The sequence below is a fragment of the Amycolatopsis sp. cmx-11-12 genome (assembly GCF_046269425.1).
In the GTDB taxonomy this organism is placed as follows: Bacteria; Actinomycetota; Actinomycetes; order Mycobacteriales; family Pseudonocardiaceae; genus Amycolatopsis.
The window spans coordinates 54,799-98,475 of sequence record NZ_JADNQM010000035.1 but is presented as its reverse complement, the minus strand read 5'-3'; the positions used below and the strand labels follow the sequence as shown (position 1 = coordinate 98,475).

Annotated in this window: 40 protein-coding genes, 3 tRNA genes and 1 pseudogene (1 of these 44 only partly in view); 21 read left to right on the top strand and 23 right to left on the bottom strand. The window is 68.5% G+C overall.

What is annotated here, in order from left to right; all coding sequences use genetic code 11:
- Positions 1-304 precede the first annotated feature (304 nt).
- A complete protein-coding gene (gene gndA, locus ACLARN_RS35050) occupies positions 305-1,744 on the top strand; it encodes an NADP-dependent phosphogluconate dehydrogenase (protein ID WP_409495759.1) in 1,440 nt (479 codons plus the stop codon).
- Positions 1,745-1,846: 102 nt separating this feature from the next.
- Here gndA and ACLARN_RS35045 read toward each other — a convergent pair whose 3' ends face one another.
- Both ACLARN_RS35045 and ACLARN_RS35040 read right to left on the bottom strand, forming a co-directional pair.
- A complete protein-coding gene (locus ACLARN_RS35045; RefSeq protein WP_409495758.1) occupies positions 1,847-2,578 on the bottom strand; it encodes a Clp protease N-terminal domain-containing protein in 732 nt (243 codons plus the stop codon).
- A 32-nt stretch (positions 2,579-2,610) separates the two neighbouring features.
- Positions 2,611-3,825, bottom strand: a complete 1,215-nt coding sequence (locus ACLARN_RS35040) for an NAD(P)/FAD-dependent oxidoreductase (protein WP_409495757.1) — start codon at positions 3,823-3,825, stop codon at positions 2,611-2,613.
- 149 nt (positions 3,826-3,974) lie between these two features.
- Between ACLARN_RS35040 and ACLARN_RS35035 the strand changes: the two genes are divergently transcribed.
- Entirely contained in the window at positions 3,975-5,324 is a 1,350-nt protein-coding gene (locus ACLARN_RS35035; protein WP_409495756.1) for a nucleobase:cation symporter-2 family protein, read from the top strand.
- Here the strand turns inward: ACLARN_RS35035 and ACLARN_RS35030 are convergent.
- Positions 5,321-5,851 (bottom strand): serine/threonine protein kinase, encoded by a 531-nt coding sequence (locus ACLARN_RS35030; RefSeq protein WP_409495755.1) that lies wholly within the window; start codon positions 5,849-5,851, stop codon positions 5,321-5,323. The two genes, ACLARN_RS35035 and ACLARN_RS35030, sit on opposite strands and share 4 nt — an antisense overlap.
- A 245-nt stretch (positions 5,852-6,096) precedes the next feature.
- Between ACLARN_RS35030 and ACLARN_RS35025 the strand changes: the two genes are divergently transcribed.
- The gene (locus ACLARN_RS35025; RefSeq protein WP_409495754.1) at positions 6,097-8,874 is read left to right on the top strand and encodes an EAL domain-containing protein; all 2,778 of its coding nucleotides are present in this window, start codon (positions 6,097-6,099) and stop codon (positions 8,872-8,874) included.
- Positions 8,871-9,170: a GNAT family N-acetyltransferase gene (locus tag ACLARN_RS35020; RefSeq protein ID WP_409495753.1), complete on the top strand. Its 300-nt coding sequence runs from the start codon at positions 8,871-8,873 to the stop codon at positions 9,168-9,170. The genes ACLARN_RS35025 and ACLARN_RS35020 overlap by 4 nt, the downstream gene beginning before the upstream one ends.
- Before the next feature lie 4 nt (positions 9,171-9,174).
- Here ACLARN_RS35020 and ACLARN_RS35015 read toward each other — a convergent pair whose 3' ends face one another.
- On the bottom strand, positions 9,175-9,996 hold the full coding sequence (locus ACLARN_RS35015) for an arylamine N-acetyltransferase family protein (RefSeq protein WP_409495752.1): 822 nt from the start codon (positions 9,994-9,996) through the stop codon (positions 9,175-9,177).
- A gap of 169 nt (positions 9,997-10,165) precedes the next feature.
- On the opposite strand from ACLARN_RS35015, the gene ACLARN_RS35010 reads away from it, so the two are divergent.
- Complete coding sequence (locus tag ACLARN_RS35010) at positions 10,166-10,945, top strand: S1 family peptidase (protein WP_409495751.1); 780 nt, start codon at positions 10,166-10,168, stop codon at positions 10,943-10,945.
- A 343-nt stretch (positions 10,946-11,288) separates the two neighbouring features.
- On the opposite strand, the gene ACLARN_RS35005 is transcribed toward ACLARN_RS35010, so the two are convergent.
- The 5 genes and pseudogenes from ACLARN_RS35005 to ACLARN_RS34985 form a co-directional block, all read right to left on the bottom strand.
- A tRNA-Phe gene (locus ACLARN_RS35005) sits at positions 11,289-11,362 on the bottom strand.
- A 31-nt stretch (positions 11,363-11,393) separates the two neighbouring features.
- Positions 11,394-11,467, bottom strand: a tRNA-Asp gene (locus tag ACLARN_RS35000).
- 28 nt (positions 11,468-11,495) lie between these two features.
- Positions 11,496-11,568, bottom strand: a tRNA-Glu gene (locus tag ACLARN_RS34995).
- Between the two features lie 145 nt (positions 11,569-11,713).
- Positions 11,714-12,230 (bottom strand): annotated as a pseudogene (locus ACLARN_RS34990) (helix-turn-helix domain-containing protein); the annotation flags it as partial.
- Between the two features lie 54 nt (positions 12,231-12,284).
- Positions 12,285-12,542 (bottom strand): hypothetical protein, encoded by a 258-nt coding sequence (locus ACLARN_RS34985; RefSeq protein ID WP_409495750.1) that lies wholly within the window; start codon positions 12,540-12,542, stop codon positions 12,285-12,287.
- A 549-nt stretch (positions 12,543-13,091) separates the two neighbouring features.
- Here ACLARN_RS34985 and ACLARN_RS34980 point away from each other — a divergent pair.
- Complete coding sequence (locus ACLARN_RS34980) at positions 13,092-13,511, top strand: hypothetical protein (RefSeq protein WP_409495749.1); 420 nt, start codon at positions 13,092-13,094, stop codon at positions 13,509-13,511.
- Positions 13,512-13,629: 118 nt separating this feature from the next.
- Here ACLARN_RS34980 and ACLARN_RS34975 read toward each other — a convergent pair whose 3' ends face one another.
- Positions 13,630-13,833 carry a cold-shock protein gene (locus ACLARN_RS34975; protein WP_003097368.1) on the bottom strand — a complete coding sequence of 68 codons (204 nt, stop codon included), beginning with the start codon at positions 13,831-13,833 and terminating at the stop codon, positions 13,630-13,632.
- Positions 13,834-14,288: 455 nt separating this feature from the next.
- Here ACLARN_RS34975 and ACLARN_RS34970 point away from each other — a divergent pair, with 455 nt between their 5' ends.
- From ACLARN_RS34970 to ACLARN_RS34945, 6 genes are all read left to right on the top strand, one after another.
- Entirely contained in the window at positions 14,289-15,497 is a 1,209-nt protein-coding gene (locus ACLARN_RS34970; RefSeq protein ID WP_409495748.1) for an Ig-like domain-containing protein, read from the top strand.
- Positions 15,498-15,629: 132 nt separating this feature from the next.
- Positions 15,630-15,974: a hypothetical protein gene (locus tag ACLARN_RS34965; protein ID WP_409495747.1), complete on the top strand. Its 345-nt coding sequence runs from the start codon at positions 15,630-15,632 to the stop codon at positions 15,972-15,974.
- Complete coding sequence (locus ACLARN_RS34960) at positions 15,975-16,532, top strand: SigE family RNA polymerase sigma factor (protein WP_409495746.1); 558 nt, start codon at positions 15,975-15,977, stop codon at positions 16,530-16,532.
- Positions 16,533-16,536: 4 nt separating this feature from the next.
- Positions 16,537-16,995: a hypothetical protein gene (locus tag ACLARN_RS34955; RefSeq protein WP_409495745.1), complete on the top strand. Its 459-nt coding sequence runs from the start codon at positions 16,537-16,539 to the stop codon at positions 16,993-16,995.
- A gap of 213 nt (positions 16,996-17,208) precedes the next feature.
- Positions 17,209-18,624 (top strand): MFS transporter, encoded by a 1,416-nt coding sequence (locus tag ACLARN_RS34950; protein WP_409495744.1) that lies wholly within the window; start codon positions 17,209-17,211, stop codon positions 18,622-18,624.
- Positions 18,625-18,633: 9 nt separating this feature from the next.
- On the top strand, positions 18,634-19,218 hold the full coding sequence (locus tag ACLARN_RS34945) for a PaaI family thioesterase (protein ID WP_076164175.1): 585 nt from the start codon (positions 18,634-18,636) through the stop codon (positions 19,216-19,218).
- A 66-nt stretch (positions 19,219-19,284) separates the two neighbouring features.
- On the opposite strand, the gene ACLARN_RS34940 is transcribed toward ACLARN_RS34945, so the two are convergent.
- Positions 19,285-21,978, bottom strand: coding sequence for a tetratricopeptide repeat protein (locus ACLARN_RS34940; RefSeq protein ID WP_409495743.1), 2,694 nt, complete (start codon positions 21,976-21,978; stop codon positions 19,285-19,287).
- 188 nt (positions 21,979-22,166) lie between these two features.
- Here ACLARN_RS34940 and ACLARN_RS34935 point away from each other — a divergent pair, with 188 nt between their 5' ends.
- The 5 genes from ACLARN_RS34935 (at position 22,167) to ACLARN_RS34915 (ending at position 26,159) form a co-directional block, all read left to right on the top strand.
- A complete protein-coding gene (locus ACLARN_RS34935; protein ID WP_409495742.1) occupies positions 22,167-22,919 on the top strand; it encodes an ESX secretion-associated protein EspG in 753 nt (250 codons plus the stop codon).
- A gap of 94 nt (positions 22,920-23,013) precedes the next feature.
- Positions 23,014-23,433, top strand: a complete 420-nt coding sequence (locus tag ACLARN_RS34930; protein WP_409495741.1) for a hypothetical protein — start codon at positions 23,014-23,016, stop codon at positions 23,431-23,433.
- Between the two features lie 4 nt (positions 23,434-23,437).
- Positions 23,438-24,001, top strand: a complete 564-nt coding sequence (locus ACLARN_RS34925) for a DUF3558 family protein (RefSeq protein WP_409495740.1) — start codon at positions 23,438-23,440, stop codon at positions 23,999-24,001.
- Between the two features lie 20 nt (positions 24,002-24,021).
- Positions 24,022-24,621, top strand: a complete 600-nt coding sequence (locus tag ACLARN_RS34920; protein ID WP_409495739.1) for a DUF3558 family protein — start codon at positions 24,022-24,024, stop codon at positions 24,619-24,621.
- A 20-nt stretch (positions 24,622-24,641) separates the two neighbouring features.
- Positions 24,642-26,159: a hypothetical protein gene (locus ACLARN_RS34915; protein ID WP_409495738.1), complete on the top strand. Its 1,518-nt coding sequence runs from the start codon at positions 24,642-24,644 to the stop codon at positions 26,157-26,159.
- A gap of 44 nt (positions 26,160-26,203) precedes the next feature.
- Here the strand turns inward: ACLARN_RS34915 and ACLARN_RS34910 are convergent, their stop codons facing one another.
- The 5 genes from ACLARN_RS34910 to ACLARN_RS34890 all read right to left on the bottom strand — a co-directional run bounded on the left by ACLARN_RS34910 (position 26,204) and on the right by ACLARN_RS34890 (position 31,618).
- Positions 26,204-27,169 carry a glutamate ABC transporter substrate-binding protein gene (locus ACLARN_RS34910; RefSeq protein ID WP_409495763.1) on the bottom strand — a complete coding sequence of 322 codons (966 nt, stop codon included), beginning with the start codon at positions 27,167-27,169 and terminating at the stop codon, positions 26,204-26,206.
- A complete protein-coding gene (locus ACLARN_RS34905; protein ID WP_409495737.1) occupies positions 27,169-28,572 on the bottom strand; it encodes a hypothetical protein in 1,404 nt (467 codons plus the stop codon). The genes ACLARN_RS34910 and ACLARN_RS34905 overlap by 1 nt, the downstream gene beginning before the upstream one ends.
- Positions 28,573-28,677: 105 nt before the next feature.
- Positions 28,678-29,997 (bottom strand): GAF domain-containing protein, encoded by a 1,320-nt coding sequence (locus tag ACLARN_RS34900; protein ID WP_409495736.1) that lies wholly within the window; start codon positions 29,995-29,997, stop codon positions 28,678-28,680.
- 72 nt (positions 29,998-30,069) lie between these two features.
- Positions 30,070-30,951, bottom strand: coding sequence for an NAD(+)/NADH kinase (locus ACLARN_RS34895; protein WP_409495735.1), 882 nt, complete (start codon positions 30,949-30,951; stop codon positions 30,070-30,072).
- Positions 30,902-31,618: a DUF998 domain-containing protein gene (locus tag ACLARN_RS34890; RefSeq protein ID WP_409495734.1), complete on the bottom strand. Its 717-nt coding sequence runs from the start codon at positions 31,616-31,618 to the stop codon at positions 30,902-30,904. Before ACLARN_RS34890 ends, ACLARN_RS34895 begins: the two co-directional genes overlap by 50 nt.
- A 134-nt stretch (positions 31,619-31,752) precedes the next feature.
- Between ACLARN_RS34890 and ACLARN_RS34885 the strand changes: the two genes are divergently transcribed.
- On the top strand, positions 31,753-33,012 hold the full coding sequence (locus tag ACLARN_RS34885; RefSeq protein WP_409495733.1) for a sensor histidine kinase: 1,260 nt from the start codon (positions 31,753-31,755) through the stop codon (positions 33,010-33,012).
- On the top strand, positions 33,009-33,668 hold the full coding sequence (locus ACLARN_RS34880) for a response regulator (RefSeq protein WP_409495732.1): 660 nt from the start codon (positions 33,009-33,011) through the stop codon (positions 33,666-33,668). Before ACLARN_RS34885 ends, ACLARN_RS34880 begins: the two co-directional genes overlap by 4 nt.
- 86 nt (positions 33,669-33,754) lie before the next feature.
- Here ACLARN_RS34880 and ACLARN_RS34875 read toward each other — a convergent pair whose 3' ends face one another.
- From ACLARN_RS34875 to ACLARN_RS34865, 3 genes are all read right to left on the bottom strand, one after another.
- Positions 33,755-33,958: a cold-shock protein gene (locus tag ACLARN_RS34875; protein ID WP_409495731.1), complete on the bottom strand. Its 204-nt coding sequence runs from the start codon at positions 33,956-33,958 to the stop codon at positions 33,755-33,757.
- A gap of 233 nt (positions 33,959-34,191) precedes the next feature.
- Positions 34,192-34,362 (bottom strand): hypothetical protein, encoded by a 171-nt coding sequence (locus tag ACLARN_RS34870; RefSeq protein ID WP_409495730.1) that lies wholly within the window; start codon positions 34,360-34,362, stop codon positions 34,192-34,194.
- 305 nt (positions 34,363-34,667) lie between these two features.
- Positions 34,668-36,329: a thiamine pyrophosphate-binding protein gene (locus ACLARN_RS34865; protein ID WP_409495762.1), complete on the bottom strand. Its 1,662-nt coding sequence runs from the start codon at positions 36,327-36,329 to the stop codon at positions 34,668-34,670.
- 116 nt (positions 36,330-36,445) lie between these two features.
- Here ACLARN_RS34865 and ACLARN_RS34860 point away from each other — a divergent pair, with 116 nt between their 5' ends.
- Together ACLARN_RS34860 and ACLARN_RS34855 are read left to right on the top strand one after the other, a co-directional pair.
- Entirely contained in the window at positions 36,446-37,732 is a 1,287-nt protein-coding gene (locus ACLARN_RS34860) for a hydroxyacid-oxoacid transhydrogenase (protein ID WP_409495729.1), read from the top strand.
- Positions 37,726-38,145: an acyl-CoA thioesterase gene (locus ACLARN_RS34855; protein ID WP_409495728.1), complete on the top strand. Its 420-nt coding sequence runs from the start codon at positions 37,726-37,728 to the stop codon at positions 38,143-38,145. Before ACLARN_RS34860 ends, ACLARN_RS34855 begins: the two co-directional genes overlap by 7 nt.
- Here ACLARN_RS34855 and ACLARN_RS34850 read toward each other — a convergent pair.
- From ACLARN_RS34850 to lanKC, 4 genes are all read right to left on the bottom strand, one after another.
- The gene (locus ACLARN_RS34850; protein ID WP_409495727.1) at positions 38,101-39,837 is read right to left on the bottom strand and encodes an ABC transporter ATP-binding protein; all 1,737 of its coding nucleotides are present in this window, start codon (positions 39,835-39,837) and stop codon (positions 38,101-38,103) included. The two genes, ACLARN_RS34855 and ACLARN_RS34850, sit on opposite strands and share 45 nt — an antisense overlap.
- Entirely contained in the window at positions 39,834-41,501 is a 1,668-nt protein-coding gene (locus ACLARN_RS34845; RefSeq protein WP_409495726.1) for an ABC transporter ATP-binding protein, read from the bottom strand. The genes ACLARN_RS34850 and ACLARN_RS34845 overlap by 4 nt, the downstream gene beginning before the upstream one ends.
- A gap of 111 nt (positions 41,502-41,612) precedes the next feature.
- Positions 41,613-41,753 carry a SapB/AmfS family lanthipeptide gene (locus ACLARN_RS34840; protein WP_409495725.1) on the bottom strand — a complete coding sequence of 47 codons (141 nt, stop codon included), beginning with the start codon at positions 41,751-41,753 and terminating at the stop codon, positions 41,613-41,615.
- A 36-nt stretch (positions 41,754-41,789) separates the two neighbouring features.
- On the bottom strand, positions 41,790-43,677 hold the 3' portion of the coding sequence (gene lanKC / locus ACLARN_RS34835; RefSeq protein WP_409495724.1) for a class III lanthionine synthetase LanKC. 665 nt of this gene lie beyond the right edge of the window; only the last 1,888 of its 2,553 coding nucleotides appear in the window; the start codon falls outside the window, past its right edge; it ends in the stop codon at positions 41,790-41,792.

Below are 43,677 nucleotides of genomic sequence, written 5' to 3'. Positions count from 1 at the left end.
AAACCGGCCCAGCCAGCACCCGCTACGACACGCCACCAGTCATCACAATCCGTGCCCGAAGTGGACTGGAACAGCCTCCAGCACCCTCGCCTACCTGCGGAAATGCTAAGTAAGTGGCATTGGTCCCTGGGGGACGGCCCCGCACCCAGCGTATCGGTACCCGCCGTCGGTCCGGGGTCGTCGAGCCGAGTTGTCCACAGGCAGGCCAGGTTGTGGACAACTCGCGTTTGATCCCTTCTCGCCCCGGCGCCGTATCCCTCGACGGGGATAGGCTCGGCACGGGAATCAAAGCGGAAGGGTGCGGATGAGCAAGAAGGCGAGCATCGGGGTCACCGGCTTGGCGGTCATGGGCCGCAACCTGGCCAGGAACCTCGCGAGGCACGGGCACACGGTGGCCCTGCACAACCGCTCCGAGAAGCGGACGAAGGAACTGGTCGAGCAGTTCGGCGACGAAGGCGACTTCATCCCCGCGTATTCGGCGCAGGAGTTCGTCGACGCGCTGGAGCGGCCGCGCCAGGTCGTGATCATGGTCAAGGCCGGGGCGCCGACGGACGCCGTGATCGACGAGTTCCTCCCGCTCCTCGAGAAGGGCGACGTGATCGTCGACGCGGGCAACGCGCACTTCGCGGACACCCGGCGCCGCGAGGCCGCGCTGCGTGAGAAGGGCATCCACTTCGTCGGCACCGGTGTGTCCGGCGGCGAGGAGGGCGCGCTGCACGGGCCGAGCATCATGCCGGGCGGGTCCAAGGAGTCGTACCAGTCGCTCGGGCCGCTGTTCGAGGACATCTCGGCGAAGGTCGACGGCGAGCCGTGCTGCACGCACGTGGGCGCGGACGGCGCCGGGCACTTCGTGAAGATGGTGCACAACGGCATCGAGTACGCCGACATGCAGTTGATCGCCGAGTCGTTCGATCTGCTGCGCGGCGCGGGCGGCTACTCCCCCGCCGAGATCGCCGACGTCTTCCGGACCTGGAACTCCGGACGGCTGGACTCGTACCTGATCGAGATCACCTCGCAGGTGCTGGCCCACACCGACGCCGCCTCCGGCAAGCCGTTCGTCGACATCGTGGCGGATCAGGCGGAACAGAAGGGCACCGGCCGCTGGACCGTCCAAATCGGACTGGACCTGGGCGTGCCGATCAGCGGTATCGCCGAAGCCGTCTTCGCGCGGTCGCTGTCCGGTTCGTCGACCCTTCGTGAGGCCTCCCGCGGTCTCGGTGGTCCTTCGCGTGCTCCGCTGACAGGGTCCGCTTTGGAAACCTTCGCGGACGACGTCGAGCAGGCGCTGTACGCGTCCAAGGTGGTGGCGTACGCCCAGGGCTTCAACCAGATCCAGGCGGGCGGTGCCGAGTACGGCTGGGACATCGACCTCGGCAAGGTCGCGTCCATCTGGCGCGGCGGCTGCATCATCCGCGCGAAGTTCCTGAACGACATCACCGCCGCGTACGCCGAGGAGCCCGCGCTGCCGACGCTCCTGACCTCCGGCGGCTTCCGCAAGGCCGTCGAGGACGCCCAGGACTCCTGGCGTTCGGTGATCTCCACGGCCGTGCGGCTCGGGATCCCGACCCCGGGCTTCTCGACCGCGCTGGCCTACTACGACGGTCTGCGCGCGGAGCGGCTTCCCGCCGCGCTGGTGCAGGGGCAGCGGGACTACTTCGGTGCCCACACCTACCGCCGGGTCGACCGCGAGGGTTCGTTCCACACCGCTTGGGCGGCCGACGGCCGACCCGAGTCCCCCGCCTGACGAAGTGCATGAAGGCCCCCTAGCGAGGGAAAGGGGGCCTTCATGCAGTCGCGACCAGCAGCACCAGGGCGAGGAACACCAGCGCGATGAGCGCGACCCGGGTCATTTCCCGCGCGCGGCGACGATCTCCTCCAGCGCCCGCAGGATCACCGCCTCGCTTTTCTCCTTCGTAAGCCCAAGCCCGCTGAGCACAGTGAAGTCCTCGATTTCGAACAGGGCCAGCAGGATGTGCTCGGTCCCGATGTAGTTGTGCCCGAGCCGCAGCGACTCCCGCATGGTCAGCTCCAGCGCCTTCTTCGCCTGCGCGCCGAACACCATCTTCGCCGCCTCCGCCGGTTCGGCGGCGGGTTCCGGCAGGCCTGCCACCGCGGCCTCGCGGACGGCGTCGAGGGTCACGTTCTGCGCCACGATCGCCCCGGCGGCGAGCGCGGCAGGCTCGGAGAGGAGACCGAGGACCAGATGCACGGGCTCGATCTGCGGGCTCTTCGCCGCGACGGCCTCGTCCCGCGACGCGACGACGACGTGCCGTGCGCGATCGGTGTAGCGGCTGAACACCTTCACCAGGTCTTCGAGTGAGGCGCCTTCACCGGATTCCTTGAGGACGAAGCGTTTCTGGGCGGCCTGTTTGGACACCCCCATGTTCTTGCCGATTTCGGCCCAGGAAGCGCCGGAACGCCGAGCCTGGTCGACGAAGTGGCCGATCAGGTGGTCGGCCACCTCACCGAGATGCTCGCCGAGGAAGACCGCGTCGGACAGCTGGCCGAGCACGTCGCCGTCGGGATGCTGCTGCTTGATGTGGGAGATGAGGTCGTCTAGTCGGACTGGATTCGTCATGCCGTCAACTTTAGGTTGACGATCTTCCATCGTCAACCACGAGTTGACGCAAAGGTCGCCTTCAGATCGAAGCCGTTGGCCTCCAGCGTCTCGAACCGCGGCGCCGGATCCGCGGCGAACAGGCGGCGCGCGGCGATGTGGTCCGGCGGCCGGTTCACCGACTCGACACCGGCGAGCACGCCATCGCGGAACGACAGCACCGAGAACTTCCCGCCCGCCCGATCCCCGGTCACGACGGTCTCTTCCGCCCCGGTCAGAATCCCGGCGATCTGAAGTTTCGCGCCGAGCTGATCGGTCCAGAACCACGGCAGGCTCTCGTAGGGCGCGGGTTCGCCGGCGATGGCCGCGGCCGCCGCCCGTGCCTGGTCGACGGCGTTCTGCACCGACTCCAGCCGCGTCGCCGTCCCCGCCTGGACACACGGGAAGTTCGCGCAGTCCCCGACCGCCGAGATCTTCGGGTCGCTCGTGCGCAGATGTTCGTCGACGACGACACCGTTGGCCACGGCCAGCCCGGCTTCCTCGGCGAGCCGCGTCCTCGGCTCCACCCCGACCCCGACCAGCACCAGATCGGCGAGCAGCAGGCTGCCGTCGCTCAGTTCCACCTCGGCCACCCTGCCGTCGCCTCGCAACGCGGCGACACCCTGACCGAGCAGGACCGTGTGCCCGGCGCCCTCGTGCAGAGCGGCGAAGTACTCCGAGACCTCCGGAGTGGCGACGCGGGCCATCAGCCTGTCCTGCGCCTCGACGATGGTCACGGGCCGCCCGGCGTGCGCGGCGAATTCGAGCCCGATGAACCCACCCCCGACCACGACCACGTTCTTCGCGCTTTCCAGAGCGGCGCGTAAGACGTCGGCGTCGTCCTTGGTGCGCAAGGTGAACACACCGTCCAAAGTGGACCCAGGCACCGGCAGTACGCGGTTGTTCGCTCCCGTCGCGAGGACGAGATGGTCGTACTCGTGGGCACTCCCGTCTTCGAGGACCACGTTCGCGCCTTCGCGATCCACCGACGCGACGCGGCCGGGGATCAGCTCGATGCCCTTCTCCGCGAAGAAGTCCTCGGGCCGCAGACGCAACTGGGCGTCGCCCGCGGTCCCGGCGAGGTAGCCCTTCGACAGCGGAGGCCGCTGGTACGGCAGGCCGGGTTCGTCGCCGATCAGCACCACCCGCCCGTCGAACCCCTTGTCCCGCAGCGAGGTCGCCACCCCGAACCCGCTCTGTCCGGCCCCTACGACGAGGACGGTCTCCATCGGCGCTCCTTCCGTTGTGCCCGGTGTCCATTCAACACAGCTCCCGGCCCTTTCGACCGCCCCTTCGAAACGTGATCCTCATCCGGCGGACGCGCTACGGTCATGCCCGACGAGTCCACTGGTGTTCCCGCACGTCAGAAGGGGGTTACATGACCCGGTCCGAGGTCCACCCGGTCGACGCCCGTCCGCCGCTGCCGAAGCTGACCTTGCTCGGCCTTCAGCACATGTCGATCATGTACGCGGGCTCGGTGGCCGTCCCGCTCGTCGTGGGCAGCGCGCTGAAACTGGACGCGGCGACGATCGCGTTGCTGGTCAACGCGGATCTGCTGGTCGCGGGGATCGCGACGCTGATACAGGCGATCGGGATCGGAAGGATCTTCGGCATCCGGCTGCCGGTGGTGGCGGGCGCGACGTTCACCGTGGTCAACCCGATGATCATGATCGCGTCCCAGTATGGCATGCAGGCCGTCTACGGCGCGATGATCGCGTCGGGGGTGTTCGGCCTGCTCATCGCGAAACCGTTCGCCAAGATGATCCGGTTCTTCCCGCCGCTGGTTTCGGGCACGCTGCTCGTCGTCATCGGCATCTCGCTGATCGCCCCCGGCGTCGGCCTGATCGCCGGCCACGACACCGGATCGCCGGACTACGCGAAACCGGCCAACCTCGCGCTCGCGTTCGGCGTGATCGCGGTGATAGTCCTGTTCACCCGGGTACTGCGCGGGTTCGCGAACCAGATCGGCCCGCTGCTGGCACTGCTGATCGGCCTGATCGCGGCCATCCCGATGGGCCTGGTGAGCTTCAAGGGCATCGCCGACGCCGACTGGTTCGGCCTCGCTTCGCCGTTCCACTTCGGCACGCCGACCTTCCCGATCGCGGCCGTGCTCTCGATGTGCGTCGTGATGCTGGTGACCTACACCGAATCCACCGCCGACCTGGTCGCGGTCGGCGAGATCACCGGACGGCCGCCGACCGACTCCGACCTCGCGCGCGGTCTCGCCACCGACGGTCTCTCGGCCATCCTCGGCGGCGCGATGAACTCGTTCCCGGACACGGCTTTCGCGCAGAACGTCGGCCTCGTGCAGATGACCGGGGTGCGCAGCCGCTGGGTGGTCGCGATGGCGGGCGGCCTGCTCGTGCTGATGGGCCTGGTGCCGAAGGTCGGCGCTTTCGTCGCGGCCGTACCGGAACCGGTGATCGGCGCGGTCGCGGTGGTCATGTTCGCGATGGTCGCCGCGGTCGGTGTGCAGAACCTGAAGAAGGTGGAGTTCTCCGGCAATCACAACACGTTCATCGTCGCGGTCTCGTTCGGTGTCGGCCTGTTGCCCGCGTTCTCGACGAACCAGTTCGGCAACTCGATCTTCTTCCAGCACTTCCCGGCGTGGCTGCAGACCATCTGCGGCAGCCCCATCACGGTCGCCGCGATCGTCGCCTTCACGCTGAACCTGCTGTTCAACCACCTCGGCAAGCGCCGGGAGCCGGATCTACTGCAAGCGCCCTAGCACCAAAGCCACTTCGGCCACAGGTTGCATTCTTCGGTGGGTGTCGTGGTGGGCGGCGGCGGAGTCGGATTGGGCGGCTGCGGCGCGCCCGTGGACCCTGTCGTCCGCGGCGGATCGGCGGGCCTGTTCGACGAGGTCGGCGTCGTGGGATCCGGGGAGTCGGACGTCGGCGCGGCCGAACTCGACGTGCGGCGGCTGGACGTCGTCTTGCTGGGCTGCGACGAGGTTCCTCCGTCGCCACCCGCACCGGTTCCGACCGTCTCGGTGGTCGGGACCGCCGACGTCGCGTCGGCCCCCCTGTTTTCCGACGGCCGCTTCGGCATCTCGATGACGCTGATCGGGTTTTGCTGCGCATTCTGCTCGGGTTCCGAGTTGAACCCGACGAGAACGGCGGCCGCGCCACAGGCGACGACCACGGCGATGGTCACCGCGATAACTCTCCAGCGTGACTTTGCCCGTGACTCCTCGTGGTCGTCCCAGCCCTCGCGAATGAGCAGGTCGGCGACCGAAACGTCGTCGTCATCCACCAGCTGAACCTTTCGCACTGGGAACAGGCAGACAGTAGTTTTACCCGAGCTCGCCGCCGAATGGGTGAGGTTGACCAAAAATAATTCACCCGATGGAACACCTTAGCGGGTGTCGGTCACACAGCGTGTATTCATATGCTTTTGCGCATATCAGCGCTGGTCGCCCTCCGGTTCGCGTATACAGCGCCCTCCATGGGTGGTGTAATCGACGGTGCCAGCACCGGAAGAGGGGATTCGGACGGATCATGGAGGCTGACGCCCTCGCCGTGCCGGGAGCCGGAAATTCCGGTGGTCCGGCAGGCGCACCGCTCGGGAACGAGCCGGTCGGCGATCTCGGCCTCGCGGGCGACCACGCGGCCATTTGGTCGTACGACTTCGAGAACGAGACGTTGTCCTGGCTGCCCGGACTGGAGAACCTGTTGGGTGGAGCCGGGCTCCCCGAAGCCGAACTCGAAGCGAAGCTCGCCGATCTGGTGGCCCCGCTGACCTCCGGCACCCGCACTTCCCCGCCTTGGCGCGAGTTCGAACTCGAGCAGTCGTTCCGGAACCCGGCAGGCGAGATCCGCTGGATCCGCCTGCGCGCCCGCACCATCGGTGACGAGGACGGCTCGTCGGGGCTGCTCGGGATCGCCACCGACGTGACCGACGTCCGCGAGAATCGGCAAGCCCTCGAAGACCTCACTGACCGTTACCGGCTTTTGGTGGAACTCAGCCCCGACGCGGTCTGTGTCCACGAAGCCGGCGTCGTCACGTACGTGAACAGGGCCGCCGTCGCCGCCCTCGGAGCGTCTTCGACCGCCGAACTGATCGGCCGGCCAATCATGGACTTCGTCGCCGACGAGTCGCTCCCGGCCCTGCTGGACAGGATCGCGTCACTCCACCGCCAGGGCGCGTCGACCGATCCCGCCGACGCTGTCATGCTCCGTCTCGACGGCACGAAATACCTGGTCCAGAGCATCTCGGTGCGGACGACTTGGGAAGGACGGCCCGCTTTCCAGGTCATCATGCGTGACATCAGCGCGCAGAAGGCCGCCGAAGCGACGCTGCGCTACCAGGCCGCGCTGATCAGCCACGTCAGCGACGCGATCATCGCGACCAACGGCACCGGCGTGGTGACCAGCTGGAACCCGGCCGCGGAGAACGTCTACGGCTGGACGGCGAACGAGGCGATCGGCGGCACGGTGAGTGACCTCGTCGGCGCCGCGCTCGACCCGGAAACGGTGCTGCGCAAGGGCGGCGTCCTGCGGACCACCCACCGCCATCGCAACGGCTCGACACTGGCCATCCGCATCTCGGCCGCGGAGATGAACGACGGTTTCGTCCTGGTCTGCGCCGACGAAACGGCCCGGCGGCGTGCCGAGCAGCACTACAGCACGGTGGTCGCGTCGCTCGACGAAGGCGTGATCGTGATCGGGCCCGGCGGGCTGATCGAGTCGGCCAACCCCGCCGCGTGCCGGATCATCGGCGTCGGCCACGACGACCTCATCGGCGTCCCCTGCGTGATGCTGGAGCTGTACGACGAACTCGGCCGCATTCCCCCCGCCCGGATGCCGTCGGTGGTGACCCGCCGCACGCGGGTCACGCAGACCGGCCTCGTGCTGCGGCTGCGGAGGGCCGACGGCGGCGACGTCTGGATCTCGATGACGTCGCGGCTGCTGACCCCGGAAGACCCGTCGGCCACGGCGGTGGTCGCCTCGTTCACCGACATCACCGAACGCCGCGCCATCGGTGAACGGCTCGCGCACGAGGCGACGCACGACCCGCTCACCGAACTCGCGAACCGGACGCTGGTGCTGGACAGTCTCGCCGAGGCGTTGTCCGGCGCCGGCCGCGCCGAGCTGACCACGGTGCTGTTCATCGATCTCGACAAGTTCAAGGTGATCAACGATTCCCTCGGGCATTCCGTCGGCGACAAGGTGCTCCGCATCGCGGGCGAACGGCTGCGCCGGGGAATCGGCGAGAACGACCTCGTCGGCAGGCTCGGCGGGGACGAATTCGTCGTCGTCACCGCGGAGATCACCGAACCGGCCGAGATCAAGGCGCTGGCCGAGCATCTGCGCGAGGCGCTGACCGAACCGATCACGGTCAACGGCAGGCAGCTGCACATCGACGCCAGCATCGGCATCGTCACGGCGGCCAACGACGACACCCGGGCCGCCGAAGACCTGCTACGGGACGCGGATGTCGCGATGTACCAGGCGAAAACGCTCGGCCGCGCGCGCTACGAGTTCTTCGACGTCGAACTGCGCGAGCGGATGCAGCGGCGGCTCCGCATGGAGCAGGATCTGCGCGACGCCCTGCAGAACGGTGAACTCTGGGCGGCGTACCAGCCGGTCGTCGACATCGAATCCGGCGAGATGGTCGCCGTGGAAGCGTTGCTGCGCTGGAAACATCCGGCGCACGGCACGATCTCGCCGGCCGAGTTCATCCCGCTCGCCGAGGAAAGCGACCTGATCAACCTGATCGGCAAGTACGTCCTGCGCACGACCACGCGCGAGATCGCCAAACGGCGCGAGCAACTCGGCATCGACCTGAACCTCAAGGTCAACCTTTCGGCCCGGCAGCTGGACGACCCGCATCTGGTCCCCACCGTGCAGGACGCGATGAAGACCACGGGCCTCCCGCCGCACGCGCTGACCCTCGAGGTCACCGAAAGCGCGCTGATGCGGGACCAGGCAGCGGCCGCCGAAGTGCTGACGTCGTTGCGCGATCTCGGTGTCTCACTGGCGATCGACGACTTCGGCACCGGCTATTCGTCGCTCGCGCAGTTGCAGCGGCTCCCGCTGGACACCCTCAAGATCGACCGCACCTTCGTCACCGGTATCGCGGAATCGCGTGACGCGGCCGCGATCGTGAAGAGCATCATCGCGATGGCGCACGCCGTCGACCTGATCGTCGTCGCCGAAGGTGTCGAAGACGAAGACCAGCTCACCGTGCTGCGTGAGCTGCGCTGTGACCAGGCGCAGGGCTTCCACTTGGGTCGCCCCGCGCCCCCGGACGAACTTTTCGGAGTCGCTGAATGAGTGTCGAGATCAAATCCAGTGAAGACCGCTACGACATCGTCGTGGACGGGAAACCCGCCGGGTTCCTGGAAACCCGCACGCGGCCGGACGCGATTCTGTTCCTGCACACCGAAATCTCCGACGACTTCGCCGGACAAGGTCTGGCGGGCAAGCTCGTGACCGCGGCGCTCGACGACGTCCGGGCGCAGGGCAGGTCCGTCCTGCCCTACTGCCCGTACGTGCGCTCCTTCATCGCCAAACACCGCGAGTACGAAGACCTCGTCCCCGCGGACAAGCGCGCGGAATTCGAACTCTGAACCCTCACCCCGGGTAGACCTTCAGCAGCTTCGCGAGTTCCTCTTCGGTCAGCACGACGTCCAGCTCGCGCAGTGTCGCGTCGAGCCGTTCGGGCGGGATCGTGGTGGTCTCCTTGGTCCCGTCCGGCCGCTCGACGATGAACTCGTCTCCGATCAGCTTGCGGCTGAGCCCTTCTTCGAGCCGCATGATCACCAGCTGCCCGGTGAACGGCGACCGCGGATGCGTCGACGTGTAGTGGTGGTAGACCTCGTAGTCGATCCGGTGCATCGGCGTGAGCGTGAAGGCGTGCAGGTCGGTCCAGTCGCCGCCCTCCAGCTTCTGGAGGCGCCACCAGTCGCCGTCGGCGACGAGCCGGTGCGGCCAGCCCGCCTGATCCACCACGGCACCGTCGACCAGCGGCATCGGAACCAGCATCCCGGCGCCGAAACCGACGTCGACCAGGTGCTGGACGCCGTCGGCCTCGATCGCGAGGGTCATATGCGTGTACGGCCCGTTCTTCTGCGGCTGCACCCGCGCGACCAGGCGGCGCACGGGGTAACCGAGCCGCTCGGCGGCCGCGGCGAACAGGCTCCCGTGCTCGTAGCAGTAGCCGCCGCGATGACGGCGGACGAGTTTGCCGATCACGTCGTCGAGCGCGATCCCCTTGTGCTGCTCCAAAACGACGTCGACGTTCTCGAACGGAACGGCGAGGACGTGTGCCTTCGCCAGCTCACGCAACGCGGTGGCGGAGGGCTTCGCGCGGTCCTGGCCGATCCGGCCGAGGTACGCGTCGAGGTCGAGGGTGTCGACGGTCCATTCGTCGACCTGCTCAGGTGCGATTGTCATGCTTCGAGCTTGACACCTCTACCTAACTCGAAGTCAAGGTCGGGAAGCCGTTGACCCAACTGGCAACTGGTAACGGCCACCGACTTTCGTCAGTTCCACGAACGAGTGCGGATTGGCCACCCTTCCGGAGTATGCCGGTGAAACACATCGGCGCGGAAGGAGAAAGCAGATGAGGACTCGTTCCCTCGTCGCCGGTCTGCTGGCTGGAGCGGCCGTCGTACTCGGGTCGGCGATGCCGGCTTCCGCCGCCGAACCGCCCTCGGGCGTACAGCCACTGATCGTGGGCGGTGTGGACGCGACCGAAACCTATGGCTTCATGGCGTCCATGCAGACCAAGAGCGGCGACCACAACTGCGGCGCGTCACTGATCGCCCCGCAGTGGCTGGTGACCGCCGCGCACTGCGTCGAAGGTGAGCAGCCCGCCAACTGGCAGTACCGCATCAACACCACCGACCACACCAAGGGCGGCGAGGTCGCCGAGGTGGACAAGTTCGTCGTCCACGAGAAGTACGACGGCTCCGGCCCGTACGACATCGCCATGGTGCACCTGACCAAGCCGGCGGAAGCGGCGCCGATCGAGATCGGCCAGTCGCCGAAGCCGGGCACCGACGTGCGGGAGATCGGCTGGGGGCTGACCTGCCCCACTCGCGGCTGCGGTTCCGCCCCCGTGGTGCTCCAGCAGCTCGACACCAAGGTCGCCGAAGACTCCGGATGCTCCGGCTCCGGAGTCTATGACGCGCAGACCGAGCTGTGCATGGACAACCAGGGCGGCAAGGCGAGCGCCTGCTACGGCGACTCGGGTGGCCCCGCCGTGGTGAAGGCGGGCGACAAGTGGACGCTGGTCGGCGCGACCAGCCGCGGTCAGACCGCCAGCTGCCCGGAGATGCCGGGCATCTACACCGACGTGACCGCGTTCGCCGACTGGGTCAAGCAGCAGACCGGCAAGTAGGCCACCAAGTCCCCGCAGTGCGCGGTGGCGCCCGATGCTCCTGCGACATCGGACGCCACCGCGCGTTGCTGTGTGCGGACTCAATCTCAGGCTGCTCAGCGTCTAACACCGGCCCGCCCGACCCGGCGCTAGACATGGCAGGGGCGAGGGAAGCGGCGCGAACAGGCACACGACGAACGCAAGGGCTGCCCTCGACTAGGAAACCCCGGCCCCTGCCGTGCAACCCACGTGCCACAAGCGGCGACCAAGGAGGGGAAACCACGGTCAACAGTGGACAAACCCAAGATCTACCCCAGGCATGAAAAAACCGCCTTGACCTGGGTCAAGACGGTTTCAAGAGCGGTGGCCAGGGCCGGGGTCGAACCGGCGACCTTCCGCTTTTCAGGCGGACGCTCGTACCAACTGAGCTACCTGGCCGGGAACGCCGGCCTGGAGCCGAACGATCTTGCGACCCTGACGGGACTCGAACCCGCGACCTTCGCCGTGACAGGGCGACGCGCTAACCAACTGCGCCACAGGGCCTTGCATACTGCTTTGTAACTGTACTGCGTACTCCCAACGGGATTCGAACCCGCGTTGCCGCCTTGAAAGGGCGGAGTCCTAGGCCGCTGGACGATGGGAGCCCGGTTCGGTTTCGGCGAACCGACCGACCCGCGCTCTCCGGTGTCCCCGGGAGCGAACATAACTATAGGACACGCCCGTTTCAGCTCCCGCACAGGGGGTCCTCTAGTTGTTCACAGGGCTGGGACCTGCGAGAACGCGGCGAGTTCAGGATATCAGGGCCGGAGCGCCGAGAAGTCGCCGAAGTTCCTCCCGGTCGGCGTCCGAGAGGGTGACGGCGAGGAGTTCGGCCACCCGCTGGCCGGTCAGGTGCTCGGCGTGCCGCCACCGGTGCCGCAGATCGCCCTTCGCTTCCGCCTTGGCGATCAGTTCGTGCACCGTCAGGCCCACCGCGGAACTCGCGGAAGACCATGAGCGCGAACGCCAGGCGCTCGACGTCGTCTTCCGGACGTCCGGCGAACAACGCGAGACCGCTCGCGTCCGCGGCGTCCACGAGACGGAAGAGCAGATCAGCCCGGCGGCCGGGGTCGTCGGCACCCGAAAGGTTGACGCGCGCCCACCACGCCGATGACCGCGAGTAGGCACGGACCGCGGCGGCCGCGTCGAGGGCCGCCATCGCGGGCGGCAGAGCGAACTCGAGGAGCCAATGCGGGAAGATCCCGAACAGCTCCGCGACGACCTTCGGCGGCGGGTCGCCCAGCACCGCCGAACACCCATGCGCAAACGAAAGCCCGGCCACGTAGTGAACACACCACGCGACCGGGCCCGTGAACGAACGTCAGCGCTGAACGGGCGCCTGCCCGCCCTCATCCAGCGTCAACCCCAGCATGTCCAGCAACTGGACACAGTCATCGACACCCAACGCGCCATTGGCCACCGCCAGCCGAGCGCGCCGCACCTGGTCGTCGGACACCCGCTGGGTATCCCCCTGACCCGTGCGCTGCGCCGGCAGGCCACCCGCCAACGTTGTTGAACTTCCCCCATCGGCACCTTCGTACCGAAGGAGGAACTGTCGAACTTCCACAGACCCACCCATGGTTCCTCCAGACGGCCAACGAACAGCTTGGCCGCGAGGCTAACCAGAGCCGGCCGCGACACACAGCCCCCCGGAGAGTGAACCTGTCGCCACGCTCCGCACAACGCAGAGCAATCACGCGTACACCGGCATCACATGAACCACAGGGGAACCAGGGGTGACGCCCAGACCGGAATTCTGCCCGCACCCACTCGCCCTTCTCAGCAAACCGTGCAACAATCGATTTGCTGACACACCCCCGGTCAGCGCCTGTGGAGATCCCCTCCGACCCCCGCGTTCCTCCCCCTGGCGCGGGGGTCGCTCCGTTGTCGGGGGGCCACCCCCCGGAGCCCCCAGGGTCCGTGCGGCGGCGGCTGGCAGCCCCGGACTCGGTCCGGTTGCGTGCCCCATCTCAGGTGGCGTGAATGGTTCTCGTTCAGGTTGCTGATCGCGTTTAGTGATCACCGGTCCCGTCAGCCTTTCGAGTGTTGGGCCGTTCGGGGAAAAGAAAGGGGTGTGTCGTGGCTCACTGTGGTTGGTTTGCCGAGATCGAACCGTTACCGTGGCCCGGTGCCCCTTCCTTCCCTGAGCCGTCGTAGCGGCAGCCGCACGAACCTCAAGCCGGTCAACCCCGGTCGTCACCGCAACTCCTCCACCAAGGAGGCCGAAGCGGTCGTCGAGGACACGGAGCTCACCAGCTACCTTCGTGCCCTCGCCCCCGACAACGACCCGGAGAGCACCGGCACCGGCAAGCGCTTCGGCGAAGCGCAGGTGTTCCAGCTGCGGATGAACCTCATCGCCATGGAACAGCTCAAGGACGCCGCCCAGGAACGCAACCTGTCGCCGCAGGCGCTGGCGCAGGAATGGATCCTCGAGCGCCTCTCGTGGGAATCGCAGGCCAACTCGGCCCAGCAGCGCCGCCACGAAGAAGCCCACACCGACGAATTCCGCTTCGACGCCGACGCGTTCGAGCAGCCCGTCCCCCGCTGACCCGTCAGACCCCGGAACGGAACAGCACACCCGAAGAAACTTTCAAAGCCATAGAAAAGCCCCCGGCGAAAACGCCGGGGGCTTTTCTGATCAGTCTGAGCAACGCCGAAGGGCGGACTCAGATCGCGCGGACCTTTTGGGCCTGCGGGCCCTTCTGGCCCTGACCGACCTCGAACTCCACTCGCTGATTCTCTTCGAGAGTGCGGAAACCGCGGCCCTCGATCTCCGAGTAGTGAACGAAGACGTCGCCCTCGCCGCCATCCTGCGCGATGAAGCCGAAGCCCTTCTCCGCGTTGAACCACTTCACAGTGCCTTGCGCCACCGCTGTACTCCTCGTTGCACATCCGCTTCGAGTGCCACCGAAGTGACACCCAGACCGTCCCGGGCGGTTCCAACGAGTCGAGCGAAGAGCGCGTCACCGGCTCATGGCTCGCGTCAGAAGTTCCGCGAGTGTGAAGCCACGAACACGCAAAACGACGGCCTGATGGCAGAGTACCGGGATCTGGCCATATTTGAAGCCCGTGATCGGACTCTGGGCACCCCCAAGTACCAAGGTCACCGGAACGTCGTATACCGCTCCGACTTCTGTCGGACCCTCTCGCTACCCTGCCGCCGCGCACCGACCTCAGGTCAACGCCGGACACGGACCGAAGTCGGGCGTGCCCCGATCGTGAACTATGATCCACCCGATTGTGACTCGCATCACTCTCCGTGGGCTCAACTTCAAGGGCGGTCCGGACGTCATGATCGGTGTACAAGGGGAGCAAAGGGGAAGCTTTGAGGTTCACTGAAACCGCCCGCCGCCGCGCGGCGATCGCGGCACTGGGGCTGGTGGCCGTTCTGACGCTGGGGGCGTGCAGCAGCGAGCCGACCGTTTCGGCCAGCGGGCCCGAAGGCGGCGGCCCGATCAGCAGCGAGACCGGCGGGCAGGGGCCCGCGCCCGCCAAATTGAGCTACGAACCCGCGGCGGGTGCTCAAGACGTCGCGCCCGGCCAGCCGATCAAGGTCAGCGTCGCCGACGGCACGCTCGACCAGATCGTGCTGACCAACCCGGAGGGCAAACAGGTCGCGGGGCAGCCCACCGAGGACAAGAAGAGCTGGACCACCACCGAACAGCTCGGTTACGGCAAAACCTATACGTGGTCGGGCAAGGCCACCGGCACCGACGGCAAGCCCGTCGAGGTCGGCGGCGCCTTCACCACGGTCAAGCCGCGCAAGCAGGTCGGCGCGAACATCAACGTCTTCGACGGGCAGACCTACGGCGTCGCCATGCCGATCACGCTGACCTTCCCGAGCAAGGTCACCGACAAGGCCTCGGTCGAGAAGGCGCTCTCCGTCGAGACCACGCCGAAGACCGAGGGCTCCTGGGCCTGGGTCCACGACGACACCTCGGTGCACTGGCGGCCGAAGGCCTACTGGCAGCCCGGCACCACCGTGAAGTTCAACGCCAAGATCTACGGCGTCAAGATCGGCGAAGGCGTGTACGGCAAGGAAGACCGCTCGGCGAGCTTCGCGATCGGGCGCTCGCAGGTCGTCAAGGGCAACACCCAGACCCACCGGCTCGTGGTGATCCGCGACGGTCAGCAGATCGCGGACTACCCGGCCAGCTACGGCCTCGACGCCGACCAGGGCCGGGTCACCCCGAGCGGCACGCACGTGGTGATGTCCAAGCACGACACCTACTCGATGACCAACGAGCGCTACAACTACGAGAACATCGTCGTGCCGTCCGCGGTGCGGTTCTCGACCAACGGCGAGTTCATCCACGGCTACGGGCCCTCGATCTGGGCGCAGGGCAAGAAGAACATCTCCCACGGCTGTGTGAACCTCGCGCCGGCGAACGCCAAGGAGTACATGGCGGGCGCGCTCGTCGGCGATCCCGTCGAGATCGAGGGCAGCACGGTGAAGATCAACCGGGCGCGTGACTACAGCGACTGGACCTACGACTGGGCCGAGTGGACGAAGCTGTCCGCGCTGGGGAGCTGACGTACTTCCGCGAATCCGGGCGGCCGGAGACCCCTGTGGTCTCCGGCCGTTCGTGTTTTGAAACTTCCGAAAACTCGATGCAACCCGAAGGCGACCAGGACGCATGTCTAACGACGTAAGGCGCCGCGGCCAATGAGCGGCGCCCGGATCGAGGAGACACCCTTGCGTACTCGTATCGCTCTTTCCCTCGGCGCGCTGCTGCTCGCGGGCGGCGCCGCCTTCGCGACCACGTCGCTGGCGTCGGCCGACCAGAGCGCCCCGACGCCCACGGTCACTCAGGCGCCGACCCAGGGGCCGGCCCCGGCTCCCACCACCACGAAGCCGGGCGAACCGCCCCGGGTCACCACCGCCCCGCGTCCCGCCCAGAAGACCCCGTCGGTCGCCGCCCCTGGCGAGCACCGCGTCCCGAAGGCCGTCCCCGCCGGGCCGACCGGGGATCTGAACCTCCCCGCCATCGTCGAAGGAGCCGGTAACTAGGTGTCGCTGAGCCGCTCGTCGAAGACCGGGACGGGCTCGCCGTGGGACGGCGAGTTCGCCCGGTACTTCGACGAGCGCGCGCACAGCCTGCGTGCCACCGCGTACCTCCTGTGCGGGGACTGGCACCAGGCCGAGGACATCACCCAGGCCGCGCTGCTGAAGCTGTATCTGGCTTGGCCGAGGCTCTCCCGGCACGACGCGCTCGACGGCTACGCGCGCAAGATCGTGCTACGGACGTTCCTCTCCGAGCACCGGCGCGTCTGGCGCAAACGGGAGAAGCTCACCGACACCCTGCCCGAAGTCCCGGGTGAAACGAGCGGTACGGAACAGGAGATGCTGGTCAGGCACGCCCTGTCCGGCATCGCCCCGAAGCAGCGGGCCGTGCTGGTGCTGCGCTACTTCGAAGATCTCAGCGTCGAGGAGACGGCGGCGGCGCTGGGGTGCAGCACCGGGAACGTGAAGAGTCAGGGCGCGCGGGGTCTGGCGACCCTGCGCAAGCGGCTCGGACCGCATTTCAGCGAATTGGCCTTGAGCGGAGCGCATGGCGATGGGAGGTGAGGAGATGGACGAGGACATCAAGAGCGTGCTTTCGCACGGCGAGAGCGGTCCCCCGCTGGGCATCCGGGCGGCGGACATCATCGAGAAGGGTGGCCGGATCCGGCGACGGCGCAAGCGGCTGGCCGTGGCGGGGAGTTCGCTGGCGACGGCCGCGGTGATCGTGCTCGGCGCGATCGCCGTCGGCGGTCGCGGCGGTGAAGGGTCCGCGCCGGTGCAGCCCGCCGGACCTGGCCTGTCGACCATCTCCCCGGCACCGGTGTCGCCGGCGCCCTCCGAGGCGCCGCCCCGGCCGGAAGCCTCCGCCGAGCCGCCCGTTCAAGGGACGGTCCCGAAGCCGGGCCAGACGCACTCGCCGCCCAGGATCTCGCAGCCGAGCCGGATGACGACGGCCGTCCCGCCGCGCGGTCCCACCCCGACGAAGGAGCCGATCGAGCCACCGACGGCGCCCACGACGACCCACTGATCCTGGCCCGGAACGTCCGATTCCCGAGGGATTACCCAAAGTAATCGGAAATTCTCTGACATCGGCTTCACCTGGTGGTACGTCACCGTTTTGGGGGAACGACGCTCGCGCGATCGATCCAAAACGCTGAATCCCTACGTTTGAACACCTACGGTCGAGGGAACAAACCGTCGACGATGGGTAAGTAAACGGGTGGGTCGGGAGGTCAAACCCATGGCCGAAGAGGCGCTGAGCGCGGCGCATCAGGAAAAAGGGGAACCTGCGGAGGCCCCACCTGAGCAGATCAGAAAGGCCGTCGCCGGAGCGGCGATGGGTAACTGCATCGAGTGGTACGACTTCGGTGTCTTCGGCTTCATGCCCGCGATCCTCGGGCAAGTCTTCTTCAACGCTTCAAGCACTTCAGAGGGCGCGCTGGCGACGTTCGCGGTCCTCGCGATCACGTTCGTCGTGCGGCCGTTCGGCAGCTTCGTGTTCGGTCCGCTGGGGGACAAGATCGGGCGCCAGAAGGTTCTCGCGCTGACGATCATCCTGATGTCGGGCTCGACGTTCATCATCGGCCTGCTGCCGTCCTACGCCACGATCGGACCCGCCGCGGTAGTCGCGCTGATCCTGTTGCGCATGATCCAGGGCTTCTCGGCGGGCGGCGAGTACGGCGGGGCTGCGACGTTCATCGCCGAATACGCCCCCGCCCGGCGCCGGGGTTTCTGGGGCAGCTGGCTGGAGTTCGGTACGCTCGTCGGTTTCGCGATGGGCGCCGGCTTCGTCACGATCTTCACCGTGGTCCTCGGCGACGACGCCATGCGCGAATGGGGCTGGCGCCTGCCGTTCCTGATCGCCGGACCGCTCGGCATCGTCGGTCTCTACCTGCGGAACAAGCTGGAGGACACTCCGCTGTTCCGAGAGATCGAGAAGAAGCAGCAGGTGGAGAAGTCACCGCTGAAGGCGCTGCTCAAGAAGCACTGGACGTCGATCCTGCACCTGATCGGCATCGTGGTGATGCTGAACGTCGCCGACTACATCGTGATCACCTACCTGGAGACCTATCTCAAGGACGTGGTCGGCTTCGCCGGGCATACGCCGTTGCTGATCATCCTGGCGACCATCGCGCTGATGCTGATCTTGATCGTGCCGGTGGGCATGCTGTCCGATCGCATCGGGCGAAAACCTATCCTGATCGCGAGTTGCGCGAGCTTCCTGGTGTTGCCGATCCCGGCGTTCTCTCTGATGGGCGCGGCCGCGGACGACCAGAACGCCTGGCAGCTCATGCTCGGCCTGGTGATGATCGCGGTGCCGCTGGTCCTGATCCTGGCCGTGCTGGCGGCGACGCTGCCGGCGATGTTCCCGACGCAGGAGCGCTACGGCGGCTTCTCCATCGGGTACAGCGTTTCCACCGCGGCGTTCGGCGGCACGGCGTCGTACGCCATCGGAAGCCTGGTGGACAAGACCGGCGACAACCTGTGGCCCGCGTACTACCTGATGATCGCGGCGGCGATCGCGGCCATCCCGATCCTGCTGCTGCCGGAGACGGCAGGGGTGTCGCTGCGCGGCATCGTGAGTTCGCGGATCGTGCGGCGCCGGAAGCCGGAAACGGTCACTCCCGGCGATCCCTCCGAGCTACCCGCGAGTTAACGTCTGTCCATGAGCCGTATCTCGCAGCCGTGGCCGCCGGTCGAAGTCGAACCGGCGACCGTCCACCCGAAAGCCCCGCAGCCGGGCAGCCATCTGGGCATCCACTTCGGTGAGTGCTTCGGGTGTGGTGACGAGATCGAGGCCGGGCTCCACCTGCACTCGACGGTGGGCGAAGGGACGACGGTGTACTCGAAGTTCACCGTCACCTCCGCCCACCAGGGTGCGCCCGGCCTCGCCCATGGCGGCCTGCTGGCCTGTGCGTTCGACGAGGCGCTCGGCGCGACCGTCGGCAACCTGCTGCGTCGTCCCGCCGTCACCGGGAAGCTGGAGACGGACTTCCTCCGGCCGGTTCCGGTCGGCTCGACCCTGCACATCGCCGCGAAGCTGGACGGTGTCGCGGGCCGGAAGATCTACGTGAGCGCCGTCGGGCGGCTCGACGCCGAAGACGGCCCTGCCGCGGTGCGTGCGCGGGCGTTGTTCGTGCAGGTCGAGTTCGAGCACTTCAGCAACCACGGTGACCCCGAGGCCTTGCAGAAGCTCGCCGCCGCGCACGAGAAGGCCAAGCGCGAACGCGAGTGGGACATCAACCCCTGAGCAATTCGGCACCTACTTGCGGTAGTTCGTACGTCGAACTACCGCAAGTAGGTGCCGAATTGCGAGCTAGGTGAGGGTGCGGGGGCGGATCGCGTTCGCTTTGTCGACGAGTTCGACGCGCTGGTCGACGGATCCGGCCAAGCGGGCCAGCGTCCGGTAGCAACGCTCCAGCCCGAACCGCAGATCCCGCTCGTCCAGGTCACAGCCCAGCACCTTCGCGCCCGGCGTCGGCCGGTTCTGCGAGTTGAGCCAGCTGTGCGCCGCTTCGAGAACCTCCGCCGACAAACGCGTGCGGCGTTCGGCGTCGAGCTGCAGACGCTCGAGCCGCGTCGAGGCGTCGACGAGGTCCCGCTCGGACACCAGCACCGGATCCTTGCCGCCGCCGTTGATCCTGGTCTTGATCTTGATCGCGGCCACCTGCGCGGCGACGTAGTGCGTGGACGACGCCGGGACGGCCTCCAGCACCTCGATCGCGCTGGCACGGGCACCCTGCGCGAGGTACACGCGAGCGAGCCCGAAGGCGGCGCTGACGTATGACCGGTCCGTTCGCCACACCAGCTCGTAGTAGCGCGCGGCGCCGAAGTAGTCCCCGACACCCTCGGCGCTGACGGCCAACGCCAGCTTCGGCGCGATCTCGCCGGGAAGGTCGTCGTACACCGCTTCGAACGCGACCTGCGCGACGCGGGACCGGCCGCCCGCGAGCTCGATCAGGCCGCGATACCAGTCGATCCGCCAGTCGTGCGGGAATCCGGCCTTGATCGCGAGGTACTGCGCGGCCTGCAACTGCCGCTGCGCCTCGACCAGCTCGCCGAGCTCGATCCGGGCACGGACGATCCGCAACCGGACCTCGATCGACTCGCGCGGTGCGCCGGCCAGCGACTCGATCGCGCCGCTGGGATCGAGCGCGACGGTCGACGCGAGCACGCCCGCCGCCGCGTCGTCGGTGTCGACCTGCGGGATCGGCAGGCCCGAGACCACCTCGCCGGGATCCGGCAGCGGCACGCTCCCGCCGTGTTCCGGGACGACCAGGTCGACGCCGAACGTGCGGGTCTCCGGGCCGAAGACGGTCGACGCTCCCGGGCGCGGTTTCCCGGTGCCCAGCGCCATGATCTCGCGCAGCACGCCGGTCAGCTGGTCGCCCATCTCCTCGGCCGCGATGAACCGGCGGTCCGGGTCGGTGTGCGTCGCGCGCCTCAGGAAGCGGTAATACGAACCGAAGAGCGCGAACAGCGGGACGACGTCCGGGCCGGGCAAGGTCGCCTTGTACTTGCTGGTGTAGCCGGAGAACTCGAAGCTGAGGACCGCGAGCGTGCGGCCGACGGTGTAGAGGTCCGACGCCACCGAAGCGCCGTGAGTCGCCAGTTCGGGTGCGCTGTAGCCGGTGGTGAAGAACAGCGGGCTCTCGTAGTCGTCGACGCGGCGGACCGCGCCGAGGTCGATCAGCTTGAGCTGTTCGTGCGTCTGGATGACGTTGTCGGGCTTGAGGTCGCAGTACAGCAGGTTCTGGCTGTGCAGATAGCCCATGGCGGGCAGGATCTCGAGCCCGTAGGCGATCACCTGGCCGATCGGCAGCGGCTCCGGTCGCTTCGTTTCGCGGTGGTGCGCGAGCGCGAGCTGCCGCAGCGACTGGCCGCCGACGTACTCCATGACGATGTAGCCGACGGAGTTGCCGGTGTCGCCGTCCGGATGCTGCACGAAGTTGTGGATCTTGACGATGTTCGGGTGCTCGACCTCGGCGAGGAAGCGCTGCTCGTTGGCGGCGGCCGCCATCGCGGTCGCGTCACCGGTGTCGATCAGGCCCTTGAGCACCACCCAGCGGTCGCTGACGTTGTGGTCCTGCGCGAGGTAGATCCAGCCGAGCCCGCCGTACGCGAGCGCGCCGAGCACCTCGTACTGGCCGCCGACGATCTCGTTCGGCCGCAGCTTCGGGACGAAGGAGAACGGGTTCCCGCACTTCTCGCACTTGCCCTCGGGCGAACCGGGTTTGCCGTCCTTGCCGCGGCCGACCTTGGCACTGCAATTGCCACAGAAGCGTTTCTCCTCCGACACCATCGGGTTGTCGAGGACCGCGGAGGCCGGGTCGCGGTACGGCACCTGCGGGACGTCGACGAGCCCGGCGCCGAGACGGCCGCGGCGAGAGGTGCGAGACGACGTCCGGCGCGCGGTGCCGGGGAACGAACCCGTTCCGGTGCCGGTCCCCCGGCTGCCCGATCCGGTGCCCGTGCCGGTCCCGGTTCCCCGGCTTTCGCTGGATCGTTCGGGGAGCACGCTTTCCGTGCCCGGATCCGGCAGCTGCCCGGGGCCGGGGTCGACGCGCGGCGCCGGCGGCATGATGCTCTGCGTCTCCGGAGTGGGCGAGGAGAGCACGCTGGTCGGCTGGGGCGCGTCGACGGGTGCCTGCCACGCGGGGCGGACGACCTGGGTCTGCGGACTGACGGGGGCCATCTCACCCGGCGGCCGGGTCGGGTCCTCGGCGCCGGGGATCGGGCGCTGCTGGCCGCGCGGCGGAGTCTGCGGGCGCTGGACTGGCGCGTGGAAGATCGTGCGCTCGACGTCCGTCTCCGGCTGCGGCCGCTGTTGTGGCTGTGATCGCGGCTGCGGCTTTGCCGGATCGGTGAGATCGAGCCTGCCGGAAATGGACGGTTCGGGTGTCTCCCAGCGGACCGGCGCCGGCGGTGTCCAGGAGGCGGACTCCGCCTCGTGATCCGGCTTGGTGTCATCCGGCGCTGCGTGCCGAGGACGGCGCGGCTCTTCCGACACTGGTACCTCCCGAAATCCCCGCGACCACGTCGGACTCATTCTAGGCCTGGGAGCGCAGCTCCTCCTTTGAGGGCGGCGGCGGGGGCATGGATGGACTAAGGGTGACCAGGCAGGTCGTGTCCGCACCGGGTCGAACCCGCTACGGTGCGAGAGAGAACCGATTCAGCAGGTGATGAGGGGGAGGCCGAGTGCCTGCGTCATTTTCGATGTCGATGACCCAGCTCGACGTCGTACTCGAAGAACTCGGGCTTGGCAGATTCGTGCTGCCTTTCGAAATCCCGACCGTCGGTACCACCATCACCGAACGCGAGCGGCACTGCGAGGAAGTCTGGGCCGACCTGGCCGACCGAGGCTTCGCCCGCGGCCGCGAGCTCCTGCGCGACTACGAAGAGACACTCCGGCTCTGGGCCACGGGGGACTTCGTCGTCACCCTGGAGGCGCACGAAGTCGAGCAGAACGCCGAATACCTCTATCGGGGTGGCTGGAACAGCCGCCTGGGCGTCGTCAGCCAGCAACGCGGCTTCGACATCCTCTTCGAGCCGGTTTACCCCGAACAGGTCGTCGCGGCCCTCCTCAACAACCTGCCGTCACTGCAGCCGTTCCCCGGACGGGTGATGACGTCGAGCACGCTTCCCCCGTCCAAACGACCGGACGACCCGTTCGACAAGGACCCCGGCAACCTCCGCCTTGGCGCCGCGAGCCGGTTCTTCGAACACCCGCTCGCGCGACTCGGCACGGTCAGTGTCACTCTGCGCGACGACCGGGGTAAGCCGCAGCAGAAGAGCATCCAGTGGTTCGACAGCGTCCAGGGCCGCTTCATGCTCACCACCGACCGCTTCCCCGACGGCGAAGTCCGGCGCACATTCACCCCGACGAACGGCTCCCACCTGGCACGATGGATCCACGACCTGGTCGAAGCCGCCCGCGTCGGCAGCGCGTGATCCTCGCCGGAAGCCGGCCTTGCGGGCCGCTTCCGCTGATATCGTGATCTGACGAACGCGACGAGTAACCGGGACTTGGTACAGGGGAGAGGCCATGACTGACGGCACCGGTGGACCACCGGGGGACTTTTCGCAGATGCTGGGCGATTTCTCTGCGCAGGCCGATCTGATGGTGAAGGCGGCGAACGACGGCAAGTTCGCCGTCAGCGAGGAGATGGGCGAGGCGTACAAGACGGCCCTCAACGACTACCTCGACAGCTGGACCAGTAACAAGGTCAGCTTTGCAGTCCTGGAACGATCCCCCGAACTGGGAGGAAGTCCGTTCGCACAGCAGGTCGGCCAGCACATGACCCTGGTCGCTTCAGGTGATGATCAATCAGCCAAGACTCAGCTTGAGACTCTTCAGGCTGTTGTCGAGCGTGCATGCAGCGCTATCGACACCGCGATCAGCAAGTACAAGACTGCCGATCACGGCGCAAGCATGGACCTATCTAATCTCGGCAAGGGAATCTGAATATATGCGCCAATCCCGGACATTAGCTTCCAAGTACGCCATGCCGCTCGTCTTGCTGGCGCCCATCTTGGTGCTCACCGGCTGCAAGGCAGAAAGCAGGGGAAACCCGGCGCCAGCAACAACTGCGACGCCAAGCAGTCCACAGGCCACCAGCCCTCCCGGAGGCAACGTCTTTGGCGACCTGAAAGCTTGCGACCTTCTCGAACCGATAACGACGACCCAGGGATTCAGCCCCGCTGCATCTGAAACCTATGAAAGCGACAACGGGTGCGGCGCTAGCAAACCCCGCTACGGGACTGTTGCAGTATATCTCGTGCCGAACGAGGGCGTATCCGCGATGAAGCCGGACGGCGGTCAACTCGTGCCGACTAAGGTCGGCACTCGAGACGCCGTTGAAATTCCTGGAGGTGGCGGCAAGGGCGTCTGCACGATTGGGATCTCAGTGTCCGAGAACGCCAGGGCGACGATAACCCTTGGGCTTTCGAACGGCGGCACGAACGAACAATCTTGCACTGACGCCCGGGCGATCGCTGAAGAGATCGCGCCGAAGCTTCCCCAAGGCAGCTGACCTACAGAGAGGAGGTGATCATGATGAACGAGGCAGATGCGCTTTCAGCGCGACGATCCGCGGATGGAACCCTGGCCTTTTCGTCCAAGTTATCTTCGACGATCATGGTGATAGCCTCCATCTCAGCACTTGCAGCTTGCGCCACCCAAAGCAACGGTTCACCTGCTTCTATGACGTCACCGACGTCTCGCGGACAACAAGCGAACAGTGCCCCTGACAAAGGGGCCTTTGACGGTTTGAAGGCGTGCGACCTCCTGGAACCGATCACCAGCGAGAAGGGGTTCGGCCCTGCCGCCCCTGAGACCTATCAGAGCGACAACGGCTGCCGCGCCAACAAGCCACGTTATGGCACAGCCACCACATACCTGGTCGAGAACGCCGGCATTTCCGATCTGAAATCGGATGGCGGCCAGAGCACCGAGACAAGTGTGGCCGGCAAGAAGGCAGTCGAAATTGCAGGCGGTGGCGGCAAGGGAAATTGCTTGATCGGAATTTCAGTCACTGAAAGCTCCAGGGCCACCGTGAGCGTGACTCTGTCGAGCGGCACGAACGAACAGTCGTGCGCCGATGCCAAGGCCATCGCTGAGCAGATCGCACCAAAGCTTCCTCAAGGCAACTGACCGCGTATCAGGAGGTGACCGTGGTGGAGAACGTCGGGCAGGAGAACATCGGCTCCTTGGCGAGCGCTGACGGCAAGGCGCACCGGACGTACGAGGGCAAGCGTTACGCGGAGACCTACGACGAGACCAGCCGGGGTCCGGGCGGCAACTCCCTCACCGCGAAGCTGACGGCCGAGCAGAAGGCCGGCGAGTATTCGGGCGAGCAGGCCACGGCGCTCACTCAGGGCCAGCAGTTCCGGGGCGGGCTCGGACCGTCGGGTCAGCGTTACGAGGGTAATTCGCACGGCGACCTGGTCGGCATGGTCAACAACAACCTCTCCGCGGAGAAGATCGACCAAAAGGGCGAGATCTGGAACAACCAGGGCGACGCGCTGAACACCTTCAGCAACGCCCTCAGTTCCGCCGCCAACAAGGAGGGCGCCCACTGGCAGGGGCCGTCCGCGGAGGCCGCGCACGGGTTCTTCAAGAGTTTGGGCAAGTGGGCCGACACCGCGGGCGACGGCGCCTATCTCGCGTCCAACCGGTTCTCCCAGTCGGCGGCCGCGGCGACCACCGCGAAGAACTCCATGCCCGAAGAGGTTCCCTTCGATCGCAACGCCGAGTACAAGAACGCCATCCAGCAGTTCTCGTCGGGGAACTTCGCGGGCGCGGTGGAGACGGTCGGCAACATCTCGGCCAAGCAGGAGCAGTCGTTCCAGGCACATCAGCAGGCCGCGCAGGTGATGCACACCTACGACCAGTCGCTCTTCGACGTCAATTCCAAGCAGCCCACCTTCGCCCCGCCGCCGGAAATGGGCGATTCGACGACGGCGTCCGGGTTCTCCGGGGGCAGTGAGGTCCAGGGGTTCAGTGGTGGGCCGGGATCCGGGCCCGGCACCGGTCCCGGGTCCGGGCCGGGCTACTCGGGTGGCCCAGGACCAGGACCAGGCTCAGGACCAGGGCAGGGACCGGGGCCCGGTCCGGGGATCACCACGGGCGGCGGGCACACCGGCGTCACTGGGCCGGGGCAGTCGTTCAGCGGGCAGCCAGGGTCGTTCCGGCCCGGTCCGAATCCGGGGCTGGCGGCCATGAACGGCCCGGGGCCCACCGGTCTCGGACGGCTGGGCAGCGAGCAGTATCGCGGCAAGCCCGGGCGGACGCCGGGCGGGCCGGGCGGGAGCGCGGCCAGCCGGTTGACCACCGGCGGCGGGAGCGGCGGGTTCGGGCGTAACGGTGGGTCGGGCAACGTCGCCGAGCGGCTCGCGGGCGGCAAGGTTTCGGCCGGTGAAGCCGAGAAGCTGGCGGGCAAGGGTGGCGGGTCCGGGTCGGGCAAGCTGCCCGAGGAGCGCATCACCCGGGGTGGCGCCGCGGCGGCGGGCAAGAGCGGCGGGCCGGGCGCGATGGGTGCTGGCGCCCCTGGCGGCAGGGGGCAGAAGGAAGAGGACAAGGAAAAGAAGGCCCCGAACTACCTTCAGGAAGAAGACGCCGACGTCTTGTTCGGCGGCTACGACGGCGACACGAAACCGGTGCCACCGGTGATCGGCGAGAAGTCCCCCTGAAGCGATGGCGGGCCGTTCGGGAGCGATCCCGAACGGCCCGTTTCTCACTTGTACTGAGGCTGAGGCGGCGCTCCGCCTTCGAGCTTGTTCCCGATCCACTTCGCGTAACTCGCCTGCCACGCGCCACCGCGCACGGTCTCCAGCACGGCGTTCACGTACCGCACCATGTCCTCGTTCTCCTTCGGGACACCGATGCCGTAGTTCTCCTCGGTGAACCGGTCCCCCACGATCTTCAGCGTCGGGTCCTGCGCGAGCATCCCGGCGAGGATGACGTCGTCCGTCGACACGGCCTCGACCTGCTTCTGTTGCAGCATCACCAGGCAGTCCGACCAGTTGTCCACCGAGACCGGCACCGGCTTCGAGGGATCCGCCGCGATCTTCGTCAGCGAAGTCGACGTCTTGGTCGCGCACACCCGCCGCCCGGCGAGATCCGAAAGCTGGGCGACCTTCGAGCCGGATTCGACCAGGATCCGTTGCCCCGCCTGGTAATACGCCGTCGAGAAGTTGACCTTCTTCAACCGGCTGCAGGTGATGCTGTAGGTCCGCACCACGATGTCGACCTGTTTCTTCTCCAGCACTTCTTCCCGCAGTTTCGACGGGATCGCGCGGAACTGCACGCGGCCTTCCGCACTGCCGAAGATCGCCTTCGCGATCTCGTTGACCATGTCGATGTCGAAGCCTTCAAGCTGGCCCGACGTCGGATTGCGGAAACCGAACAGGAACGTCGTCTGGTCGACGCCGGCGATCAGTTTGCCGTTCTCCTTGATCTTCGCCATCGTCGAGCCGCTGGTGATCGACGTGCCGCTGGTCGGCCGCAGGCTGGCCAGCGGGTTGCAGCTCGTGTCGGTCGTTCCGCCACCGCCGGCGTTGTCAGCCCCGCCGACGTTCGCGGGCTGCGGCGGGGCGACGTCGCCCACCGGCGCCGGGTCGACCGGCGCCCCCGCGCTCCCACAGGCCGTCGCCAGCACCAAGACGGCGCCGAGCACGGCCCCTCGCAGACCGTTCCGCATCACCGGTACTCCCTCAGCCGTTCACGGATTCCCAACGCGGCCCCCGCCGCCGCGATCAGCGCCAGCACCGCGATCCCCGGCGCGAGCAGGGTCAGCGCGCGATCGGCGCCGCGGGTGTCGTCGAGGAACTCTTGCCGTCCCACGTTGATCGCGGCCACCAGGCTGTTGTCGAGCCGCAGGAACGCCCCGGCCGCGCCGTCCTTCTTGTCGTCGCGGATCGCCGTGTCGACGGCGTCCTGGTAACTGCCGTCGTCGTCCTGGCGCCGCACTTCGCCGTGTGCCTTGAACCACGCCGACGCGGCCTGGATCGCCTCGTCCACCTTGCCGGCGGCCCCGCCGCCCGCCGCGAGGCCGCGGGCCTCGCCCAGCAGACCGCCCTGGCCGTCGGTTCCGCCGAGTTGCGCGGCGAGATCGGCGAAGTCCTTTTCGTACGCCGCTCCGTCGCCGCGTGCGACGAGGGTCAGCGTTTCGTCGGCCCGTGCCTGCAACGCCGCGATCCGGGCGCGCACGAGGACGTCCACCTGGTGCGAGCCGTCTTCCTCACCGCTGCCGACGAGACTGCTCTGCACGATCAGCGCCACCGCGCCCCACAGCAGGGCGACCACCACCGACACGGACGCGGCGACGAGCCCGACGTTCAGCAGCCGGTTGGTCTTCCGCGTCAGGTGCACCTGCGTGACGATCAGCGCGGCGAGCAGGGCGAGCAGCAAAGCCGTTGCCAGCCAAGGGAATCCGGTCGCGTCGTCCTGTTCGGCGGCGAGCCGGTCGGTGTCGATGCGGTACAGATCCTGTGCGGCGGGAAGGATTTTCGCCCGCATCAGCTCGGAAGCCTCACGCAGATACGAGGCACCGACGGGATAACCCTGCCGGTTGTAGGTGCGCGCGGTCTCGATCAGTCCTGTGTAGACGGGGATCTCGCGGCCGAGGGTGTTGATCCGCTCGGCCGCTTCGTCGACGCCGGAAGAGTCCGACGCCGCCTTCGCCAGCGCCGCACCGGCCTCCGCGATGTCGCGTTCGTACCGCTGGCGCATCGGGAGCGGCTCGGTGCCGATCGAGAGGAACGAACTGGCCGCGGTCGCGTCGGCGTCCGAAAGCGCGCGGTAGACCTGCTGCGCGGCGGCGGCCAGTGGTTCACGGTGGTCGATCAGGCCGTTGATCGTGTCCTTCCTGTCCTGCGCGGCCAGCGTGCCGAACAGGCCCGCGACCAGCGACAGCAGGACGAGCCCGATCGCGATGACCGACAGTCTGCCCGGGGTGGTCGCGGCGGACCGGACGATCGCGCGGATCCCGTTCCCCGGCAGTTCGAGCAGTCCGGCGATCCCGCTGCGGCCCTCGGGCGCAGGGGGCGGCGCGGGTGCGGCGGGGTTCCCCGGCTGCCCCGGCCGGGTCACAGTGCTCGTCATCGCCGTTCCTCCCCATTGGCTCTACCGCAAAGAAGGTATCCGAGTCGGGATCAGCGCAGCCAGTGACACCGGCGTGTGTCATCGGCACGTGATCTCCCGGCTGGGTCAGAGGCCTTTTTCCAGGCCGTAGCGCACTGTCTCCGCACGATTGCGCACACCGATCTCGGCGCGGACGGCGGGCGCGACGGAGTGCGGGAGGACCTCGCCACCGCCGGCTGGCCGTTCGACGACGACTTCGATGTCGTCGGCGAACCGGTACGGCCTGCCCAGCAGGATGCCGCCGAAATGCCGCCGCATCCTGGACATCTCCGCGCGGACGGTGACGGTCCGGCCGGCGTCGCCGAAGAGGTCGAGCGACAGTTCCGACGCCGACCGTCCTTCCCGATGGCGCGCGAGGAGGTACAGCATCTCCGCGTGCCGCGGGCTCAGCCGATGCGACCAGGTCCCCGCCGCGCCCGACACGCGCAGCGTGCTCTCCCGCGACGACCGCAGGTCGAGCACGACGCGGGCCGGTGGGGCGTCCTCCTCTTCGGTGATCCGGACGAGCCAGCCGCCGGGCAGCGGCTCCAGCAGGCAGTTCCCGTAGGTGGGCAGCCAGGTCCGGCCCGCGGTCGCGTCGATCGGCAGCGCGATGCGGCCGACCGGGACGAGGCCTGCCGACGCCGCGATCCAGCCGTGCGGATCGGTGATCACCGCCCTGCCCTTCACCTTGGCGAGCAGGGGCGAGGCGAGCCCGCGCAGCCGTTCCAGCTCGGAGAGGTGCGTGGTGCGCAGCTGCGCCTCGGCGAGTTTCGCGACCGCGTCGACCAGGGCCAGCGTCGTCGGGTGCACGGTCGAGGCCGGACCGGAGAGGTCGACGACGCCGAGCAGCCTGCCGTCCCTCGGATCGTGCAGTGGCGCGGCGGCGCAGGTCCAGTCGTGCTGGTTACGGACGTAGTGCTCGGCGGAGTAGACCTGCACCGGATGCCGGGCGACCAGCGCCGTCCCGATCGCGTTGGTACCGGCGGAGGTCTCATGCCAGTCGACGCCTTCGACGAACCCGAGTCCGTCGGCGCGGCGGCGGACCGCGGTACTGCCGTCACGCCAGAGGACGCGGCCTTCGGCGTCGACGACGGCCATGATGTGCGCGGCCTGCTCGGCGAGGCTGATCAGGCCGCCACGCAGGGTGGGCAGGACGGCGGCGAGGCCGCTCTCGCGACGGCGTGCCTCCAGCTGCTCCGGGCCGAGCACGGGGGCCGGGGCGCCGCGATCGGGGTCGAGGCCGAGTTCGCGCATGCGCCGCCAGGACGCGGCGATGACCGCGCGCGGGTGACTCGGGAGCGCGTGGCCGGCGAGGGCGGCTTCGTGCACTTTGGCGAGGGCGCGCGCGTGCCGCCGCGGGTCCGCGCCGACCGGCAACGCCGCCTCCAGCTGCACCTGGCCCACTCCTTTGGTCCGTTTCGGCCAGTGTGCCCGGGTGACCCGGTGTTCGGAAGGTCTCTGTGACCTGGGCGAGGCTTACGCGGTGAAGGGCGCTTCCACCAAGTGGGACACCGGAAAAGCCCCCTTCGGCTTCCGCCCCAGGAGCAAGCCTTTCCTGGTGGCCTCGGCCATCACGGCGCGGACGTCGACGCACCACGGGCCGTCGGGCTTCAGCTCGACGAAAGCGCTCTCTCCTTGTTTCAGCACGAAGTGCGGCTCACCGTCGACAGCGATGGAGCCACCGGCGGCGGCGAGGTCGACCCGGACGCCGGGATACAGCACGCTCCAGCCCCGGACGCCCACCGCCCGGACCTCACCGGGCGCGATCGGCGCCTGCACGACGTACGGCGTCTCGTCGACCGGCCCGAGCGAGAGCGCGACACCGTCCACAGTGGACTTCGGGCTGGGGCAGAGCCTGCCGGGGATGCTCGACAGGCCGATTCCGTCCGGCACGGCGAACGTGCAGTACAGCTCGGTCAGCGACGCTGTGTCCCAGCGGCTTTCGGCCGACACGCTGACGTCGGTCAGCGCGATCTCGCGGCGGGCCTTCGTGACGACCTCGAGTACGGTCGCGCGGTTCGTGACCAGGTCCGGGTCCACCTGATGGGTGGCCAGCAGCCCGGCGGCGAGCCCGGCGACGGTGGGCTCGGGGAGCGCGTCGGTGGTCGCGGTCGGCAGCATGAGCAGCGGGACGTCACCACAGGCGGCCGCCGCGGCCCGCATCAGGCCGTCACCACCCAGGCAGATGAGCACGCTCGCCCCCGCGTCCACCATCCGGCGGACGGTGCCGATGATCTTCCCTGCCTCGGTCCACACCATCACCCGGCCGACCCCGGCCACGCGGAGTGCCGAACGCAGGCTCTGGATGTCACGCTCCGAAGCGGGGTTCGCCACGATCCCCGCAACCGCTTCGCCCACATGTCCTCCGCTGCCGCGCCAAGTCCCTACAAGGAAACGACTTCAGGGCCGCGAAAGAAAGAGTTGCACGAGGTTGCATCGCCAGGCTAGGGGCCGAAGTGCCCGATCTCCGGTCAATCTGTGTCCGGCGGACGAACACGACCAGCAGCACGAGTTCGAGGACCAGCAGGATCCGTTCGGCCAGCCCGCTCACCGCGCGGGCGTCGACCAAGAACGTCCCCACGAAGACCACCAGCGCGGCCAACGCGGCGTACGACAACCGCCGCGCCGCGCCGAGAACCAGCCCTGCCAACGGCAGTGCGGCGAAGGCGGCGAGCGCGACATGACGGTGGATCGCGCCGTGCCAGGTCAGCGGCTGGTCCATCGGTTCCTGCGGGAACACCGCGAGCACGCACACCCCGATACCGAACACGGCGACGAGCCTGGCCGCCCACACCTCCCCCGAAAGCCGGACACCGCCCGCGACGGTCAGCGCGCCGAAGCCGGTGGCCAGCATGGCGACCCCGACGAGCCGCGCGCCCTGCCCGATGTGGACGTATTCGCTGAAGGTGGTGGCGAGCGGATCGACCGCGCCTGCGTTGACGATCTCGACATAGACCGCGATGACCAGCCCAGCGAGCAGCCACGCGAACGCGGACAGCCGGATCAACCCTCTGACGTCGTTCATGAATCGAGCCTGACCGTGCGCCACCGTCCGGCACATCCCGCTCGGGCGAGCAGTCCCCGTCACCCCGTGGGGGGGCTCCGGCTGTCCCCCAGGAGGGGATGTGCCCGGCCCGCGGCGTCGTTAGCGTCGGGGACATGGCTTCGAACGGCGGTTCTTTGGGGTGGGCGCTCCTCACCGGGCGCGACGCCGATCTCGAACCACCGTCGGCGTGGTGGCGCGGACCGGTCTGGGTCAAGGCGAGCCTCACCGCCGCCGCGCTCGCCGTACTGGTGGGATTGACCTACGGCACGTGGGCGCGCTACCTCGGCGGCGGCAGTGTGCCGCTGATCTTCTTCCTGCTGCTCCTCCAGCTCGCGCCGCCGTTGCTCGCCGTCCGGTTCCCGCTGACCGCCGTCCGGGTGGCGGCGGCGGGGATGGTCAGCGCGATCATCGCGATCCTCTTCCCCGCCGACTTCGCGCCGTTCGGCCCGACCCTGTCGGACTGGCCGTTGCAGATCCACGTCCTGCCGTATCTCCCGGTGCTCGCGATGACACTCGCCCGCACGAAGGCCGGGCAAGGCTGGGGGATCTCGAGCCTCGCGATCGTGCTCGCCGCCGCGGGCGGCATCGTCCAGATACCGCGAGCGGGTACGAAGAGCCTGGTGTGGGCGCTGCTCGTGGTGACCGCGACGATCGTGGCGGGCTACGGGATGCAGCAGCGCCGCCGGGCACTGGAGCAGGCCGACGCGGCCGAGCGCACGACCGTGGAGGAGCGGGCGAAACGGACGTCGTTGCAGGAACGCGCGCTGATCGCCAGGGAACTGCACGACATCATCGGCCATCACCTCTCCCTGATCGCGCTGCGGACCGACAGCGCGCGCTACCGCGTCCCGGACGTCTCCGAGGCCGCGCAGGAGGAGTTCCGCGCGCTCGGGGTCGCGGCGAGGGAAGCGCTCGACGAGGCACGGCGGCTGGTCGGCGTGCTGCGGGAGACCGACGCCGAGCCGGAACACGAACCGCAGCCAGGGCTCGCGGAGGTGCCGTCGCTGATCGACGGCTGCCGGGCCTCCGGGATCGAGATCCGGGCGGAGATCTCCGGCGGGGACGACGTCCCCGCCATGATCGGACTGGCCGCGTACCGGATCCTGCAAGAGGCACTGAGCAACGCGGCACGGCACAGCCCGGGGTCCACTGTGGACGTTGAGGTGCGACAGGAGCCGGACGGGCTCACGATCCTCGTCGAAAACGGGCCGCCCACCCGGCCCGCCGCGCCTTCGGCCGGTGACGGCACCGGTCTTGCCGGTATCGCCGAACGCGTTACGCTGATCGGCGGCTCGTGCGAGACCGGGCCGCGGGCGGACGGCGGTTTCCGCGTGGCCGTCACTTTGGAACTCCCGGGGGTAGGCGACGCGTGACGAACGTCTTCATCGTCGACGACCAGGCCATGGTGCGGGAAAGCTTCGCCGGTCTGCTGAACGCGCAACCGGGTTTGGCCGTGGTAGGCCAAGCGGGTGACGGGATCGAGGCGCTGGCAGGCATCTCCGCCTTGCCCACGCCGCCGGATGTCGTCCTGATGGACATCAGGATGCCGGTGATGGACGGTCTCGAAACGACCCGGCGTCTGCTCGAAGGCGACGGCGAGAAGCCGAAGGTGATCGTCCTGACGACGTTCCATTTGGACGACTACGTCTACGAAGCGCTGCGGGCAGGCGCGAGCGGATTCCTGTTGAAGGACGCGCCGTCGGCCGAGCTGATCAACGCGATCGGCGTGGTCGCCGCCGGTGACGCGCTGCTCTCCCCCGCGGTCACGAAGCGGCTCATCGCGAACTTCGTGGCCAGTGCGCCGGTTCCGCGGCCGTCCCCGGCGCGGTTCGACGTGCTCACCGAACGCGAGCGGGAAGTGCTGCGGCTGATCGCGAAAGGACGGTCCAATCCGGAGATCGCGGCGGATCTGGTGCTTTCGGCGCAGACTGTGAAGACGTACGTCGGCCGGATACTGGCGAAACTCGGGTTACGGGACCGGGCGCAGGCGATCGTGCTGGCCTACGAGACCGGCTTGGTCTCGCCGTGAAAGACCTTGAAAGACCTTGAAAGACCCCGGAAAAGCAGCAGGGCCGCCTCCCCGAGGGGATGACGGCCCAGCTTGGAAAACCTGGATCAGATCAAGTTGACCGAGGTGGCCTGCGGACCCTTCGCGCCCTGCCCGATCTCGAACTCCACACGGGCGTTCTCCTCGAGGGTACGGAAGCCGTTGCCCTTGATCTCGCTGTAGTGCACGAAGACGTCGCCGCCGCCGTTGTCGGGAGTGATGAAGCCGAACCCCTTCTCGGAGTTGAACCACTTCACAGTGCCCTGAGTCATAAAATCTCCATATGCAACACAAACAAACAGGAAGCCACGTCGGCAGCCCGGGTCATGACCAGACGGTTTGCTTCCTCGGAAACACGAGGAGACACTACGCCCGCTGAGTTCTGCGAGCGTGAACCAACACGAACACAAAAAACGAGACCTGAATCAGTAAAGCACACCTCACGCAGGCCGACAAGCATCGTCACCCGGGTGTGCGCGGCCTCGCAGTACCCTTTACCGCTGGGCTATTCGCCACTCGCCGCACGCAACGGTACCTCGGCGCCGAACGGCGACCGGCGCAGGGCCTCCCGGTTCGTAGGCACGACGGCGATGTCATGGGTCTCCGCGTCCGCGCTGAACTGCACCGGCACGACACCGGAAACGGACTTGATCTCCTGTGGCTTTTCGTCAGCCATGTTTTTTCTCCCCTGTGTCAACACAACGCTCGAAGTACCCGCGTGAAGTACCGCGTGCCAACAACCCACCGGCGGACGGCCGCGGCCCCGCGGTTCGGTGACCCGGTGGCCGCCCGGTCCATATCGGACTCTCGGTGTTGCCGCGATTGTGCCACGACCGGCCGACAAAATCCGATCTCCGCGACCAAAACTCGGCCGAGTCGTCACCGACTTCCCACCCCTTGGGGCAGGTGACGGCGGCACCACAAGGGTTTCTGTGTATCCCCTGAGAAAAAACTACCGCCTGGTAATCGGCGTACCGGACCCTACTGACCACCCTGCTGCGGCCTCGCGGCGCTCAGCAGGCTCGTCAGCCGGATGTCCGGGGTCACCACGTCCGGATCCGTCCTGATGTCGATCACACACGGCCGTTGCCGGACCAGCGCGCTCGCGATGATCGGCTCCAGCTCCTCGCGGTCGTCCACGGTGTACCCGGCGGCGCCGAGCCCCCGTGCCCACGACGCGAAGTCGGTGGTGGGGACCGTGACCCCCGACAGCCGTCCGTGCTTGCGTGCCTGGTGCACGGCGAGCGGACCGTGCAGTCCGTTCTGGAACACCAGGACGGTCACCGGCACGCGGTAGCGGACGGCGGTCTCGATCTCCTGACCGGTCATCAGCGCGCCGCCGTCGCCGACCATCGCGATCACCGTCCGGCGTGGCTCGGCGAGTTTCGCCGCGATCGCCGCCGGGACCGCGTAGCCCATGGCCGCGTTGCTCGGGCCCAGCTGGCTGCGCGGCGCGGTGAAGCACCAGTAGCGGTGCATGAACTGGGCGAAGTTGCCCGCGTCGCTGGTCACGATCGCGTCCTCGGGCGCGAGCTTGCGCACCGCGCGGATGACGTCGGCGGGGTGGACGCGGGTGGCGCCGCTGGTGTCGGGCGGTGTCATGAAGGTGTGCACGGCGGCGTTCGCGGCCGACGCACGACGGGTCCGCGGCGAGGCGACGTTGCGTAGTTCACGCAGGAACGGCTCGACCTCGGAGTCGACCCGGAAGGTCAGGCCGCCGCGCCGGGCGGGCTCGATCCCGGTGCCGACCAGTACCAACGTCTGTGACGGCGTCGGGTAACGGTAGGACTGGGTGGTGACCTCGTCGAGCTGCGTGCCCAGCGCGAGCACGAGGTCGGCGCGTTCCAGCGCGTCGAGCTGCCGCGCCGGGATGCCGATGCCGAGGTGGCCGGCGTAGCGCGCGTGGTTCTCGGGGAAGGCGTCCTGGCGGCGGAACGCGTTGTACACCGGGAGCGCGAGCTCGTCGGCGACGGCGATCAGCTCTTCCCGCCCCGCGCGAGCCCGGCCACCGACGATGACCACCGGGTACCGGGCCTCGTCGACCAGTTGCGCGACCGCCTCGGCGGTCCGGCCGAGCGCGCCGGTGGCGGGCGGCTTCACGGCGGCGACCGGCTTGGCCGAGTCGAACGGGACACCCCAGAAGTCGGCGGGGACAGCGACGACGGTGGGCCCGGGCCGCCCTTCCCGGCAGCGAGTCAGCGCCTCGACCAGCAGGTCGGGGACCTCCTCCGGCGATTCCGCGCGGCCAAGCCACTTGACGAGGGGCTCGAACATCGAGGTCAGGTCGGCGGTGGGCAGTTCACTGGTCCGGCCGGGGCTGGACGGCGGATTCTCCAGGAGGACGACCATCGGGCTCTCGTCCTGGTACGCCGTGGAGACGCCGATCGCGAGGTTCGCCGCACTCGGGCCGCGGCCTGCCAGCAGTACCGCCGGCTGCTCGGTCAGCTTGCCCTCGGCCTCGGCCATGAAGGCCGCGCCGGAGTCGTGCCGCGCCGAGACGAAGGTGATCGACCGCTCGCGTTGCAGCGCGTCGAGCAGATCCAGGAAGGACTCACCCACCACCGCGTACACGCGGTGGATCTGCGCCTCGGTCAGGATCCGCACGGCCGTCTGGGCGACGGACGCTCCCGGTTGGTATCTAATAAGAAGAGCTTAGGCGGGCGGTGATCGGTGCCGTCAAGCGATCTTTCGATTCCGGCAACCCCGGGGCGGCAGAATGTCCGATATCGGAACGTGTTCGAGCAAGGGAGCACGAAAACGTGACCTCAGCCACCACTGGACGTGAAACAGTTTTCACCTATGGTGCACCGGCCTTGAAGTACGGCACCGGGTCGAGCGACGAGATCGGCTACGACCTCACGCAGTACGGGGCCCGCCGGGTGCTCGTGCTGACCGACCCGGGGGTCGCCTCGACAGGCTGGCCACAACGGATCGCCGAAGGCATCGAGACCTACGGCATCGAAGCGGTCGTCTTCGACGGCGTGCACGTCGAGCCGACCGACGTCAGCATGCGTAAGGCCGTCGACTTCGCCAGAGGACAGGGCGAGTGGGACGCCTTCGTCGCCGTCGGCGGCGGGTCGGCCATCGACACCGCGAAGGCGGTGAACCTGTTGACCAGCAACGACGGCGACCTGATGGACTACGTCAACGCGCCGGTCGGCGGCGGCCGCGCGCCGAGCGCGCCGCTGAAACCGCTGGTCGCGGTGCCGACCACCACCGGGACCGGCTCGGAGAGCACCACGGTGTGCGTGCTGGACGTACTGTCACTGCGGGTGAAGAGCGGCATCAGCCAGCTGAAGCTGCGGCCGAGTCTCGCCGTGGTCGACCCGAGGCTGACGGTTTCGCAGCCGCCCGAGGTCACCGCGGCGAGCGGGATGGACATCCTTTGCCACGCCGCGGAAAGCTACACGGCCAAGCCGTACACCGAGTTCGACCGCAAACGCCCAGAGGACCGGGTTCCTTACTGTGGCGCGAATCCGCTGGCCGACATGTTCGCCGAGCAGTCGCTGCGGCTGCTCTCGTGGGCGCTTCCGGCGGCCGTGGCGGACGGCTCGGATCTGAAGGCACGCGAGGCGATGGCGCTCGCGGCGACGTTCGCCGGACTCGGGTTCGGCAACGCCGGCGTGCACATCCCGCACGCGAACGCGTATCCGATCGCCGGGCAGGTCCGGGAATTCCATCCCCCCGGCTATCCGGGTGAGGAGCCGATGGTGCCGCACGGGATGGCGGTGTCTTTGACGGCACCCGCGGCGTTCCGCTTCACCTTCGACGCATGCCCCGACCGGCACCTGCGGGTGGCCCGGCTGCTCGCCCCGGACTACGAATGGCCGGGCGATCTCCAGGACCACCTGCCCGCGGTACTGCGGCAGATCATGCGGGAGATCGGGATCCCCAACGGGATCGGCGCCGTCGGCTACACCGAGTCCGATGTGGACTCACTGGTTTCCGGCACGGTGAAACAACAACGCCTGCTGGCGACCGCGCCGCGTGAAGCGTCCGACGAGGACCTCGCCGGGATCCTGCGGGATTCGGTGGAGCTGTGGTGAACGCCGAGTATCCGCACTGGCAGACGGTTCCGTTGCGGTGGAAGGACAATGACGTCTACGGGCACGTCAACAACGTCGTCCACTACTCGGTGATGGACACCGTGATCAACACGTGGCTGATCGAACGCGGCGGACTCGACATCGAGACCGGCGGGGTCATCGGGCTGTGTGTGGAATCGCAGTGCAAGTACCACGCTTCGGTGTCGTTCCCGGGGGAACTCGAGGTCGGCCTGCGGGTGGGGCATCTCGGACGGTCGAGTGTGCGCTACGAGGTCGGGATGTACTCGAAGGAGACGGTGATCGCGGAGGGGCACTTCGTGCATGTCTTCGTCGATCGCGAATCCCGGCGCCCGGTCGCCGTCGAAGGTCTACTCCGGGGCGCGCTGGAAGAACTGCGCACTGGGCTGGGGTAGCCGCGGCGCCCACGCGTGCATGAGCTGGGCGTAGCGCGTGGACCGGTCCATGAGTTCGAGGTGGGTGCCCAGCGCCGTCTCCTTGCCGTCCATCACCAGGACCCGGTCCGCGCGCAACGCCGACGTCAGCCGGTGCGCGATCACCACCAGCACCCCGCCCCGCTCGGCGAACGCCCGTTCCGCGCGGGCCTCGGCGGGCGGGTCGAGATGCGACGTCGCCTCGTCGAGGACGACGATGCCCGCGTCGCTCGCGTACACCCGCGCGAGCGCGATCAGCTGCGCCTCACCGGCGGACAGCGTCCCGTGCCCGATCTCGCCGTCGAGTCCACCCAGGCGCGTGACCAGCGGTTCCGCCCCCACGGCGGTGATGGCCGCCCAGAGTTCGGCGTCCATCGCGGTCTGCGCGAACAGACCGGCGTTGTCCCGCACGGACCCCGCGAAGACGTAGGCCTCCTGCGGGATCAGCGCGACCATCCGATGCCGCAGCGCGGCCGGGATCTCCCGGACCGGGGCACCGCCGAGCAGCACCCGGCCGGCCTGCGGTTCGAGCATCCCGGTCAGGAGCCCGGCCAATGTCGACTTGCCGATCCCGCTCGGCCCCACCACCGCGAGCCGTTCGCCGGGCCGCAGATGCAGATCCAGCCCGCGCACCACCGGTTCCGCCGCCGCACCCCAGCTGAAGGTCAGGTCGCGTACGTAGATCGCGGTCCCGTCGGGTTCGGCCGTGCCGTCCGCCTCCGGCTCGGCCTCCGCGGTCTCCGCCAGCCGCCGCAGCGCGACGATCAGCCGCAGCACCACGGTGCTCGCGGTCGCGGCCAGCCCTCGCAACGCCGGCTGCATCGTCGTCGCGAGGTAGACGAGCGCGCCGAGCGCGGCGCCCGCGGTGAGCCTGCCGTCCCTGACCATGCCCGGCGCCACCAGCAACGCCAGGAGCAGCGGCACGAAAGCACCGGTCGCGATCACCACCGCCCGGGCCGCCCCGGACCGCGCCACCCGCACGGCCGCCTTCGCCTGCGTGTCGATGGCGTCGTAGAGCTCAAGCGAGGCAAGGGGTTCCGCACCGCAGGCGACGACGTCACGCATACCGGACAGCGACGCGCCCGCGATCTCGGCGGTCCGCTCGTCGGCCAGCGCGAGCGCGCGCTGGCGGCGGGCCAGCGACGGCAGCAGGCAGGCGAACACGAGGATCGCGACCACCACCGGGATCGCGACGATCAGCGCGAGCGAACCGGCGACGGTGAACAGCCCGGCCAGCGCGGCCACCGTCGTCACGATCATCCCGCGTGCCTGTACCAGCAGCCCGGCCGTGGCGTCGCGGACCACTTCGACGTGCTGGGTGATGCGGGCGACGCCGCTGGCGTCCGGCTGGTTCCGCGGTGGCGACGGATCGTGCAGGACACCGCGCACGACGGCGGTCACCAGCGCGTCGCGCAACGGTTCGACGACCTTGCCGAGCTGATGCCACACCAGCCGCGAGCCGAACGCGCCGATCACGGCGACCAGGCCGAAGATCGCGAGCCAACGCAGTCCGGTGCCTGGCCGACCCGCGGCAAACCCCTCGTCAACCGCGAGTTCGACCAGGCGACCGGACAAGAACGCGGGCGCGCTCTCGAGCACGGAACAGGCCAGCAGTACCAGCCCGCCTCTCCACTGCCCGACCAGCGCCGAGCGGTAGAGGCCCCAGACGCTCATTGCGCGCCCTCGGTGAACACTGCCTGGTAAGCCGGGTTCCGCCACAGCGCCTCATGCGTGCCGACCGCGCGGACCTGGCCGTCTTCCAGCCACACCACCGCGTCCGCCCGCGCCGCGGTGGCCGCACGATGCGTGACGACCACCCGGGTACGGCCGGGCAGGGTGCGTTCGATCGCCTCCTCGACGGCGGCTTCGGTGACCGTGTCGAGGCTGGCGGTGGCGTCGTCGAGGATGAGCACCCTCGGCGCGTGCGCGATCGCGCGCGCCAGCCCGATCCGCTGCGCCTCCCCGCCGGAGAGCGGCGTCTCCGAAAGCGGCGTCCGGTAGCCGTTCGGCAGCCGGACGATCAGGTCGTCGACCTGCGCGGACCGGCAGGCGCCGCGCACGGCGGCCTCACCGGCCCACGAGCCGTACCCGACGGCGTCGCCGATGGTCGCGCCGAGCAGCGCGGGCCGCTCGAAGGCGAACCCGACGACCGCGCGGAGTTCGTGCGGCCGCAGCCTGTCCAGCGGACGGCCGTCGAGCGTCGCCGTCCCCTCGTCCGGGGTCAGCAGCCCGCCGAGGACGTTGACCAGCACGGACTTCCCCGCGCCGGAGCGTCCGACGACCGCGGTGAACCGGCCGCCCCGCACGAGCAGGTCGACGTCGGCCAGCGCGCCTTCGACGGTGACGCCGCGCAGTTCGAGCGTGCCCCGGCCGGGGACGACGCCGAGATCGCCCGGTTCGGGAACCGGCGAGTCCAGCACCTCGTTGATCCGCCGCGCACACTGTCGCGCGCGGGAAAGTGTGGTGAGCAAAGGAATCTGGGTGATCAGGCCCATGCCGAGCGCGACGTACCCGAGCGCCGCGAGGACCTGCCCGACGGTCAGCCTGCCCTCCATCACACCGAAACCGGCGGCGGCGAGCACCGCGATTTCCACCGCGGGCAGCAGCAGCCCGGAGCGCCACACCATCCTGGCCTGCGTGCGCCACATGCCGCGACCGGCGAGACTCAGTTTCGGCAGTGGCCGCAGTACGCGTTCGGCCTCGCGGTCGGCGGTGCCCGACGCGGCGATCGTGCGGAGCCCGGCGACCGCGTCGACCATCCTCGCCGCCAGTTCGCCGGAGACCTCTTGATAGGTGAGGACGTCTTCGGCCGTGTTCTTCAGATGGGTGCGGGCGAGCATCAACCCGAACGGGATGCTGCCGAGGAAGACGAGCGCGAGCCGCCAGTCCATCAGCGCGAGCAGGATGACGGATCCGCCGGAGATCAGGGTGGTCGACCCGAGCTGGACGACGACCGAGGCGACGATTCCGGCGCCGGTGCAGTCACCGGTGAGCCTGCTGATCGCGTCGCCGTCGGCGAAGGCCGAGCGGGTACCGAGGGCCAGATAGCGGTCGGTGAGCCGGCGGCGCAGCCACGCCGTCGCCGAGGCCGTCATCCGCGCGGTCAGGATCCCGCCGATCAGGCCGACGGCGATCTCGGTGACACCCAGGACGATCAGCCAGGAAACTTCGGGAAGGCTGGCCCGTCCGGCCACGACGGCGTCGACCGCGGCCGCGAGCGCGCCGGGCAGGAGCAGCCCCGCCGCCGTCCCGGCGAGTGCGCAGAGGATCAGTGCGATCAGGCGGGGACGATCGAGCGCGGTCACGGTGACCAGCAGGCGATCGGCGGAACCCGCCATCCCACTCCTTCGAACGTGATCCCATCGAGACGAATCGTTGGGCAAAATGAAGGCGCGGGAGCGGCGCACTTGGCCTGTGCCGCTCCCGCACCTTCAGTGATCAGGCCGTGATCAGTGGCAGGTGAGCAAGCTGATCGTGCTGTTCGCGCAGGACGCGAGCAGGCTCAGGTTGCTGCCGCCACCGCCGCCGCCGTGGCCACCGTCGAGAACCTCGGGGGTTTCCAGGGCCTGCAAGTCGAGAACGAGTTCCATGGTGTTACCTTTCGTTGTTTTCTTGGTCCGCCGGTCTTAATGGCCGGCAGTTCGGGAGGACAGGAAAGGCAGCGCGGCCTTCCCGTCCAGGGTGGCGGCAAGGGCGAGCAGGATGCCCGCGCCGCCGGTGACGACGTCCATCGACAGCCGCAGCAGCTGGTTGCCGGGGAACGCCAGGCCGCCCTTGTACGGCACCGCGTACCAGGCCAGCCGGGAAAGGTGCAGGTCGATGGCGTCGCGGACGCGCTCGTCCGGTTCGGCGCCCATGGCGAGCGCGATCATCAGCCCGCTCCGGCCGAACAGCAGACCGGGGTGGATGACGAACTCGCCGCGGCACGATTCACGCAGGCCGGGAAGGCTCTTCAACGCCTTCGCGTCGGGACGGTACTTCGCCAGTTCCTCGGCGACCATGAGGATCCCGGCGCTGCCGACACCCACGTAGGGCAATGTCCGGGTCTCGCCGTCGCGAACCTGCAACGAGCCGTCGTCCGACTCGACGCACTCCTCGATGTCCCGCTCCAGTGCCTGGTCGGCGAAGGACAGCCAGCCCTCTTCGCGAGTGCGCTCGAACAGCCGGATGAACAGCAGCGCCGGTCCGGACCAGCCGTTGAGCAGCCCGGCCCTGGCGAAGTCACCGGGCGGGTCGGCGGTCTCGAGCGCTTCGGCGAGCCGGACGGCGGTGGCGAGTGCCTGCCTGCCGAACTCGTTGTCCTTGCGGGCAACCGCGAAGTGCAGCTGGGTGAGCCCGATGCCGGACAGGCCGCCTTCCAGGCCGTGGTCGATGGTCTGCTCCACCAACGTCGCCGACGCCGTCAGCAGCTTGGTGGCCTCTTCGCGGTAGCCGAGCTCTTCGAGGACGTACGCGATTCCGTACGAGCCGTCGTAGAACCCCGGGCGGCCCGGCGGTTCGCGACGGATCGAGTCCAGCAGCCACCGTTCGTGATCGGGATAGCGCTCGCCACCGACCGCTTTCAGGGCGTAGAGGACGCCGGCCGCGCCGTAGCCGAAGCACGCCCCGCCGACGCGGAACTGCTCGATGTCGCCGGGGAAGAGCCGGTCGGTGCGGTCGGGGGTCGCGCTGGCGAGGATCGCCTCGGTGATCTGCTTGCGGACCAGCGCCCAGTCCGGCTTGTCCTGGTCCAGCTCGGTCACGCTCGTCAGCGGCGGGATGTTCCGGGGCGCGACCTCCGCGACGATCGAGTCGGCGTAGCCCTCCGGGACGTCGAAGCGCTTCTGGACGAAGTCCGCGAGCCCGCGCAGCTTCGCCGGGGCGAGTTCGAGGAGCGTGGTGAGCGGCAGGAAGATCCACAGCTTCAAGACGGCGAGCGCGTACTCGTCGACCTCGAACCCGTTCCGGTCCCGCGGGGCGCGGAAGCCGGGTGCGCCGAGGGCCGGCCGGTCGCCGCTTTCGACGTCGGACGCCATCTCGAAGTCGATCAGCGAGACGGCCGTGTCCTCCCCGTCCTCCCCGTCGACCAGGATGTTCATCGAGTGCAGATCGCCGAACACGATCCCGCGGTCGTGCACCTCGCCGACCATCTTCTCCACCCGCCGGACCAGCGCCAGCGCGCGTTCGGTGTAGGCGGCGATGTCGGCATCGGTGGTGTCCCGCCGGGTGAGCGGGTAGTTGCGGGCGAGCCAGTTGCCGAGCGAGATGCCCGGCATGTACTCCATCGCCAGGAAGTGGTGCTCCCAGACGGTGAAGCGATCGTAGGCGGCGGCGATGCCGTCGATGCCCTTCAGCCGGTCCAGCACCTCGTGCTCACGGCGCAGGCGTTCGACGGCGTCGATCTCGTCGCGGTCCAGGCCGGCGAACGGCCTGGCCTCCTTGAGAACCACCTCTTCGCCGTCGGCGTTCCGGTCGGCGAGGTACACCCCGCCACCGTTGGAGAAGTGCATCGAGCTCTTCACCCGGTAGGGGAAC

Excerpts from the sequence above, each read along its gene's own strand:
- gndA (WP_409495759.1), top strand. The coding sequence starts at position 305 with ATGAGCAAGAAGGCGAGCATCGGGGTCACCGGCTTGGCGGTCATGGGC.
- ACLARN_RS34920 (WP_409495739.1), top strand. The coding sequence starts at position 24,022 with ATGATGAACGAGGCAGATGCGCTTTCAGCGCGACGATCCGCGGATGGA.
- ACLARN_RS34965 (WP_409495747.1), top strand. The coding sequence starts at position 15,630 with ATGAGCGGCGCCCGGATCGAGGAGACACCCTTGCGTACTCGTATCGCT.
- ACLARN_RS34930 (WP_409495741.1), top strand. The coding sequence starts at position 23,014 with ATGACTGACGGCACCGGTGGACCACCGGGGGACTTTTCGCAGATGCTG.
- ACLARN_RS35015 (WP_409495752.1), bottom strand. The coding sequence starts at position 9,996 with ATGACAATCGCACCTGAGCAGGTCGACGAATGGACCGTCGACACCCTC.
- ACLARN_RS35045 (WP_409495758.1), bottom strand. The coding sequence starts at position 2,578 with ATGACGAATCCAGTCCGACTAGACGACCTCATCTCCCACATCAAGCAG.
- ACLARN_RS35025 (WP_409495754.1), top strand. The coding sequence starts at position 6,097 with ATGGAGGCTGACGCCCTCGCCGTGCCGGGAGCCGGAAATTCCGGTGGT.
- ACLARN_RS35010 (WP_409495751.1), top strand. The coding sequence starts at position 10,166 with ATGAGGACTCGTTCCCTCGTCGCCGGTCTGCTGGCTGGAGCGGCCGTC.
- ACLARN_RS34925 (WP_409495740.1), top strand. The coding sequence starts at position 23,438 with ATGCGCCAATCCCGGACATTAGCTTCCAAGTACGCCATGCCGCTCGTC.
- ACLARN_RS34870 (WP_409495730.1), bottom strand. The coding sequence starts at position 34,362 with ATGGCTGACGAAAAGCCACAGGAGATCAAGTCCGTTTCCGGTGTCGTG.
- ACLARN_RS34945 (WP_076164175.1), top strand. The coding sequence starts at position 18,634 with ATGAGCCGTATCTCGCAGCCGTGGCCGCCGGTCGAAGTCGAACCGGCG.
- ACLARN_RS35035 (WP_409495756.1), top strand. The coding sequence starts at position 3,975 with ATGACCCGGTCCGAGGTCCACCCGGTCGACGCCCGTCCGCCGCTGCCG.
- ACLARN_RS34885 (WP_409495733.1), top strand. The coding sequence starts at position 31,753 with ATGGCTTCGAACGGCGGTTCTTTGGGGTGGGCGCTCCTCACCGGGCGC.
- ACLARN_RS34875 (WP_409495731.1), bottom strand. The coding sequence starts at position 33,958 with ATGACTCAGGGCACTGTGAAGTGGTTCAACTCCGAGAAGGGGTTCGGC.
- ACLARN_RS34840 (WP_409495725.1), bottom strand. The coding sequence starts at position 41,753 with ATGGAACTCGTTCTCGACTTGCAGGCCCTGGAAACCCCCGAGGTTCTC.
- ACLARN_RS34950 (WP_409495744.1), top strand. The coding sequence starts at position 17,209 with ATGGCCGAAGAGGCGCTGAGCGCGGCGCATCAGGAAAAAGGGGAACCT.
- ACLARN_RS34910 (WP_409495763.1), bottom strand. The coding sequence starts at position 27,169 with ATGCGGAACGGTCTGCGAGGGGCCGTGCTCGGCGCCGTCTTGGTGCTG.
- ACLARN_RS34845 (WP_409495726.1), bottom strand. The coding sequence starts at position 41,501 with ATGGCGGGTTCCGCCGATCGCCTGCTGGTCACCGTGACCGCGCTCGAT.
- ACLARN_RS34955 (WP_409495745.1), top strand. The coding sequence starts at position 16,537 with ATGGACGAGGACATCAAGAGCGTGCTTTCGCACGGCGAGAGCGGTCCC.
- ACLARN_RS35040 (WP_409495757.1), bottom strand. The coding sequence starts at position 3,825 with ATGGAGACCGTCCTCGTCGTAGGGGCCGGACAGAGCGGGTTCGGGGTG.
- ACLARN_RS34850 (WP_409495727.1), bottom strand. The coding sequence starts at position 39,837 with ATGAGCGTCTGGGGCCTCTACCGCTCGGCGCTGGTCGGGCAGTGGAGA.
- ACLARN_RS35020 (WP_409495753.1), top strand. The coding sequence starts at position 8,871 with ATGAGTGTCGAGATCAAATCCAGTGAAGACCGCTACGACATCGTCGTG.
- ACLARN_RS34890 (WP_409495734.1), bottom strand. The coding sequence starts at position 31,618 with ATGAACGACGTCAGAGGGTTGATCCGGCTGTCCGCGTTCGCGTGGCTG.
- ACLARN_RS34985 (WP_409495750.1), bottom strand. The coding sequence starts at position 12,542 with ATGGGTGGGTCTGTGGAAGTTCGACAGTTCCTCCTTCGGTACGAAGGT.
- ACLARN_RS34905 (WP_409495737.1), bottom strand. The coding sequence starts at position 28,572 with ATGACGAGCACTGTGACCCGGCCGGGGCAGCCGGGGAACCCCGCCGCA.